General features: G+C 47.8%; 57 protein-coding genes (2 of these 57 running past the window's edge). 38 read left to right on the top strand and 19 right to left on the bottom strand.

Translation table 11 applies throughout. From position 1 onward, the window contains the following. The 7 genes from ACM1ND_RS21405 to ACM1ND_RS21375 form a co-directional block, all read left to right on the top strand. On the top strand, positions 1–1521 hold the 3' portion of the coding sequence (locus ACM1ND_RS21405) for a glycosyltransferase (RefSeq protein WP_339200819.1). Its footprint begins 141 nt before the window's first position; the window shows 1521 of its 1662 coding nt (coding positions 142–1662); its start codon lies beyond the left edge, outside the window; its stop codon occupies positions 1519–1521. A 121-nt stretch (positions 1522–1642) separates the two neighbouring features. Next, positions 1643–2734 carry a non-hydrolyzing UDP-N-acetylglucosamine 2-epimerase gene (gene wecB / locus ACM1ND_RS21400; RefSeq protein WP_023990106.1) on the top strand — a complete coding sequence of 364 codons (1092 nt, stop codon included), beginning with the start codon at positions 1643–1645 and terminating at the stop codon, positions 2732–2734. Then, on the top strand, positions 2727–3713 hold the full coding sequence (locus tag ACM1ND_RS21395) for a polysaccharide biosynthesis protein (protein WP_025722608.1): 987 nt from the start codon (positions 2727–2729) through the stop codon (positions 3711–3713). The genes wecB and ACM1ND_RS21395 overlap by 8 nt, the downstream gene beginning before the upstream one ends. Next, positions 3710–4564: a dTDP-4-dehydrorhamnose reductase family protein gene (locus ACM1ND_RS21390; RefSeq protein WP_076264912.1), complete on the top strand. Its 855-nt coding sequence runs from the start codon at positions 3710–3712 to the stop codon at positions 4562–4564. Before ACM1ND_RS21395 ends, ACM1ND_RS21390 begins: the two co-directional genes overlap by 4 nt. Further along, a complete protein-coding gene (locus ACM1ND_RS21385; protein ID WP_023990104.1) occupies positions 4525–5523 on the top strand; it encodes an NAD-dependent epimerase/dehydratase family protein in 999 nt (332 codons plus the stop codon). The genes ACM1ND_RS21390 and ACM1ND_RS21385 overlap by 40 nt, the downstream gene beginning before the upstream one ends. Beyond that, a complete protein-coding gene (locus ACM1ND_RS21380; RefSeq protein WP_028541477.1) occupies positions 5520–6236 on the top strand; it encodes a glycosyltransferase in 717 nt (238 codons plus the stop codon). The genes ACM1ND_RS21385 and ACM1ND_RS21380 overlap by 4 nt, the downstream gene beginning before the upstream one ends. A 28-nt stretch (positions 6237–6264) precedes the next feature. Beyond that, the gene (locus tag ACM1ND_RS21375) at positions 6265–7467 is read left to right on the top strand and encodes a glycosyltransferase family 2 protein (protein ID WP_028541478.1); all 1203 of its coding nucleotides are present in this window, start codon (positions 6265–6267) and stop codon (positions 7465–7467) included. On the opposite strand, the gene ACM1ND_RS21370 is transcribed toward ACM1ND_RS21375, so the two are convergent. Continuing rightward, positions 7460–7846 carry a hypothetical protein gene (locus ACM1ND_RS21370; protein WP_254348680.1) on the bottom strand — a complete coding sequence of 129 codons (387 nt, stop codon included), beginning with the start codon at positions 7844–7846 and terminating at the stop codon, positions 7460–7462. The two genes, ACM1ND_RS21375 and ACM1ND_RS21370, sit on opposite strands and share 8 nt — an antisense overlap. 133 nt (positions 7847–7979) lie before the next feature. Here ACM1ND_RS21370 and ACM1ND_RS21365 point away from each other — a divergent pair, with 133 nt between their 5' ends. From ACM1ND_RS21365 to ACM1ND_RS21350, 4 genes are read left to right on the top strand one after another with little or no spacing between them, the layout of a single operon-like run. Continuing rightward, the gene (locus ACM1ND_RS21365) at positions 7980–9254 is read left to right on the top strand and encodes a sialidase family protein (RefSeq protein ID WP_256703477.1); all 1275 of its coding nucleotides are present in this window, start codon (positions 7980–7982) and stop codon (positions 9252–9254) included. Further along, positions 9254–10480 (top strand): sialidase family protein, encoded by a 1227-nt coding sequence (locus ACM1ND_RS21360; RefSeq protein ID WP_053326024.1) that lies wholly within the window; start codon positions 9254–9256, stop codon positions 10478–10480. The genes ACM1ND_RS21365 and ACM1ND_RS21360 overlap by 1 nt, the downstream gene beginning before the upstream one ends. A gap of 33 nt (positions 10481–10513) precedes the next feature. Next, positions 10514–11734, top strand: a complete 1221-nt coding sequence (locus ACM1ND_RS21355; protein ID WP_075154695.1) for a glycosyltransferase family 4 protein — start codon at positions 10514–10516, stop codon at positions 11732–11734. 31 nt (positions 11735–11765) lie between these two features. Beyond that, the gene (locus tag ACM1ND_RS21350) at positions 11766–11939 is read left to right on the top strand and encodes a hypothetical protein (RefSeq protein ID WP_418026546.1); all 174 of its coding nucleotides are present in this window, start codon (positions 11766–11768) and stop codon (positions 11937–11939) included. A gap of 87 nt (positions 11940–12026) precedes the next feature. Here ACM1ND_RS21350 and ACM1ND_RS21345 read toward each other — a convergent pair whose 3' ends face one another. After that, positions 12027–12422 carry a hypothetical protein gene (locus ACM1ND_RS21345; RefSeq protein ID WP_028541483.1) on the bottom strand — a complete coding sequence of 132 codons (396 nt, stop codon included), beginning with the start codon at positions 12420–12422 and terminating at the stop codon, positions 12027–12029. A gap of 25 nt (positions 12423–12447) precedes the next feature. Next, the gene (locus ACM1ND_RS21340; protein ID WP_023990095.1) at positions 12448–12795 is read right to left on the bottom strand and encodes a hypothetical protein; all 348 of its coding nucleotides are present in this window, start codon (positions 12793–12795) and stop codon (positions 12448–12450) included. Between the two features lie 244 nt (positions 12796–13039). Here ACM1ND_RS21340 and ACM1ND_RS21335 point away from each other — a divergent pair, with 244 nt between their 5' ends. From ACM1ND_RS21335 to ACM1ND_RS21325, 3 genes are all read left to right on the top strand, one after another. Then, a complete protein-coding gene (locus tag ACM1ND_RS21335) occupies positions 13040–13687 on the top strand; it encodes a DUF1796 family putative cysteine peptidase (protein WP_023990094.1) in 648 nt (215 codons plus the stop codon). Further along, the gene (locus tag ACM1ND_RS21330) at positions 13680–14306 is read left to right on the top strand and encodes a DUF1796 family putative cysteine peptidase (RefSeq protein ID WP_023990093.1); all 627 of its coding nucleotides are present in this window, start codon (positions 13680–13682) and stop codon (positions 14304–14306) included. The genes ACM1ND_RS21335 and ACM1ND_RS21330 overlap by 8 nt, the downstream gene beginning before the upstream one ends. A 131-nt stretch (positions 14307–14437) precedes the next feature. Continuing rightward, positions 14438–15370 (top strand): NAD-dependent epimerase/dehydratase family protein, encoded by a 933-nt coding sequence (locus tag ACM1ND_RS21325; RefSeq protein WP_023990092.1) that lies wholly within the window; start codon positions 14438–14440, stop codon positions 15368–15370. A 66-nt stretch (positions 15371–15436) separates the two neighbouring features. On the opposite strand, the gene ACM1ND_RS21320 is transcribed toward ACM1ND_RS21325, so the two are convergent. From ACM1ND_RS21320 to ACM1ND_RS21300, 5 genes are all read right to left on the bottom strand, one after another. Beyond that, entirely contained in the window at positions 15437–15763 is a 327-nt protein-coding gene (locus ACM1ND_RS21320; RefSeq protein ID WP_023990091.1) for a PTS sugar transporter subunit IIB, read from the bottom strand. Between the two features lie 29 nt (positions 15764–15792). Beyond that, entirely contained in the window at positions 15793–17229 is a 1437-nt protein-coding gene (locus ACM1ND_RS21315) for a glycoside hydrolase family 1 protein (protein WP_069080657.1), read from the bottom strand. A gap of 70 nt (positions 17230–17299) precedes the next feature. Further along, positions 17300–18595: a PTS sugar transporter subunit IIC gene (locus ACM1ND_RS21310; protein ID WP_160789553.1), complete on the bottom strand. Its 1296-nt coding sequence runs from the start codon at positions 18593–18595 to the stop codon at positions 17300–17302. An 18-nt stretch (positions 18596–18613) separates the two neighbouring features. Beyond that, on the bottom strand, positions 18614–18982 hold the full coding sequence (locus ACM1ND_RS21305; protein ID WP_049828407.1) for a PTS lactose/cellobiose transporter subunit IIA: 369 nt from the start codon (positions 18980–18982) through the stop codon (positions 18614–18616). Between the two features lie 122 nt (positions 18983–19104). Further along, complete coding sequence (locus ACM1ND_RS21300; protein ID WP_264454613.1) at positions 19105–21030, bottom strand: BglG family transcription antiterminator; 1926 nt, start codon at positions 21028–21030, stop codon at positions 19105–19107. A gap of 158 nt (positions 21031–21188) precedes the next feature. On the opposite strand from ACM1ND_RS21300, the gene ACM1ND_RS21295 reads away from it, so the two are divergent. Beyond that, positions 21189–21587 carry an Rrf2 family transcriptional regulator gene (locus ACM1ND_RS21295; RefSeq protein WP_075154691.1) on the top strand — a complete coding sequence of 133 codons (399 nt, stop codon included), beginning with the start codon at positions 21189–21191 and terminating at the stop codon, positions 21585–21587. Between the two features lie 112 nt (positions 21588–21699). After that, entirely contained in the window at positions 21700–22605 is a 906-nt protein-coding gene (locus ACM1ND_RS21290) for an NAD(P)/FAD-dependent oxidoreductase (protein WP_418026545.1), read from the top strand. A gap of 112 nt (positions 22606–22717) precedes the next feature. On the opposite strand, the gene ACM1ND_RS21285 is transcribed toward ACM1ND_RS21290, so the two are convergent. Then, positions 22718–23746: a LacI family DNA-binding transcriptional regulator gene (locus tag ACM1ND_RS21285; protein ID WP_071558315.1), complete on the bottom strand. Its 1029-nt coding sequence runs from the start codon at positions 23744–23746 to the stop codon at positions 22718–22720. 245 nt (positions 23747–23991) lie between these two features. Between ACM1ND_RS21285 and ACM1ND_RS21280 the strand changes: the two genes are divergently transcribed. Together ACM1ND_RS21280 and ACM1ND_RS21275 are read left to right on the top strand one after the other, a co-directional pair. Then, complete coding sequence (locus ACM1ND_RS21280) at positions 23992–25272, top strand: DUF4038 domain-containing protein (protein ID WP_418026544.1); 1281 nt, start codon at positions 23992–23994, stop codon at positions 25270–25272. 277 nt (positions 25273–25549) lie between these two features. Beyond that, positions 25550–27403: a beta-glucoside-specific PTS transporter subunit IIABC gene (locus tag ACM1ND_RS21275; RefSeq protein ID WP_209943715.1), complete on the top strand. Its 1854-nt coding sequence runs from the start codon at positions 25550–25552 to the stop codon at positions 27401–27403. Between the two features lie 83 nt (positions 27404–27486). On the opposite strand, the gene ACM1ND_RS21270 is transcribed toward ACM1ND_RS21275, so the two are convergent. The 4 genes from ACM1ND_RS21270 to ACM1ND_RS21255 all read right to left on the bottom strand — a co-directional run bounded on the left by ACM1ND_RS21270 (position 27487) and on the right by ACM1ND_RS21255 (position 32700). After that, positions 27487–28581, bottom strand: coding sequence for a glycosyltransferase family 4 protein (locus ACM1ND_RS21270; protein ID WP_076264918.1), 1095 nt, complete (start codon positions 28579–28581; stop codon positions 27487–27489). Positions 28582–28632: 51 nt separating this feature from the next. Then, complete coding sequence (locus ACM1ND_RS21265) at positions 28633–29727, bottom strand: glycosyltransferase (protein WP_418026543.1); 1095 nt, start codon at positions 29725–29727, stop codon at positions 28633–28635. 58 nt (positions 29728–29785) lie between these two features. After that, entirely contained in the window at positions 29786–30877 is a 1092-nt protein-coding gene (locus ACM1ND_RS21260; RefSeq protein WP_069080661.1) for a glycosyltransferase, read from the bottom strand. A 191-nt stretch (positions 30878–31068) separates the two neighbouring features. After that, the gene (locus tag ACM1ND_RS21255; RefSeq protein WP_418026542.1) at positions 31069–32700 is read right to left on the bottom strand and encodes an NTTRR-F1 domain; all 1632 of its coding nucleotides are present in this window, start codon (positions 32698–32700) and stop codon (positions 31069–31071) included. A gap of 437 nt (positions 32701–33137) precedes the next feature. Between ACM1ND_RS21255 and ACM1ND_RS21250 the strand changes: the two genes are divergently transcribed. The 4 genes from ACM1ND_RS21250 to ACM1ND_RS21235 are packed head-to-tail and all read left to right on the top strand — an operon-like array spanning position 33138 to position 37304. Continuing rightward, positions 33138–34253, top strand: a complete 1116-nt coding sequence (locus tag ACM1ND_RS21250; RefSeq protein ID WP_049828415.1) for an ABC transporter ATP-binding protein — start codon at positions 33138–33140, stop codon at positions 34251–34253. Next, the gene (locus ACM1ND_RS21245) at positions 34250–34972 is read left to right on the top strand and encodes an ABC transporter permease (protein WP_028541495.1); all 723 of its coding nucleotides are present in this window, start codon (positions 34250–34252) and stop codon (positions 34970–34972) included. Before ACM1ND_RS21250 ends, ACM1ND_RS21245 begins: the two co-directional genes overlap by 4 nt. Before the next feature lie 5 nt (positions 34973–34977). Further along, positions 34978–36369 (top strand): GldG family protein, encoded by a 1392-nt coding sequence (locus ACM1ND_RS21240; RefSeq protein WP_071558320.1) that lies wholly within the window; start codon positions 34978–34980, stop codon positions 36367–36369. Next, positions 36366–37304 (top strand): DUF4340 domain-containing protein, encoded by a 939-nt coding sequence (locus ACM1ND_RS21235; protein WP_103744926.1) that lies wholly within the window; start codon positions 36366–36368, stop codon positions 37302–37304. Before ACM1ND_RS21240 ends, ACM1ND_RS21235 begins: the two co-directional genes overlap by 4 nt. Before the next feature lie 75 nt (positions 37305–37379). On the opposite strand, the gene ACM1ND_RS21230 is transcribed toward ACM1ND_RS21235, so the two are convergent. Continuing rightward, positions 37380–37583, bottom strand: a complete 204-nt coding sequence (locus tag ACM1ND_RS21230; protein ID WP_023990072.1) for a hypothetical protein — start codon at positions 37581–37583, stop codon at positions 37380–37382. A 186-nt stretch (positions 37584–37769) separates the two neighbouring features. On the opposite strand from ACM1ND_RS21230, the gene ACM1ND_RS21225 reads away from it, so the two are divergent. From ACM1ND_RS21225 to ACM1ND_RS21215, 3 genes are read left to right on the top strand one after another with little or no spacing between them, the layout of a single operon-like run. After that, on the top strand, positions 37770–38126 hold the full coding sequence (locus ACM1ND_RS21225) for a hypothetical protein (RefSeq protein ID WP_025719486.1): 357 nt from the start codon (positions 37770–37772) through the stop codon (positions 38124–38126). Continuing rightward, positions 38069–38311 carry a helix-turn-helix domain-containing protein gene (locus tag ACM1ND_RS21220; RefSeq protein WP_071642683.1) on the top strand — a complete coding sequence of 81 codons (243 nt, stop codon included), beginning with the start codon at positions 38069–38071 and terminating at the stop codon, positions 38309–38311. The genes ACM1ND_RS21225 and ACM1ND_RS21220 overlap by 58 nt, the downstream gene beginning before the upstream one ends. Before the next feature lie 54 nt (positions 38312–38365). After that, the gene (locus ACM1ND_RS21215; RefSeq protein WP_418026541.1) at positions 38366–39025 is read left to right on the top strand and encodes a hypothetical protein; all 660 of its coding nucleotides are present in this window, start codon (positions 38366–38368) and stop codon (positions 39023–39025) included. Positions 39026–39141: 116 nt separating this feature from the next. Here ACM1ND_RS21215 and ACM1ND_RS21210 read toward each other — a convergent pair whose 3' ends face one another. Beyond that, a complete protein-coding gene (locus ACM1ND_RS21210) occupies positions 39142–40719 on the bottom strand; it encodes an esterase/lipase family protein (protein ID WP_023990069.1) in 1578 nt (525 codons plus the stop codon). 195 nt (positions 40720–40914) lie between these two features. On the opposite strand from ACM1ND_RS21210, the gene ACM1ND_RS21205 reads away from it, so the two are divergent. Then, positions 40915–41877, top strand: a complete 963-nt coding sequence (locus ACM1ND_RS21205; protein ID WP_028541499.1) for a YhcN/YlaJ family sporulation lipoprotein — start codon at positions 40915–40917, stop codon at positions 41875–41877. A 105-nt stretch (positions 41878–41982) separates the two neighbouring features. On the opposite strand, the gene nagA is transcribed toward ACM1ND_RS21205, so the two are convergent. The 3 genes from nagA to ACM1ND_RS21190 are packed head-to-tail and all read right to left on the bottom strand — an operon-like array spanning position 41983 to position 44796. Further along, positions 41983–43203: an N-acetylglucosamine-6-phosphate deacetylase gene (nagA, locus tag ACM1ND_RS21200; protein ID WP_418026540.1), complete on the bottom strand. Its 1221-nt coding sequence runs from the start codon at positions 43201–43203 to the stop codon at positions 41983–41985. Continuing rightward, positions 43200–43928: a glucosamine-6-phosphate deaminase gene (gene nagB / locus ACM1ND_RS21195; protein WP_068941770.1), complete on the bottom strand. Its 729-nt coding sequence runs from the start codon at positions 43926–43928 to the stop codon at positions 43200–43202. Before nagB ends, nagA begins: the two co-directional genes overlap by 4 nt. Position 43929: 1 nt before the next feature. Then, complete coding sequence (locus tag ACM1ND_RS21190; protein ID WP_023990065.1) at positions 43930–44796, bottom strand: MurR/RpiR family transcriptional regulator; 867 nt, start codon at positions 44794–44796, stop codon at positions 43930–43932. Positions 44797–45153: 357 nt separating this feature from the next. Here ACM1ND_RS21190 and ACM1ND_RS21185 point away from each other — a divergent pair, with 357 nt between their 5' ends. From ACM1ND_RS21185 to ACM1ND_RS21130, 12 genes are all read left to right on the top strand, one after another. Further along, the gene (locus ACM1ND_RS21185) at positions 45154–45432 is read left to right on the top strand and encodes an acyl carrier protein (protein ID WP_013311713.1); all 279 of its coding nucleotides are present in this window, start codon (positions 45154–45156) and stop codon (positions 45430–45432) included. Between the two features lie 49 nt (positions 45433–45481). Further along, positions 45482–46675, top strand: a complete 1194-nt coding sequence (locus ACM1ND_RS21180; RefSeq protein WP_023990063.1) for a radical SAM/SPASM domain-containing protein — start codon at positions 45482–45484, stop codon at positions 46673–46675. Positions 46676–46730: 55 nt separating this feature from the next. After that, positions 46731–48107, top strand: a complete 1377-nt coding sequence (locus ACM1ND_RS21175; protein ID WP_023990062.1) for a peptide ligase PGM1-related protein — start codon at positions 46731–46733, stop codon at positions 48105–48107. Positions 48108–48124: 17 nt separating this feature from the next. Beyond that, a complete protein-coding gene (locus ACM1ND_RS21170; protein WP_025719468.1) occupies positions 48125–48373 on the top strand; it encodes an acyl carrier protein in 249 nt (82 codons plus the stop codon). Between the two features lie 37 nt (positions 48374–48410). Further along, complete coding sequence (locus ACM1ND_RS21165; protein ID WP_023990060.1) at positions 48411–49496, top strand: hypothetical protein; 1086 nt, start codon at positions 48411–48413, stop codon at positions 49494–49496. 69 nt (positions 49497–49565) lie between these two features. Further along, on the top strand, positions 49566–50558 hold the full coding sequence (locus tag ACM1ND_RS21160) for an ABC transporter ATP-binding protein (protein ID WP_068941768.1): 993 nt from the start codon (positions 49566–49568) through the stop codon (positions 50556–50558). Further along, positions 50548–51354, top strand: coding sequence for an ABC transporter permease (locus ACM1ND_RS21155; RefSeq protein WP_028541504.1), 807 nt, complete (start codon positions 50548–50550; stop codon positions 51352–51354). Before ACM1ND_RS21160 ends, ACM1ND_RS21155 begins: the two co-directional genes overlap by 11 nt. 1 nt (position 51355) lies before the next feature. After that, the gene (locus ACM1ND_RS21150) at positions 51356–52168 is read left to right on the top strand and encodes an ABC transporter permease (protein ID WP_023990058.1); all 813 of its coding nucleotides are present in this window, start codon (positions 51356–51358) and stop codon (positions 52166–52168) included. Positions 52169–52217: 49 nt separating this feature from the next. After that, positions 52218–53750: a hypothetical protein gene (locus tag ACM1ND_RS21145; RefSeq protein WP_418026539.1), complete on the top strand. Its 1533-nt coding sequence runs from the start codon at positions 52218–52220 to the stop codon at positions 53748–53750. 17 nt (positions 53751–53767) lie between these two features. After that, on the top strand, positions 53768–54928 hold the full coding sequence (locus ACM1ND_RS21140) for a UDP-glucuronosyltransferase (RefSeq protein ID WP_418026538.1): 1161 nt from the start codon (positions 53768–53770) through the stop codon (positions 54926–54928). Further along, positions 54925–56013: a Gfo/Idh/MocA family protein gene (locus tag ACM1ND_RS21135; protein WP_418026537.1), complete on the top strand. Its 1089-nt coding sequence runs from the start codon at positions 54925–54927 to the stop codon at positions 56011–56013. Before ACM1ND_RS21140 ends, ACM1ND_RS21135 begins: the two co-directional genes overlap by 4 nt. Positions 56014–56096: 83 nt before the next feature. Beyond that, positions 56097–57509 (top strand): alanine racemase, encoded by a 1413-nt coding sequence (locus ACM1ND_RS21130; protein ID WP_028541508.1) that lies wholly within the window; start codon positions 56097–56099, stop codon positions 57507–57509. Between the two features lie 90 nt (positions 57510–57599). On the opposite strand, the gene ACM1ND_RS21125 is transcribed toward ACM1ND_RS21130, so the two are convergent. After that, on the bottom strand, positions 57600–57671 hold the 3' portion of the coding sequence (locus ACM1ND_RS21125; protein ID WP_418026536.1) for an FTR1 family iron permease. It continues 1758 nt past the right edge of the window; only the last 72 of its 1830 coding nucleotides appear in the window; its start codon lies off the right edge, out of view; its stop codon occupies positions 57600–57602.

The raw sequence follows: 57671 nt of genomic DNA, 5'->3' as shown, positions 1-57671 counted from the left end.
CGCAAGCGCGGAATCACCGTTCTGACACAGAACCTGTTCATGCTGCATGGCATGTATACCCCATATGAGGGATTGGCGCAGGATGCGGAGAATTTGCGGACCCATGTGGCGTATGCACCGTTGTTCCAGATGCTTCGGCATGCTCGACCTGATGTGGTGCTGGTCAATACCTGTGTGAACGTCATGCCTGCAATGGCTGCCCAAGAGCTTAATATTCCAGTGATCTGGAAAATAACAGAGGTCATTAACCAGAATGCGCATACGCCAGTTTCTGTTTCTATCATTGAGCGCTATAGCCAATGGGTCATCGGCATTTCGCAAGCTGTAATGCGTCCTTTGCATGGTGGGGGACTGACACGTCCGCATACGGTGTTGTCTCCCTGCCGGGATATGGATATGCCGTCTCCCAAAGAGCATGTGCTGGAACGGAGAAGGAAACGTGAAAAACTGGGGCTGCGGGATTTTCATATTTGCATTGGTTATATTTCTTCCTTTATCTACGAAGCCAAAGGGCTGTTACCTTTTGTCCAAATGGCTCTAAAGCTGTGCGAAACCAATTCGCGGTGTCGTTTCTGGATCATCGGCAGCTCGGTGGACTCGGAATATTACGTAAAATGTGTCTCTTTAATCCGCCAATCTCGTTATAGCCGCCGCTTCCAGTTCAATTCATTCGAGGAATCCGTGTCAACGGCCTATAGCGCAATGGATATTGTTGTGATCCCAAGTATGGTGGAGGAAGGCTTTGGCCTGACCGCCCTGGAAGGGCTAGTTTACGGTAAGCCCGTGGTAGCCTTTGCGCAGGGTGGACTTGTGGAATTGATGGAGGCGACGGGAAATACAGATTTTTTGGTTGAGCCGGGCAACAGCGACATGCTGGCGCAAAAAGTGAGCTATCTGCTCGATCATCCCGAGGAAGTGGAACGGATTGGTGTGCGTAACAACAGTGCGGCTACACGTGTATACGGACCTGATTCCTACCGAAGCAGTCTACACCTCATGGTCAGTCAATGGGTATGTCATCATCCGCATTGGTTCCCGTTGATTCAGCAGCCAGGTGGACCAGTATGGACGAGGGAAGGCGAAGGACTGCGTCAGGTCACTGCTATACCGGAGGGATATACCAGCACGATTCGAGAATTTCCCGAATCGGTGGTGTGTCAACTGCCTGTGCTGGGTCTGCCGCCAATCGAATATGCAGCCATTCAGGGCTTGCCACAACCACCATCCCCTTTACCTGAGTCACCGCCCGAATTGCTCCGCGGCAAGCGTAGTGTTCGGGCGAGATGGCCAAAGGGCCGCAAGCGTACCAGATTGCGGAATCGCAGGTATAAGAGAAGCGGCGGCAAGAGTCGCCTCAAGAAAATTCACGGGTCCCCGTTGTCGAAGGGACTTTATCCGAAAACCAAGTCCAGACAGAAGCTCAAGCGAAAATTCAAGCACCGGTCACGACGGCACAACGCGCACAAGCAGAAGCGAGTCACACTCAAGGCTGGACAGCATACAAAACAACGGTCCGGGTGAATCTACGCCGGACCGTTGAGATGAACGTTAAGCTGGAGCACAGCCAGTCTGCTGGATGGCTATCATTCATTGAACGCCACAATTCAATGAAACAACGACAGCAAAGGTGGGTTCCAAAACCATGAAAATATTGACCGTGCTCGGCACAAGACCGGAAATTATACGGCTCAGCCTGATCATTCCGAAGCTGGACCGCCATGCAGATGAACATGTGCTTGTGCATACGGGCCAAAATTACACCGAAAGCCTGAGCGGGCAGTTCTTTCGCGAGCTGGGACTGCGTGCCCCGGATTATGTACTTCAGGAGAAAGCGGGGACACTGGGCAAACAGTTGTCCGTCATGTACTCGCAGATGGAGGATATTTTAAACAAGGAACGCCCTGATCATGTGTTATTGCTCGGTGATACGAACAGCGCCTTATGTGCCTTGCTTGCGGAACGTATGGGTTACCCGGTCGTGCATATGGAGGCGGGGAACCGCTGTTATGATCTGGATGTGCCGGAGGAGAAGAATCGGCGTGTCATTGATGCAATATCTAGCATTAATATGCCTTATACGGAGCAAAGCAAGCAGCACCTACTACGTGAAGGCTTTCCAAGTCAACGAATTATACTGACTGGAAATCCGATCTACGAAGTGATGCAGCACTATAAGAAAGAGGTATCGGGCAGTGGAATTTTGAAAAAGTTGGGACTGTCGCCGGGAGAATATTTCCTGGTCACTGCCCACAGAGCTGAAAATGTGGACCATCCACCGCATTTGCTGGCTATTTTAGATGGTCTTAACCGGGTAGCCCAGCAGTTCGGGCAGCGGGTCATTTGCAGTATTCATCCCCGCACTGCCGCCCGAATCGCAAGCCATCCGCCGATCCAGCTTGACCCGCTAGTGGAATTTCACGAACCGTTCGGTTTTTTTGACTTCGTTCTGCTGGAGCGGCATGCCCGCTGCGCTTTGACGGACAGTGGTACCGTACAGGAAGAATGCTGTGTCATGGGGGTACCGACGGTTACGATGCGCCGGACGACCGAACGGCCGGAAACGGTAGATTGCGGCAGCAATATCGTGTCTGGTCTTGATGGCGAGGTTATAGCAAACGCGGTAGCCATAATGACCGGGATGACCCATAAGTGGCAATGTCCTGCGGGCTATCTGGCGGAAGATGTGTCGGATAAGGTAGTTAAATTTCTGCTTGGAGGGAAACGGCATGTTTGAAAACCAACGTATCTTGGTTACCGGCGGTACCGGCTCCTGGGGGCATGAGCTGGTTGCCCAGTTACTGCCGCGTAACCCCAAAGAGGTCATTATCTTTTCACGTGGAGAATCCAGTCAGGTTGCCATGAACAGGCAGTTTGAGGATGAACGACTCAGCTTCTGTATTGGAGATATTCGGGATAAGGATGCGCTGACTACCGCTTGTCAAGGAGTGGACTATGTATTTCATTTGGCAGCGCTCAAGCACGTTCCCGTCTGTGAGGATCAGCCCTATGAGGCACTCAAAACCAATGTCGTAGGCACCCAAAACGTGATCGAGGCCGCTGTTGCCAATCAGGTAAAGAAAGTCATTTATATATCGACTGACAAGGCCGCAAATCCATCTAATTTTTACGGCATGACGAAGGCGATTGGAGAAAAACTGATTGTTTACGCCAATCTGCTGAATAGCGATACACGTTTCGTGACGGTGCGCGGCGGTAATGTTTTGGGCACAAACGGAAGCGTGGTGCATCTGTTCCAAAGCCAGATTCGCCAAAAGGGCAAGGTTTCGATCACAGACATGAACATGACCCGCTTCTTCCTGACCTTGCGTGATGCGATCAGTCTCCTGTTCAAAGCCTCGGTGGAAAGTGTCGGCGGGGAAATTTTTATTATGACCATGCCAACCTGCCGTATTGTGGATTTGGCTGAGGTGCTCATTGAGGATTCAGGTGTGGAAAACGTAGAAATTGTAGAAAAAGGTGTGCGTCCCGGCGAGAAAATTCATGAAATTCTGATGAGTGACTTTGAAAGCCTGACGACGGTAGTCTATGACGAGCAATATTTGGTTATTCTCCCAACGCTGAATATTCCTCAATTAAAGGACCGCTATACTCAGTGCCCTCCGGTGTCGTTCAGCAGCTTTAGCTCGGAGTTCAATTTGATGTCCAAAGAGGAGATTCGCAGCATTCTCCAAAGCGGGGGGTTCATCAAATGAAGCTGCTTATTTTGGGTGGTAACGGCATGGCGGGCCATGTTCTGGTTAAGTATTTCCAAAACCAGAGCGGGTATAACGTGTTCTACACCACCCGTGATCCCGAAAATAAAGGCGGTCTGCTGCTGGATGTAAAGGACAGCTTTATGGTGGAGCAGCTGGTACGGAGTGTACGGCCAGACGTTATTATTAACGCGGTAGGCGTACTGAATCAGCATGCCGGGGAGAATCAGATCGCAGCATACCAAATCAATGGATTGCTGCCACATCTTCTCCGGCGAACAGCGGACAGTATCGGTGCCCGACTGATTCATATCAGCACGGATTGCGTATTCGAGGGAAATCGGGTACCAGGTTTATATAAAGAGACGGATCAACCCGATGGGACAAGTGCCTATGCTTTGACGAAAATACTCGGAGAAGTAAAGGCAGCAGGACATTTGACTATCCGTACCTCCATTATCGGGCCGGAAATTCGGCCGGGAGGCATTGGTCTGCTGCACTGGTTCTTGCAGCAGAGCGGAGACGTTAACGGGTATCGCCGGGTCTTTTGGAACGGGGTTACGACGCTGGAATTAGCGAAGGCGATACAGGTGCAGATGAATGAGCCGCTGGACGGACTCATTCATCTGGTTCACCCTGAACCGATCAGCAAGCATGGTTTGCTGCTGCTGTTCAAAGACATCTGGAATAGGGAGGATATTCGGATCGTGCCGAAAGATGAGCCGGTGCAGGACCGGACGCTTCGTTCTACCCGGGCCGATCTGCTCTACGATGTTCCTCACTACAGCATCATGCTGAAGGAGCTGCTGGAATGGACGGAAGCACAGCGGAACAACGTCGGCCTGTCATAGTCATTACCGGAGCGGCGGGCTATACCGGGATGCATGCCTGCCGCCATTTTGCAAAGCTCGGCTGGGAGGTAGCGGCGCTGACTCGCACTGTCGCTTCAGTCTCAGAACTGATCTTATTGGCTCGCGATGATGAAAATAACAGTCCAGAGGCGGAGACCCGTAACTGTATTACGCCTTATGTGTGTGACTTGCTCGACAAGAAACGTCTGGGCGAAGTCATTAGACAGATTGCACCGGATTATGTGCTTCACCTGGGTGGTAAAAATTCCGTCCCTGAATCTTGGCAGAGTCCCTTGCTATACATGGAATCCAATGTACTGTCCACCCTGTATCTGCTCGATGTACTGCGACCTTTCCCCAAAGCCAGAATTGTCGTGGCGGGCTCTCGGCTAAAGACGGCTTTGCAGGCTCCGTATCATCCAACTCATCCATACAGCCTTAGCAAAAGCCTTCAAGAGGCAGTCGCGCTCTCGTGGGGCGCGCTGTTCGAACAATCCGTCATGCTGGCAGAGCCTTGCAACTTGATCGGTCCGGGTCCATCTACCGGATTTTGTGCATTACTCGCGGGGTATATCGTTCAGACGGAACGTCTGGAGGGGCAGTCCGTAACTGAAACTGCCCCGTTCAGGGTATCTTCCCGACATGCGCAACGTGATTTCCTCGACGTTCGTGATGCCGTTCGCGCATACGGTGTGCTATTGGAACAGGGGGTGCCAGGCCAAGTTTACTCGGTCTGCACAGGCCGCATTGTGGAACTGGGCAATATCGTGGAACGTATGGTTGCGCTGGCCAAAACATCTATTCCCATACAATGGGGGGATGTGGAAGAGTCAGCATCCACCGAGGCATATCGTGCGAAAGAGCTGGAGGATATGGGCTGGAAGCCGACCATACAGCTGGGGCAATCTCTGGAGGATATGATTCAATACCGCCGAGCTGGAAAGGAAGGAACGATATGAGACCAAAAGTAACAATCGTCATTCCCTTTTATAACTGTGCCTATGTGGATCAGGCTTTGCAAAGTGCACTAGAGCAAACTTATGGGCCCCTCGAGATTATTGTCGTCGATGACGGGTCCACGGAACATGTTGATATGCTTCAGGCCTATCTTCCGTATATACATTATTTGGGCAAATCCAACGGTGGAACAGCCAGCGCCCTGAATCATGGTATCCGACATGCCAGCGGGGAATATATTGCCTGGCTCAGCTCCGACGATACCTATCATAGGGACAAAATTAATAATCAGGTTTCTTTTATGGTGGAAAACGGTGCGTACATCTCCCACACCAATTTCAATTTCATCAATCAATACAGCCAAGTCACAAGTTATCAGGCAGCCGCCGTGTTTCCGTCTATGACGGAGTTTTACCGTTTTTTTCAGCAAGGAAATCCGGTTAATGGATGCACGGTTATGTTTAAAAAGGAGCTGTTTGCACATATCGGTTTGTTTGATGAACTGCTACCGTACACACATGATCTGGATATGTGGTACCGAGTAATGATAGCGGGATATCCATTTCCTTTTCTGAACGAGTCCTTGGTTAACTACCGCTGGCATGATGAAATGGGAACCAAAAAACATTGGCCCGCTGTGGAGCGGGAGTACAACATAACCCAAGCGCGTTATCGAGATCGCTTCAGTCAGGTATTGAGCGGTTTATCCTCATGAAGCCGAAAGTCTGTCAGGGGGGATTGATATGGTAGATACGGGGATTGTTATGCCACTGTACAAACAGGATATCGGCTATCTGCAAGCTGCGATCTCATCCGTACTAGCCCAGAGCTACAGGGCATTTCGCTTCATCATTGTTATTGACGGAGCGCCGGAAATGGTGGGACCAGCGCTCCACGCAGCAATGGGAGACCCGCGCGTTCAGTTGGTTACACTCCCTCAGAACAAAGGAGTATCCCACGCCCTTAATCGAGGATTCGATGAGTTGTTTAAAGATCCTGCGATCAAGTATGTGACCTGGGTATCCAGCGACAATGTTTATAATTTTTCCTTTATTGAACGATTGCGGCAGGAGCTGGAGCAGGGACCGGACTCACTCGGCCTTGTGTTCTCTACTTTCCGTCAGGTTGACGCATGTGGGAACCCGTTGTATGACGAGCAGCATCAGCAAGCTTTGATCCGGTACCAAGGCCAGCCGCATCATGAATTGCTGAATGCCAGCATTGTCGGGGTTTCATTTATGTACAAAAGCAAATATGCCCGCCTGATTGGCGGCTATCGGCTGCAACCAGTTGAGGATTATGATTACTGGCTGCGGCTGACCGAGACGTGCAGCATGAAATTCATCCCGGAGATCCTGATGGATTACCGGGTGAATTCCACATTTAGTGTATCGGCCGGCCTGCACAGCCAGAAGGAGCACCGACGCTGGCGGCACGCATTCCAAATTGCCAAGCATGAGGCGAGAGCACGTCGGGGCATCCCACTTGAAATGACGATTTTAATGCCTGTCACGGCTATGGCTCAAGCTGAACCATTGCTGGATAATCTGCTGGAGCAGCACTACAGCAATTGCGTGGTACGGTTGCTGGATTTAACGCCAGAACAGGGAGCCGCCGCTTTCCTGTCGATGATGCTCGATCCTCGGTTAATCGTAACGCCACGTCAGCATTATTCGGTCCAGGAAGCACTGGTTCAGGCTATTGGTGAAACAACGACACGCTTTGTTGTATGCTTCGGTGTCAAACCATATATTGCCGTGACGGATTTGCTGTATCTGACGGATTTGTTGCGCCCATTACAGGATACACATGCCTTTTCCTACTATACAGATGACCACTCAACCATCGGTAGCGGCCGAGGGGTTCAGTCCGTACCGCCAGAATGGAATTACGTGTATTACACCCACAGATTGCATCAAGCACTGGAGCAGGGCAACTTTAAATAACAGGAGACAGCGCCGGGATTGTGGTCAGTTCCGACTGAAGAACACGATGCTCCTGTACAACATTACCAAACTGATCCAGTCCAAAGTTGGAGAGCACAACATTGGAAGGTGCAGCGGAGACTACGTTGTATTGTACCTCGTAGGCAAGGACCCCTTGCACAAAGAAGGTACGTCGGGCAACGGAGTTTACAGGTAAGTTAACCGATGTCACGTATAAGGGGATCTTGGTATCCGGTACAAGCGAGAAAAAAATTTGGATGGTCACGGTTGCCGCGTTCACTGTATCCTCGTTGACCAAATTTACAACGACATTGGAGCAGGCAGTACCGAAATCTCTAGTGTTGGTCATATATCCGGTTGTAAAAGCCAATCGAATCATCCTCTCAAAAAACAGAATATTGGAAAACCCCTGAAGGGATGCTTCTATACTATGAATCTATTGAAAAGAAAGCTTGTATGGTTGTCTGTAGACTGTGCTGAAAAAAGTACATTTTAATAGAAATACTTCAGGCATGTCCATTTATATAATGAAGGGAATGCTTGCGATGCCTTTGAATTTTCAGGTAACACCCAGCGGTTTGCCCAAATTTGAGCCCAGTGTCGCCGTTAATTTGTTGAATCCGAATATCGTTGTAGCTGTCGCTGTTGACTTTAGTAGCGGGCCTCCGCTGATTGGACTGTATCGTTCCTTGGACGCCGGGGCGAACTGGACTGATACTTTACTGCCAATTCCACCGGGATATACAGGAGCCGAGGCAGGAATGGTAGCCTATCTGTTCCCGAATATTTTCATCATATCCGCACATGTGTTTCCAGGAAATGAGAACGGGGCTGTTGTGATCTATCGCTCTACGGACGATGGTGCCACCTTTGATCCTCCAGTGGTCATTAACCCGGGCTATGGAGATTACATTAATAATGACTGGACCAATATTACGACGGATAATGCAGGAGCAAGTCCCTATTTAGGGCACGTCTACGTTACGTATAACCGCCAATACAACGTAGAGTTTAATGCCCGGTCTGCGGCCTTTTACCAGCGTTCTACGGATGGAGGATTGACCTGGGATCGACCGTTATTGCTTTCCAATATCCAATCCTCCACGGAGCGGCCTGAGCCTGCGGTCGACAAATATGGCAGTGTATATGTCAGTTGGATTCGTACAGGGCCGCAGACACCGGCTTTCTTTATCCGGCGCTCCTTTGATGGAGGGGCAACTTTCAGCGGGGATATTCTTGTGTCCAATATAACGCTGGTGCCCAATCCTTTGCCCGTTCCTGGTTATGACTTTCGGATATTGAATTTCCCTAGCTTGGCCGCGGACTGCTCGGGTGTGCCTTCCACAACAAATACGCTATATGCCGTTTGGCAGGATTTTGGTCAGGGATACAGCAATATTTTATTGTCCAAATCAAGCGATTTTGGCGGTACCTGGAGTGCTCCGATCATCGTGACGGACAGCCCGCCCGGCTCGCAAAATTTCTTTCCTGCGATTTCGGTGTCGCCTAAGACGGGATTGGTCGTTGTCGTGTACTATACCAATCGCCTGGACGGCTTTAATCTGGATGTGTTCACCGCCCAATCGTCAGATGGAGGCAACACCTTTACGAACAGTCGTCTCACAACGACCTCCTTTAATCCGAATGTCGGTGGAGGCGAATCAGAGCTGATCGGCGACTATATTGATGTCGCCATCGTACCGCCGAATAGTTACATTTCCGTCTGGACGGATACGCGTACAGGCAGCCTGACGATTTTTGCTGGTGTACCGGGAGGTGAAGCCTGATGCCGAACGTACAGCTCACGCCTAATGGAAGGCTGGCGCAGGAGCCGAGTGTAGCTTTCAACCTGCTCGACGGTACCATTGTGTCTGCGGCTATCGATTTTACGACTGGGCCGCCGTTGACAGCAGTATACCGTTCAGGTAACGGCGGTGTCTCCTTCACACAGCAGATTTTACCGCTGCCAGCCGGCTATGTAGGGGCGGAATCCCATAGCGTCAGCTACGGTTTTCCCAACTTGTTTGTCATAGCCTGTCACGTATTTACCGCAGACGGCTTGAGCGGTACTATCGCTACCTATGTATCCAGAGACAACGGTAATACATTTGATCCGCCCGTGATTGCCCAGCGGGGGTATGGGACATTTGTCAATAATGTTGAGGTCGGCGTGAAATTTGATACTTCTCAGGTCAGCTCCTATACCGGAAATATCTATTTATGTTATACGCATCAGTACAATCCTGACTTTTTTGGCGGATCAGTCATGTTTTTCCAGCGTTCGCAGGATGGAGGGATCACGTGGGATACACCCGTGGTGCTCACCGCTGGCTCTAATCAGATCACGCGGGGGGAAATCACCGTGAGCATTACTGGGGTGATTTATGTCGGGTACATTGTAACTAATCCGGTTAACCAATATCAGGTCATTGTGTCCTTCAATGGGGGGACAGCATTCAGTTCTTCGCTGCCTGTATCTTCTGTTGTCCCGGTTCCGAGTCCGTTGCCCGTGGCCGGGTTTGGCTTCAATGTGCTGCCGATGGCCAACATTGCGGTGGATCGCTCTACTAGCCCGAATCAGGGAACACTTTATGCGGTCTGGCAGGATAATCGGGCAGGGTATGCGGATGTGCTGCTCGCCCGTTCGGTGGATGGCGGATTAAGCTGGACTGCGCCGCAATCTGTGACAGGGGCTAGTGCAGGGGCACAGCATTTTTTCCCGGCTATTGATGTTTCGCCTGTGACCGGTGTGATTAAGATCGTATATTATACCAATCAAATAACGACCTCTTTATTAGACGTATTTGTGGCCGAATCAACGAACGGAGGGAATACATTTACGAACCTCAGAATAACAGACAGCTCCTTTAATCCTAACGGGATTAGTCCGGTTCCAGTCGTTACGATCGGTAATTTTATTGATGTAACGATCGTGCCGAATAATGGATTTTTTGCGGTCTGGACAGATGCGTTATCGGGTTTCCAGCAAATTTACGGAAGTAACGGAATGTAGCTCAGCGTACGAGACAGAGGAGGTGAGGCTATTTTGAAAATTTTGTTGGCTACGTACTGGCCGATTCCTCATTTGGGTGGCGTATGGCCCTTTATGCTGCAAATTAAACGGAGGCTGGAGCTACTGGGTCACACAGTAGACTTGATGGGGAACGGACCGGATACACCTAAATACCATATTGTTTTTGAAGATAGAGAGCTGCTGAAGGATCAACTGCTGCCCCTGCTGCATACGAAGCTGAATGAATCGGCTGTCCCTGTATTACATTTGGATTCATGGGTGCAGACGGTGGAAAAGGATCGATACTGTATGGAGCTGGCAGCTGCGTATTTCGGGGTTGAGCAGTATGATGTTATTCACACGCAAGATGTCATTGCGACGCGTGCTCTAAGTCGGGTCAAACGTAAGGACAGTGCGTTGGTAGCGAATATTCATGGCTCGCTGGCTCGTGAAGTCATGATGGCTCTGGAAAGGGATCATGAGGAGGGTTACCGAGAGACGTTGATGTGGAAATATTATTGGGCGCTGGAGCACTATGGCGCTCTATCCGCGGATATTACCATTACGTCTACAGAATGGATGAAACAGACGCTTGTGCGTGAGTTCGAAGTGCCTGAGCAGCAGATTGCTACTTTCCAATACGGATTGGATACCGAGCACTTCTGGGAAGTCCATGCCCGGGGAACGGACATAGTACGACCTGAGGGGAAAAAAGTTATGATTTGTCCTTCACGGCTGGTCTATATCAAAGGGCTGCATTATTTAATGAGCGCTCTTGGCCTGCTGAAAGCAAGTCGTACGGATTGGGTTTGCTGGATTGTCGGGGAGGGAGATAAAAGGGAAGAGCTTCAAACACAGGCGAAGGAGCTAGGGCTAGCAGAAGACGTGGTTTTTCTGGGGCATCGTGAAGATGTACCTGCTCTTTTACAACTGGCGGACCTTTTTGTCCATCCGAGCATACAGGATAATCAGCCGTTTTCGGTCATGGAGGCGCAGATTATGGGGCTTCCGGCAGTGGTATCGGATGCGGGCGGACTGCCGGAAATGGTGAAGCATGAACACACCGGACTAGTCTCCCCGGTTGGCGATGTGGAGGCACTGGCAGCTCATTTGCAGCATTTGCTGGCTCAGGATGAAGTGCGGATAGCTATGGGGAAACATGCCAAAGCATGGGGGACCGCGCATTGGTCTCTGGATGTTATGATTGAGCGACTCGTGAATATTTATGGGCAAGCGCTGAATCAAGTACGTTGAGTATGTTGATTCAACAGTTAGGAGGCAGAGCATGACTTTTCCTGTCGTTGGGGACTTGTACAACCGTATTTTTGAAATCCAGCAGTCGCACCCGGATCTGAAGGTCGATTACGCAATATGGAACCGAATTAACACCTTGTTGCCGGAAGATTATAAGCTGCCAGATGCTGACATTTTGGAACGTCTGAAACAATCCGCACCATGAAGGCACAGACCCTATAAAAAGGCAGGTCGGGCTTAAAACTCCCACCTGCCTTTAGTTTATTCCAGTTCATTGTCCAACAGGTTTTTGTCAATCTTCATAAACTGAGCCTCGAATTATGAGCGGCCCCGTAACAACAGCACGGCGGTCAGCTGATTGTACGGTCAAGCAGTATACATAAGGCTCTGCCTGTTCTCCCGTTTCCTCATAGCTTAACTCTGCAAATCCCTCCTGATAACAGGAATCCTGCAACCAATCCAGCATAGGTCCCCGCTCATCATTGCGACGCAATCGAATGTCCAACTCCCCGATATCCCAGTTGAGCAGCGGATTTTCCCATGCCAAAGAGACTTCAATGACAATACGTCCTTCAGATTCACTTGCAGGAATGATTAATGTAGAGAGCACGCTCTCCTGTTCGGTGACCTGAAAAGGCAGTGCATATGTGTCTGGCTCAGCTTTGTTTTGAACTGAATATTTCAACATACCTTCTTCCTCCTCTGCCCGTTCATTAGGGTGTCACGGTAAAATGACTGGCTGTACGCTTAGCGACAATGTTCCCGTTTTCCAAAAATTCAGCCAGGATAAACAGCGTTTCCGGATTGTAAATACTCGTTACCACTCGCAGGTAAAAAGGATTTTGGGCGGTCTCCATATCCTTGAGTTCTAGCACGGAGCCAGCTTCGGGAGAAGGGTTCAATCGAAGGAGCTGCCGTCGGAAAACGCCACTGTCATTTCCCATTTCCAGCAACACATCGACGGCTCTCTTTTCACGATTGAAAAGGGTCACATGGCAGCTTTGTATGTGGGCGCTGTGGTAAGCGAGATGGTGATCGACGGTTAAAAGAAACACGGACATATGATGATGCCTCCTTGAATTCCGTTAGGTTACCAGCCTTAATATGATATGAAAAATAGCCGGGATTGGACTGGATAGTTGTACGCCTCTTTGACAAAAAGCGCATCGGTGTCCAACCCTTTTCGCCGTGCTGTGCATGTAATGTAGAGTGGAACAAACTACGGCCTGAAGTCCCTTTTCGACTACAGAAGAAGGGCCAAGCAGGATCTGAGGGAAGGGTCGTATTAAAAAAGGAGGCGCGGCTATGAGACTCGCACAGCTGGCAGGGGAATATGAAGCGGTCTTCAGTCTGGGACAAAACTGTACACCTGCCATTCAATTGGAAAAGAACCGTTTGCGGCCGTTTGCCGGGGTACTGGATTGGATGATGTCTGACACGCTGTCCGATGTGAACCGCTTGCTTGAAAATCGGTTTGCCGGATTTATGGATTTGCCTAATTTAAGTGTCGTTGGTACGAGCCAACTGAATTATATGGTCAGAGATATCGCTTATAATGTGATCTCGGTACATGATTTTCCGCAGGAACGCAATACGTCCTCAGATCTGGTGACCTATCCCGAGTTCAAGGAAAAGATAGACCGTCGTATCGAACGTTTTTTTGCAAAAACACAGATGGCGAAGCGCAGCTTGTTCGTCCGTATGCTGGGAACCTATGAAGAAGTAGAGGAACTGGAACGTATTTTGTCGGGCATGGTAGCGAATGAATTTCGTTTGTTGGTGGTGAATTGTTCCGGCGTAACGGAGTTGACGGAGGTGGATTGGCAGCTTCCGCATGTATGCTCGGTGGAAATGCCTTTTGCCGATGTATGGAATTACAAGAGTGATCCGCACTGGCGTACCCTTTTTAAAGGGATGACCTTGTCTTCGGAAAGGGGAGGGCGTCGTGCTTGAGCGGTTGCAGGGGGATTATGATGCTGTATTCAGTTTGGGTGGACATTGCTTGCCTTCCATTCAGCTGGATAAAAACGGACTGCGTCCCTATGCGGGTCCGCTGGACTGGATGATTTCCGGTAACTTGTCACAGATCAGTCGCTTGCTGGACGCCCGTTTTGCCGATTTTATGGATGTTGATAGTCTACGTGTCACGGGGCATGATTACGGCGAGCATAACTTCATGGTTGAGGATGCATCCTATGGGATTACAGCAGCACACCATTTTCCGGTTAGCCAGAATACATCGGAGCAGCTGACTTCCTACCCTGCATTCAAAACGACGCTTGATCGCCGCATTGCACGTCTACTGGACCAATTCGCGCTTGCGTCCCGTCTGCTACTGGTTCGTCTCGGGGGTAGTCGGGAGCAAGCGGTGGAACTACATGATGTGTTATTACAGAGGATTACACATGATTTTCGCTTGTTATACGTGGATTATACAGGGACTGATGGTGTGACGGAGCTGGACTGGGGGTTGGAGCGGCTGGTTTCAGTGGAGCTGCCACCTGAGGATATATGGAACGGTCAGGATGAGATGTGGCGTTATATGCTGGAAAACGTGAGACTGCATGTCTGAGGTGCTGAGATTCTAGAGACACATTATAGATTGTCTTCGGACTGTGCTTGTGCCTGCGCCAAGCTATAGGGAGTCGCATAACATGATGCGAAGGGAAGTCATATGCTTCGGTACAAAAGGAGGGTGAGCTAGTGAAGGCTTTGGTCACCGGGGGAGCCGGATTTATTGGTTCTCAGCTGGTACGTGCGCTTGCTGATTCGGGCATCAGAGTGCATGTGCTGGATAATCTGACGACCGGGAATATGGCAAATGTGGACCCGCGCGCGGTCATGCATATTGCGGATATTCGCAGCTCTGAAGCTAGGACGCTGCTGATTCGGGAAAGCCCGGATATTGTGTTTCACTTGGCCGCACAGGCGGATGTGCAGCAATCCATCCATCGACCCGATGAGGACGCGGATGTGAATGTGCTGGGGACGATTCATTTGTTGCAGGCTTGTCATGAAGCGGGTGTGTCGAAATTTATATTTGCATCCACGTCCGGTGTATATGGAGAGTTGCAAAAGCAATGTATACAGGAAGACGATCCCGTGGAGCCCATTTCAGGCTACGGACTGTCCAAGCTGACCGCAGAATCGTATATTCGACTTTTTTATCGGCTGTACGGTATGAACTATACGATTTTGCGTTATGGAAATGTGTATGGTCCCGGTCAGGCCGCGAAGGGAGAGGGTGGTGTAGTCGCTCTCTTTATGGAGCGGCTGAAAAAAGGAAGTCCCTTGCTCATTCACGGCGATGGGACACAAACCCGAGACTTTGTGTACGTCAAGGATGTAGTTCGAGCGAATATGGCGGCTATCCATGCAGCGGACCAACGTACAGTACATGTAAGTACAGGACGAACGACGTCCATTAATCGACTGGCCTACGATTTACTAAAGCTGCACGGTTCGTCTGTCCGCCCTGTGTATTCACCAGCGCGAGCGGGAGACATTCACCATAGCTGTCTTAGTAACGCAGTCGCCAGACATTGGCTTCGTTGGGAACCGCTATACGGCATTTCTGCCGGTTTACAGGAAACGTATGTGAGCAGTATGGGTTCAGGCAAAGAAGGTATGTCTTGATAAAGAGCGCGCAACTCAAGAAAGAGACTGAGGTAACTCTCAGCCTCTTTTTCATTTGAATAGCAATTAGATGTTCTCGCCAGCCAGCTTCAAGGCTTGATCTAGGACAGCTGCACCGTTTCCTCTACCATAAGCCAACGTGTCAATGACATCTACAGGGATACCATAGGGAGCTGCAATTTCGGTTACTGCCTTTTTACGCATCCGCACTTGAGGTCCGAGCAAAATAGCAATCACAGAATCTGTAACGGCTTCTAGCTCTTCCTTGATGGTGCTTTCGGGGATGGCTTCGATGTTCAGCTCTATGGATCTTGCTGTTGCTTCTTTTTTCATTTTAGAAACCAAAATGGATGTGGACATACCCGCAGCACATGCCAAAATAATTTTTTTCATATTTGAGCGCCTCCAGAATTCATTTTTAACTATTTATACTCTTCATCCAGATCAGCAATAAATGAGCGTTCCTTGATAGCGGCTTGATACCAGTAGCCGGATTTCTTCAAATGCCGACTTCGATCATTGTCAAGGTTAATTTCCACCAGTCCATAGCGATTTTTAAAAGCATTCATGGGAGAAACGTTGTCTGTAAAGGCCCACAGCATATAACCTGTACAGTTGGAGCCCGCTTCTACAGCTTGTAATGTGTAGTATAAATGCTCAGTTATAAATTCAATACGATAGTCGTCCTGAATAATGTGTTCCTCATTTTTGAAAGCAGCTTCATTCTCAATGCCCATACCATTTTCCGCGACAAACCACTCGATATTGTGATATTCGTTCTTGATACGCATTCCCATATCGTAAATGATTTTCGGATAAATCTCCCAGCCCCGTGACTTGTTCATTCTTTTACCCGGAAGATCAAAATGCTCATAGTAGTAAGAGGGGTGAAAGGGGGTGTTTTCGTTCCACGCTTTACTCTGTGCTTTTACCCGGTGGGGATAATAGAGATTGATCCCGACGTAGTCAACGGTATTTTCCTTAATGACTGCCAGTTCTTCCGCTGTAGCTTCAAATGTAATATCATGCTTGCCCATGAGATCGAACAATTCTTGCGGGTATTCGCCTTTAATAAGCGGGTCCAGAAATACTCGATTGTAAAATAAATCATACACATGTGCGGCATACTGGTCATGAGGGGCGCTTGATCGGGCATAAGTGACTTCGGGATTCAGAATAACGCCTATTTTAGCCCCTTGCTGACTATAGTTTTTTGCTTTGAAAAGCTGTACGCATTTCGCGGTAGCCAGCGATTTATTATAGTTCCATTGCATCCACTTCCGCGTATTTTGTTCATAGGGATAGCGAAGGGCATCTAGATAGACACGAGTCTGTACAACAATGGGCTCATTAAACGTAAACCAGTGCTTGACCCGATCGCCGTACCGTTCAAACACTTTCTCCGCATATTTTACAAACAGCTCCACCACATGCTTGGAAGACCAGCCCTCATATTTGTCCAGCAAATAGGCGGGTACCTCATAGTGTTCTAGACAAATCATCGGCTCGACTCCGCTTGCAATCAGCTCATCAATGACCCGGCCCATATAATCCGCATACGTTTCATCCACCACTACATTCTCATAATCCGTTAAGAAGCGGGACCAATTAATAGAAGTACGATAATGGGTTAAGCCAATCTGCTTCATCAGCGCAATATCTTCGGTATAGCGATTATAAAAGTCGGTTGCAACCGCGGGTCCATATCCATTGTGCCAGACATAGCGGTCATATTTGTACCATTGGTCTAGGTATGAGTCCTGACCTTCTTTTTTACCGCTCCAGCCCTCTGTCTGCCAAGCGGAAGCCGCTGCACCCATGATGAAATTCGACGGAATTTGTATCGTATGTTTAGCCATGACATGTTTCTCCTTTTCATTGAATAAAGAATGCGTTTTCAATTAATTGATGTATTTCTATAGTAACGCATTATTCAGCCGTTCGCTTGTTGGCAATTTTGACGAATGGGAAATAAATGATAATGGCTACCACAATACAAATGATCTGAGTTACGACGGCGCCAATGCTTCCACCTGTAGACAGGTAGGCATTAATAATAGGCGGAGTAGTCCATGGAACCATGACGACGGCTTTACCTGCAAATCCAAGCAACGTCGAGAAGTAACCAATCGTTCCTGTGATGAGCGGAGTAATAATGAAAGGGATAGCCATCAATGGATTCAGCATAATCGGAAGTCCAAAAATGACAGGCTCATTAATATTAAACAGACCCGGACCCAATGAAAGCTTTGTTATTTCCTTCATATCTTCACGCTTGGAAGCGATCATAATACAAATCAAGAGGGCCAGCGTAATTCCTGAACCACCGATACTCATGTATACGTCCCAGAAAGGCATCGTAATAATGTTCGGAATGGGCAGTCCTTGCTCATAAGCAGTCATGTTGACGGTAATCGCGCCAAGTAGCAGGGGTTCACGAATGGGCTTTACCATTTGGTTCCCGTGAATACCGATCACCCAGAAGATTTGCGCAACCAGCATCAGCACCAGTATACCTGGCAGTCCCTGTACTACGGTCTCCAGAGGTTTTTGCACCACATTATAGACGGCATCGTACAGGTAGAGACCTGTAAACTTATGAAAAAAGAATCCAAACATTGAGAAGACAGTCACCGTAATAATGGTAGGAATGAGTGCCGAGAAAGAAACGGCCACATTGCTGGGAACACTCTCAGGCATTTTAATTTTTAGTTTATCGGACTTGCCCAGTTTGCTGTATAGCTCAACGGATAGGATGCTTATGAAAATACCTAAAAACAAGCTCTTGGTATCCGTAAATTGACGGGCTATGACGTCTGTTACTTTTTGCATGTCACCGTTAACCATCAACTCTATCGTGGTCGGTGTCACAGAGATAAAACAGATTAAAGCAAGCAAACCGGGGAAGAGATTTTTCTCACCGTTAATTTTTCCTAGCTCTAGACCAATCATGAAAATAGCCAGAATGGTAAGGATATTCAAGCTGGCATAGTTAATGCCCGAGAAAATCGGTTTGTACTCAGCCAGGAATGAGAACGGCTTAAAATGCGCAAGGCCATTGACCGGGTCCATGACCATATTAGAAATCAATACAGCAAAGGCACCGACAATAATAACGGGCATCAATGTGATAAAAGCTGATTTGATCGCTATAATATATTTAAAATTGTTGATTGCATTTGCTACCGATGTGAGGCCGTCAACCAGTTTGTCTTTGAAAGCCATAAGATAGCGCCCCTCCCTCTACGATTTCGGTACGAATTGATCAATGCGTTCATACAGGTCTACAAACTCTGAGGCCATATCGCGAATGGTGATGGCATTCATCAAATGATCTTGAGCATGTACCATCATGACGGACATCTCTGTTTTTTCACCTGCTGCTTCCTTGCGGATGATTCTGGTTTGAATTTTGTGGGAGGACACCAGTTCTTTTTTTGCTGAGGCTAATTCTTCTTTGGCTTCACGGAATTTCCCCGCCTTTGCAAGCTCAATCGCTTCCATGGCCGAGCTGCGTGCATTCCCTGCGTATAATATAATTTGGAATACAATCTCTGTATCATCCATGTCCTCCATGTTCACGTCGTGCTCTGTAGATTCATCATTATTCACGTGATCTTCTCTCCTTTCAATCTTCCCTTCGTATAGCTATTATAATTTGGAATCGCTTTCAACATAACGCACATTATTTCCTCTTCTTAACGGAAATAAATCGTTCTTCATACTCCTCATGTTCAACAATTTTTATGCAACACTTCTATGAATTCTGTATACGACTTGCAGCGAATAAGCTGCTGGACGAGCTGTTCATTATTTAAAATATCAAGCAAAATATGATACATAGTCTGTAAATCTTCTGATTTAGTACGCTGTATGCAGAGCATACAAATAAATTGTACCGGCTTGCCGTCCCAGTCGATAGCTTTTTGTAATGTACAGATGACCCAAAACGTAGAATCTGCGAAAGGTTCCATCGGATGCGGGATCGCGACAAAGTTGCCAAATGAAGTGGGGGAAACGGCTTCACGTTCTATTACAGATTGCAGCAGGGGGCCTTTTACAAGATCTGCTTCGTGTATTTTTTCGGCTATAAATTCAAGCACTTGGAGTTTGTTCTCAAACTTCTGCTGAAGAAAGACCAATTTTTTTCGTACATACTGCACAGCAGGAAGTCTGGTCTCAGAAATGGCTTGCTCAATTTTAGTAATATCGGAACCGCCTAAAAATGTATTCACATGGATCATGGGGATAGAAAGCGGTTCTGAAATGGGGATCGTGCTAATAACAAAGTCCAGTGTATCCAACGGCATTTGTTTCAGCTTATAAAATTCAGTGGTTCCCACGATATCCAACCTGGAACCGAAGACCGATTGAAGCTTGTAATACAGCAGCTTAGCGCTACCGAGTCCAGAAGCACATACGATCATACATCTTTTGGGCGCGTCCTCCATTTTCTTTCTTTCCATCGCGACTCCGATATGAATGGCTAAATACCCAATTTCATTTTCCTCGATGTGTATATGAAGCCGCTGCTTGATGACCTCCGCAGCAATGATACCTGCTTCAAAGGCAAGCGGGTAATTGGCTTTGATTTCATCCAGCATAGGATTACGCAAATTCATTCCGTATTGATAGCGGTTAATCACCGGTTTGAGGTGAAGGCAAAAAGCAATCAGTAATTCTTGATCGTTTTGAATGTTCATTTTCAACTGCTGATCAATTTGGTCCAGTATTTCAATAGTCAGTTCGTAGATATCTTTATCAATGATCTTTTTAATCTCCACTTCATCCATACGGGCACTAACGACGGTCCTTATACCCAACAGATGAACAGCAATGTACGCAACTTCAACAAGTGGAAAGGAGTACTTCATGTTTTGTTCCAAGGCGGATACGATCTCAGTCGCCACCCTAAACTCTTTTTGCGCTTCGATTTTTTTCATCTCCTGAGGATAATACGAAACATACCTTTCTTCGCGAATACGCTTACATGCTATAGCAATATGAATGACCAGATTGTTCAGGGCAATGTCCGACAGCTGAATATCATTGATCTCAATACGATCCAGAATCACTTCTCTTATGAATTCCATCTCTTCGTTAGAGATCAGAGGAGGGGGGGACATCTGCTGGTTGCCTATTTCATCTATCCTATTAAATATATAGTCGGAAATGCAATAACGCAGCCTGGCCTCATTACCTTTGACTCGAATACCATGATAGGGTCTATTCTCCAGGGAAAGTCCGTAAGTTGCCAATAACTTGCGTAGTTCTTTGAGGTCATTCTGTAAAGTAGATCGACTAACATACAGGATCTCGGCTAAATCATCAAGTTTAACATATGCATTGGTAAGCAACAGCTTTTTCATTAAAAAACGATTTCTGGCTTCAGAAGAATTCGCTAATGGATAGGGTACATTATTTTCATAATCCTTTAATTGCTTCAGCAGATGATGAAATGCTTGTTCGTCCCGAACCTCTAACTTGTAGCCCGTTCCTTTAAGGGGTTTAACTGCTGCTCCATGTTTTGACAACAGCGCACCCAATTCCTTTAAATCCGTTCGTATCGTTCGAGAAGATACCTTCAATGCATTTGCCAAGTGTTCTCCTTTGACCATCTGTTCAGCAACTAATATACGAAGAATATCAAAAATACGCACAACGAGCCCCCTTTCTTAGCTGTTCTGATGAACAGTATACAACGGTTAGAGCGTAACCAAAAGAAGGGTTGACAACAGCGTAAATACTAGATGACCTTGACACACCAGCAGATTCAGAGATATAGTAGACACAATAAGTCTTTGATTGAGGTGTAGTTATGAAATTTACAAAAGCTACAAATTATGCGCTGCACACCATGCTCATGCTCGTTGCTGATTCGTCGGTTAAGCCGGTAGGTGTTCAGCAATTGGCCGAATCCCAAAATGTTTCACCAACTTATCTTTCAAAAATTTTGACGAGGCTTGTGAAGGCTGGAATGATCGAATCCGTTTCTGGAGCCAATGGAGGCTATCGCCTATCCCGTCATAAAGATGATCTTACTTTTTTGGATATTATCCATGCCATTGAAGGTACGAATTCTTTGTTTGAATGTGATTTTGTCCACGGATCTGAGTGCCTGATTCAAGCTGTAATGAGGGAAGCAGAGGAGAAAATGGAACGACATCTTAAAAATACGAAATTGGTCGATTTGGCGCAAAAGCAAACGCAAGTTTAAAAGTAAGCGACTTTATATAGAAAGAGGGTGGTTGCCAGTTATGTAAAGTGTTTTTTTGGTTTTATTACAGATATAAAGAGTCTTTAATATCTTTGAAAAGGAGTTGGGTGTTATGCTGTACGATTGCGCTATTATTGGTGGAGGGCCCGCCGGATTGAATGCAGCCCTCGTGCTGGGCAGGGCAAGAAGAAATGTGGCTTTGATTGATAATAATCGGCCCAGAAATGCGGTTACGCATGCGTCGCATGGTTTTATTACGAGAGACGGCGTAACGCCAGCCGAGTTCCGCCGTGTAGCTTATGAGGAAGTGCTGCGTTATCCGTCTGTCCATCATCTGCAAACCGAGGTTGTTTCGATTACGAAAAACGAATCCGGATTTGAGGTGCTTGATTCGTCAGGCCTTCGCGTTCAAGCGCGAAAATTGATATTAGCGACGGGCGTAAAGGAGATATTCCCCGAGATCGAAGGTTTTTATCCGTTATACGGGAAAAGTCTGTTTAATTGCCCTTATTGCGACGGCTGGGAGTTGCGGGATCAACCGCTTGTCCTTGTCTCTGAATCGGCGGCTATATATCATACAGCCAAACTACTCCTTAATTGGAGCAAGGATTTGATCGTATGTACGAACGGTCATGCATCCCTGTCGGAAGAACAAAAAGAACTGCTTCAATCCAAGGGAATTGTGGTAATGGAGCAACCTGTTTCAGCGTTCATCGGTCACAATGGGCAGCTGGAGCATGTGCGCTTTACGGATGGCACTCAAGTCCCGAGGGTCGGCGGTTTTGTGTCTCCCCAGTTTGTACAAAGTACACCGTTTGGAGAACGTTTGGGCTGTGAAAGAACGGAGTCGGGCGGGATCAAGACGGATGAAGCGGGGAGAACCTCCATACCCGGTGTATATGCTGCCGGGGATTCATCTTACTTCATGCCTTCTCAGTTGATTTTTGCCGCGGCCGACGGCAGTCGAACCGCTGCGAGCGTAAATATGGATTTGACAGAGGAAGATTTCAACGAATGACGAGAAATTGGAATATTCTATATGGAATCTGATGATAGAAAAGGCCGTCAACATGGCGGCTTTATTCTAAAATCATAGAGAGAGCAAGCAATAATAAACCAATGATCATAGGTCATTTCAAGGCTAAACAAGATCTTCTTTCAATAACCTCTGTATTCACAAGAACCTGAGTATGATGCCTCTGATGATTGTTATGCCTCTCCATAAGCAAATTTACAGCAGTTCGGGCCAAAATATCCTTTTTCACATGAATGGTTGTGAGTTCCGGGCTAATGACCTTGGCCTCATGAATATTATCAAATCCCATGACGGAAATTTGTTCAGGCACTCGAATGTTCATTTCCTGAAACGTTTTAATGGCACTGATCGCCATATAATCATTTTCGCAAAATAGGGCCGAAGGTAGCTCATTCAATTCATGAATAGCTGTTTTAAATGCGTCCTGTGACATCACAAGCATGGGATGCATATCAAATATAAGCCCATTTTCTATGGAAAGATTGTGCTCCTCTAAAGCCGCCATAAACCCTTCCTTTCGTTTTTTAAAGTTAAGAATTCTGGTACTGGATTGTACGTATCCTATCTTTCTGTGTCCTGACTGAATTAAATATTGGCCTGCCTGATACCCACCAAGATAGTTGTTAATAGATACGAAACTGGCGTCGACGTGTTCAAAGTAGGTATCTAAAATCACGATATTGGAATGAATGGATTGTATAGAATGAATAATCTCGGAAGTTAAATTGGTGCCAAGCAGAAGTATGCCTGAAGAAGGCTGATCTTTTTCCAAAGCAGATAATTCTTCTTCGAGGCTATGGCTATCAAAAGACGAAAAAATCAAGGTGTTTCCATGTTCTCTCACCTGATTGGTAATATGATGAATTAATTCATTGAAAAATGGAAGTGAATCATAATGCTCTGTTACAATGTCTGTATTTTTACAGGCCACAAAGCGTATCACATGATGATTTTTAATGACTTCCTTGCTTGTCTTCATGGTGCGTGGTTTATATCCATGCTCTTGGGCTATTTTTAGAATTTGCTCCTTGGTTTCTTCACTGACTCCGGGTTTGTTATTAAAAGCAAGAGAGACAGCAGATTTCGAAACACCTGCAAGCCTTGCAATATCATCAATTTTCAATGTGGAACCCCCTATTGAACTAAACTACATAAATTATATCATTACTCTACAAGAAAGTTTAGATTATAAACTAAACTAAACTAAATAAATGAAAAGAAAAAAATGTTGACCTTTTATTATTTGTAGTGTTAATATGCAAGTGTAAAGCGCTTTAATTTAGTTTATTTGCGAAAAAACATATAAATTTAGTTATTTATTTTAGTTATTTGTTTAGGAAGATTTGTGAATGTAGCAAGAAAGGAAAGGTGATTCATTTGAGTTTAAACATTGCTGAAAATCAAAGAAGTTTTACAAAAGAGGACAAACCTTTTTTTTATTTGGCAGATACGGTTTGGAGTGTATTTACCAACGCGACGATAGAGGAGTGGAGCGATTATCTTGACTATCGGAAGATGCAAGGTTTCAATGTGTTGCAAATCAACATGCTCCGACAATGGGACGCAAGTGAATCGGATCTGAATCTACAGCCGTTTGCATTACTGGAAAATGGGGATTTCGACTACCATACATTAAACGAAGCTTATTTTGACCGGGCAGAAATCATGTTGAAAATGGCTGTAGAGCGTGGATTTGTTCCGGCACTGGTTCTGTTGTGGTGTAACTATGTACCGGATACATGGGCCGAAATGTTCCAAAAGGGCAACAAAATGCCATTTGAATGCGTTGAACCCTATGTAACGTACGTCGTAAACCGTTTTTCTCCATTTGATCCTATTTTTCTGGTTAGCGGGGATAGTGATTTTCCGACTGAACGCGCCAATTCCTATTATTTAAAAGCACTGGACATTGTACAACAATTAAGCCCTGCAAGCTTAACTACGCTGCATATTCAAGGGAGATTGAGAGAAATTCCTCCAGCCTTTGAGAAACACAAGGGTCTTGGATTCTATATGTATCAATCAGGACATAACTCCCAGTTTCAACATGTAGCCCATGAGATTGCTCAACATTTCTATCATAAGTCAGATATACGGCCTGTCATTAATGGGGAGCCATGTTATGAACAAATTAGTTACAGCCGCAATGTGTATGGCAGATACACTGCACTGGATGCCAGAAAAGCAGCATGGCAAAGTCTCCTCGCAGGCGGGGGAGCGGGAATTACCTACGGGGCGCATGGCATTTGGAGCTGGCACAAGAAAGGAAAGAGATTCGGCATTGTAGAAGGGGAAGGATTCGATAGTCCCTATGATTGGAGAGCGGCATTGCGATTTGAAGGTGCGTGGGATTATTCCTTTATTAAATATTTGTTTGAAATGTATAACCTTATTGGCATAAAGCCGCTAGATATTGTTTTAAACAAGACAGAGGAAATTAGAGCTGCGGGGAACGAGAATACCCTTATCTTGTATGTCCCATTTAACACGAAGGTGCGACTAAGTATCAACGTGCAGGATTACAAGTTTACAACGATTGATTTAGCCGGGAAGCGGTTTGCCCAAACCGACGTGTCCGTCCAAAAGGATCAATCGGTGCTAGACATGCACAGCTTTGAAAGTGATGTTGTTATCATCGGAACGAAATAAAAACAGGGAAGAATGTGGATGGAGTGAAGCAACATGTGGAAAATCGGTGTTATTGGAACGGGATATTGGTCGGAAAAACATGTAAAAGCATGGAAGTTTATCTCGGATGCAGAAATCAAAGGATTTTGTGATCGAAATTAAGATTTACTTTTTCAAAAAGCAGCTCAATTCCATATACCTACTGAATTGGGATCAGTGCCGTAATTGTCGCAGTTATAGCACATCCAGCTACTACGGATAGAAAAATAGAAAGCGCATCCAAGAAGGAGTGAACATGATGGATCATAAAAAAACAGCCAAAGAAGTATTAAGTGCCGTGGGCGGAAATGAAAATGTGAACAGTGTCATTCACTGTGTCACTCGATTGAGATTTAAACTGAAGGATAATCTATTGCCAGATAAAGAAAAGATCAAGCAGATTGACGGTGTCATTACCGTTGTGGAAAGTGGTGGCCAATTTCAGGTGGTCATCGGAAATGAGGTTCCCAAAGTATACGAAGCTCTTTTGGATACAATGGGAGTAAAGCATGGAGATCAAATGGTTGAAGACGATCAAAAAAATGAAAAAGCGAGCCTATTTAGCCGCTTTGTCGATGTAATTTCAGGTGTGTTTATGCCCGTTGTGGGTGTGCTCGCTGCTGTGGGGATTCTAAAAGGACTATTGGCTTTATGCACATCCCTGGGCTGGATGACTGATCAGATGGGCACGTATAAAATTTTATATGCGACAGCAGACGCTATGTTTTATTTCTTTCCGGTGATTCTAGGGTTTTCAGCAGGTAAAAAATTTGGAGGAAACCCGTATCTGTCTGCCGTTTTGGGAGCAGCGATGGTGTACCCGACCATTACTTCCGCCTTTACGGATAAAACGGCGCTGTCCTTTTTGACCATACCTGTCGTTCTGATTAATTATACTTCTTCTGTTATACCGATCATTATTGGAGCGTTCTTGGCAGCTAAGGTCGAAAAAATGATAAGTAAGTATGCACCTGCCTCCATTAAAATGTTCATAGTGCCTTTTCTGACTTTGGTCATCATATCACCGCTTGTTTTTCTGGTTGTCGGGCCGATAGCAACTATAATCAGCGATGGGTTAGCCAAAGGCTCTATGTGGATTTATCAGTTAAGTCCGGCTGTAGCTGGCCTCGTTCTGGCCGGGTTCTGGCAGGGCATCATTATCTTCGGTCTGCATTGGGCATTCATTCCAATTCTCCTGAATAATGTAGTTACGAATGGTTTTGATCCGATTAACGGTATGCTTTTCTGTACGACTTTTGCGCAAACAGGTGCGGCATTTGCCATCGCTTTGAAATCACGGGACCCTAAATTAAAACCCATTGCCACTTCTGCCACAATTGCGGGTTTGATGGGGGTTACTGAACCAGCTATTTACGGGGTTACGCTACCCGCCAAGAAACCGTTTATTTTAGCTTCGATCGCTGGAGGTATAGGAGGAGCTGCAGCAGGCTTACTCGGCTCAACGGCATATGGATTTGCTTCAGGCGGCATTTTTGGTATACCTCTATTCATTAATCCAAAAGGCATGGATGCAGGTTTCATCGGCTTTATTATATCTTTGGTTGTAGCTTTTGTAGTCGCATTTATTTTGACCTATCTTTTCGGTTATAAAAATGCAAAACCTGCGTCTGAGATTAAAATTGCAGATGAAAACAAAGAAGAAGAAAAAGCGGTATTCAGTCCTCTACACGGTGAATTGATTCCTTTAACTGCAGTAAAAGATGAAGCTTTTTCCAGCGGTGCGATGGGCCAGGGGGCCGCAATTATTCCGAAAGAAGGAGTAGCCTATGCGCCATTTAACGGAACTGTTGTTACCGTTTTCAAAACCAAGCATGCCATCGGGCTTATTTCTGAGGATGGAGTTGAACTGCTCATTCACATTGGAATTAATACGGTCAGCTTGAAAGGAAAACATTTCACTTCCTTTGTATCTGAAGGGGATACGATTCAAAAAGGGGACAAGCTGGTTGAATTTGATCCCAAGGCTATAGAGGATGAAGGATATGATATTACCACATCCGTCATTGTAACCAATACAGCCGTGTACACGGATATTTTAGTTGAAGATCCCAAGGATATTCATGCAGGAGACCGCTTACTAAAGATTAGATAGATTCCAATATTCCATAATAAAAAAGCAAGTTAAAGCTGACGATGACCCGTATATAACAAGGGTTGTCGTCAGCTGTTTTTTAGTTACCTCACACCCAGCGTGTTCATCATCTGCCGGAAGGAGCGCACATATTTATCCGGTGCCAACAGACTAACGATTCGTTCCAGCCCTTTCCTGCGGATAGATTCGCGTTGAGGTACGTTGTTCATCAGGTCTAGTCCTTCCAGTATCGCCTGCAAGATGTCCCCCTGCTGATAAAATTTACCGGTTTCGTTGTGGTCAATGAATGCTCGTACTCCGTCTGAATCAGAGCTTAATACCGGGCAACGACAGGCCATCGCCTCAGCAACCGCATAGCCGAAGCCCTCTACCAGCGAGGTCGATAGCAGGTAGCCGCCTGAGTCGCCAATCATGGAGTAGTACAGGGGCATTTGGGCATGAGGTACGCTTTTAAAACGCTCGATAATGGAGGACATGCCAAGCTGAGCAAGCATGTTCTCGAATTGTATTTTATCCTCCGGCTGAGACAAGGTGTCATCATAAAACATCCAGATTCGAAGATCAGCACGGTTTTGCAGCATCCAGTAAGAAATGTCGACAAAATGCCTCCAGTTCTTGTTGGGCTCCAATCGCCCAACCCAGGCAATAATCGGATTGGTTGGAGGAGTGTTAGGTACATAATTAAATACGCTGGTATCCAGTACGTTTGGAAATACATAACGATTAAGCCATGGACACATGTCGGTAAATAGCTGCACCAGATGAGTTGTATTGGGCAAGAGCACCGCGTTGGCATGTCTCTGAAGATACGGAACTGCATCCGCGACCACCCAAGCAGCCTCTTCGTGAGAACCAAAGCCCTGCGATTCATAGATTAATACCCCCTGATAGCCCAACATTCGCAGTCTGGGGAGCATAGGATAATCCGATGAGACGATAATTGCATCATAGCGGTTAGTAATTACCAGCATTCGAATTTCTTCTTCAGAGGAAGTCATGAATACAGGAATATCGCCGTTCAGGTTTTGCATCCCTGTACCTTGCTGATAATAGAGAAGATGACATTCAATCCCGTCCTGCATGAGCACTTTACAGCGTTGGCGGTTCAAGGTTTCTACGCCGCCGCTCGGTATATAAAAAGTAAATAGAACTTTGATCTCAATAACCTCCTTTGCCAATCACAAGCTCCTATACCAAGTTATTCAACCTACAGGACGGGGTGTGGGTTTCTATGGAAGCCTAGATTGAATTAGCGCATAATTATGGCTAAGGCGAGAATCGTCCGGGGAGCGCTCTGTTGCTTCTCTCGCAAATTCACAAGCTTTGTGTAAAAGGCCTAACTCGTAGCAAGCGAGGGCACCAAGATCATACAGTGTGGCGTCCCAGCAAAAATCCTCTTGCATGTACGTATCCGGTCGTGTTGAAATACGCAGCGCTTCTTCGACCATATGATAGACGGCGGGCCAGTTCCGTGTATGATAGGCAAGCTGAGCCATTTCCGTGTAAGGTTCACGTAAATACGGCGCTTCCGCAATAGCCCGGTATAACCAACGCGTTGCCTCCTGCCATTGTTCACTTGCCTTATAGGCTCTAGAAATAAAGCGCATCGAAGCGCTGCGTTCATCTGCCCAGCGTGCCTGCGGCATGGCAAGATGTTGTTGCAGTGTAGCAATGCACTCGTCCCAACGGCCATGATACATATATTCCCGCCCCAAGTAATGCATGTTGCGGTCATCCTCAGGAAACTCGCGCACAGACTGCTCCAGCAGTGGAAGGTATTGGCTGCGGGACTTGTTCGGATCGGGATCATGATACAAGCGTAGCTGGTCGGATCGGATGCTGCGTTCTTCACCCTTCCCGATATATTCAAGCACCTCGTGAACCGGGCGTACCCAGCGGTAACCGTGACGAGTGTGTATTTTTTCTTTCCAGAACCATGTATAAACGGTATCTTGCCCAGGCTGTCCATGTGTAAAGGCATATAGCATCCGGGTAGTTCCTTCCCTCCAGTTGCGTTCCAGCCGCGACCGCCAACCTTCCTCCCAGACTTCGTCCAGATCCGTACAGACACAAATATCTATATCGTCAGGGACCAGCCGTAGGGACTCATTGCGAGCCTTGTCAAAACGCCAAGGAGTTACCTGGATACGATGCACCTCTGCACCCGCTTCGCGTAGCAGAGAAACGGTATCGTCTGTAGAGCCGGTGTCCGCTACAATGACAACATCGGCTTCACGCATGGTGTGCATCCATCGTTTGGCGAATCGGGCTTCATTTTTGCTAATGGCATAGACAGCTATCTTGTACCGATTCGATTGTTGCATTCCGCTTGCTCCTCCTTTGACTTACTTAAAGATTGAGGGTTGAGTATGGGGGACATCTCTATTGGGGAGGATTCAGGATTGAGCTGAAAAATTGTCGATTATGCAGGACATGCGGGTCGTTGGGAATATACGTGGCAGCTTGCTCGTTGTGCCAATTCGCACGTGTGTAATCCTTCAGCCGAAAATGGCAAATGCATAGCTGGATATGAGGAAACCACGTTTGGTACGCGTCCTGTACTGGGCCCATCGTGTCGGGAGGATTGAGAGTGGTAGCCATGTCGTACCAATAAATAGCTTTGGTAATCTCATTTTTATGCAAAAAATAATGACCTATCCGACAGCATAGATCTGCCCTGGGTGTATCGAAGGTCAAACTATGGAGAGCCGCGGTAATACTTTGCTCCAGCTTGCCCAGTTGTTGCAGGCAGTCGGCCATTTTGCTACATGCACTAATCGCATCCTCTACCCAGCATTGTCCGGTATCCAGAAAATTCCGGTAAGCCTGCACGGCCTGCTCATATCTTTCATTATCTCTTAACTCGTTAGCGTAATAGTAGAGGTCACGAGGAGAGAAGGCATGACCTTGGGCGAGCAACTTCTCATAAATTCGCAGGTTTCGCCCTGGAGAGGCCGTGTGTGTTCTAGTGTGAGTTATGGCGATATCGGCATGTTGAATATTCCCGTCAACGGCGAGGTACTCATGCACGGCTCCATGCCAACGGAACCCGGCTGACCTTCTGATCAAGCGGTTTCGGCGAAAATGTAGGGTGACATTGCCGTGATCATCAAAGGCATAATGATAATTCATAGACACAGAATCGACGGTTGGTACAGCTGAGGAATCAAGGGTTTGCTTTAGCTCAAGCAGCTTAACAGCATCCTGCTCCTTCAAAATATCATCGGCATCAAGCCAGAGAATGTACTCCTGCGTAGCTTGCTCAAACGAATAGTTACGTGCAAGGGCAAAATGATCTACCCATTCAAATGGAAAAATTCGATCTGTAAAGTTGCGACATATGTCAATGGTCCGATCCTGTGAACCTGTGTCCACGATATTGATCTCATCCACAATAGGATGGACCGATTCCAGGCAACGGCCAATGGTATGTTGATCATTTTTGACGATCATGCACAGGCTGATACTGATCAATTGAGCATCACTCCTTTGGAAACCATCTAAGGATTCAGGTCAAACATAAAGTTGGATTTAAAAGAGGTCTGAGTTATAGAAGCCCTGCCGCAATCGCGGCAGGGCATGGATGACAAAGCCTTAACATGCTGTGCGGCTTTGTCGATAAGGTATGGTACATCGCTTAAAAATGATGTGACAGAAAAAGGAGGTTAGAGTCCGGTAGGCCCCGTAGGTCCAGTCGGCCCTGTAGGTCCGGTAGGTCCAATCGGTCCTTCTGGGCCTGTGTCTCCTGTTGGTCCAATCGGTCCAGTCGGCCCTGTAGGTCCAGTAACACCAGTGTCACCCGTAGCGCCAGTAGGTCCGACAGGTCCGGTAGCACCTGTGTCGCCAGTGGCGCCAGTAGGTCCGATAGGTCCAGTAACACCAGTGTCGCCTGTAGCGCCAGTAGATCCGGTAACGCCAATGTCGCCCGTGGCGCCAGTAGGTCCGACAGGTCCGGTAGCACCAGTGTCACCCGTAGCGCCTGTAGGTCCGACAGGTCCAGTAACACCAGTGTCGCCAGTAGCACCGGTAGGTCCAGCAGGTCCAGTAGCGCCCGTGGCGCCAGTAGCACCCGTCGGCCCAGCAGATCCAGTCGGTCCAGTAGGTCCGGTAGGTCCAATTGGACCTGTAAATCCAAGGCCAAACGGCCCCGTCGGCCCTGTAGGTCCAATCGGTCCTGTGTCGCCAATAGGCCCGATCGGCCCGATTGGTCCAGCAGGTCCGGTAGCACCAGTGTCACCTGTGGCGCCAGTAGGTCCGACAGGTCCGGTAACGCCAGTGTCGCCCGTGGCACCAGTAGGTCCGACAGGGCCGGTAACGCCAGTGTCACCCGTAGCGCCCGTGGGCCCGACAGGTCCGGTAGCACCTGTGTCGCCCGTGGCTCCCGTAGGCCCGACAGGTCCGGTAAATCCAAGGCCGAATGGTCCAGTCGGTCCAGTCGGCCCCGTAGGCCCGGTATCGCCAGTAGGCCCGATAGGTCCGGTAGCACCTGTGTCACCCGTGGCACCAGTAGGTCCGACAGGTCCAGTAACACCTGTGTCACCCGTGGCACCAGTAGGTCCGACAGGTCCAGTAACACCAGTGTCACCTGTGGCGCCAGTAGGTCCGACAGGTCCAGTAACACCAGTGTCACCCGTGGCACCAGTAGGTCCGACAGGTCCGGTAACACCAGTGTCGCCCGTGGCACCAGTAGGTCCGACAGGTCCAGTAACACCAGTGTCACCCGTGGCACCAGTAGGTCCGACAGGTCCAGTAACACCAGTGTCGCCCGTAGCGCCCGTAGGCCCGACAGGTCCGGCTGGTCCTACAGCTCCAGCTGCACTTGCTTTAACAAGAGCAATAGAATCAATGGCTACATCAGCAGTGTTAGCCAAGGCATTTTTACTAATAACCAAAAAGGCATAGGCTGCGTTGGCTGGAACAGGAGCTGTTACTTCATATAGGCTTTGCCATGTTCCGTTCACAGCGTCTGGCAATGTGCCTGAGCTCAAATAGGTAGTTAGCCCCGTGCCAAGGAAGCTAAAGGCTGCGTCATAGTAATACAGAAATATGTTAACTTGAGGACTGGACAGGCTTCCTACTTTTGCAGCTGAAAGGCTTAATGTATAGCTTTCGCCTGGTGCAGCAAAAACGACCTGGGAAAGAGATGCATCTACTGCGCCTCCTGCCAGGATCGCACTATAAAAGTTTGTCTTTTTTACAGATAAGTTAGTGACAGTCACATTGACAGAGCTCCAAAAAAGGGTTGATCCGATCTCGAAGTCGCCGTTAGAAACTAGATTGGTAAACAATACACTCATCGCTTTTATACACTCCCTTCACACGTTGTAATGATAGTAGATGCGAATCCATATCCTAGCGAACCGTACAAGTTTCCGAGGGCAGATGTGTATTTTTGTGTTCACATTTCAGACACATTATTTTAAGCTTCTATTTAAGTGACGTTAAGCTGGAGTTATATGTGGGGGATTATCATTAGAATTTAAAAGTGTAGCATAAGGTGCGGGGAGACCGCTCCGCGAAGGCTTTGAGCTTCCGATCGCTGTTGCTGTAGGATTCTTCTTTGATTAGATAAGACATATAAAGGTAAGAATCCTACAGCAAAGGCGAACGCTGGCGCTTCTCCAGCTTCAAATCCTCCGCTTCGCTGCTACCCGCTACTCATGCAACATTTTAGGTGGGAGGGAAGTAGGGGAGCAGCAGGGAGAAGATTACGATAAAAGAAAGGGTGGAACATGTGCTCAAAGTGCAGCAGGTGAGCAAGTGGTATGAGGGCAACCGGGGTGTACATAAGCTGGATTTTGAAATGCAGCGCGGTGAAATTGTTGGTTTCCTGGGGCCGAATGGTGCGGGTAAAACGACGACGATGCGCATGATTACAGGGTATCTTCAACCCAACGAGGGAGTGATTACGATTGACGGTATCCCGATTCAGGATAAGGGCAGACAGGCCCGTTCCAAAATCGGTTATCTGCCGGAGACTCCCCCTTTGTATGAGGATATGTCCGTAAGATCCTATTTAAAGTTTGTAGCTAGTATTCGGGACGTGCCTGCGAGAGAGCAGAAGCTGCGTATTTCGGAGATGATTTCCAGGCTAGGACTGAATGGGCGGGAAAAACAATTAGTCCGCAGTTTGTCCAAAGGGTATAAACAGCGCTTGGGACTGGCAGGTGCGATTATTCATAACCCGGATTTATTGGTACTGGATGAACCGACCTCAGGTTTGGACCCCAATCAGATTTTGGAGATTCGTCAGCTCATTCAGGAGATTGGCGAAAATCATACGGTATTGCTAAGTACGCATATATTGCCTGAGGTGGATGCTTTGTGCAATCGTGTTCTCATCATCCATGAAGGGAAACTGGTCATGGATGGGCGCCCTGACGCGCTCGGCGGTTCGATGGAAGATGGATTCAAGGTGAAGGTGGAGGTCAGAGGGAAGCGTGAACAGGTGCTGGATGTCCTGCGTACTTGGGGAAAAGTAGAGGTTGAATCTATGGCGACCACGCTGCCTCCAGCGAACACGAATCTGACTGCCGCAGAGCCAGATATGACCGGATTGCTACTCACAGGAGCCTCCGGTGAGGATTTTCGCGAAGAACTATTTTATGTGCTGTCTGATGCGAAACTTCCGATTTTGGAGATGAAAAAAGAAAGTCTTAGCTTGGAAAATATCTTCCAGCAGTTAACGACCCGCGAGACGGAAGAAGGTCAGGTCAGCGATCCAGCAGTACAAGACCTACATTCCTCGGATACTGCAGCACCTACGGCCATCACGGTGGAGCATGGAGAAGCTGCGTCCAGCGACGATAAGGCTGAAAAAGATAAGGATACAGGAGGTAATCGGTCATGAGGCGTTTGTTCGCGGTCTGTCAAAAAGAGCTGCAAGCCTATCTGTGGACACCAACGACGTATTTTGCGCTTGCAGTGTACATGCTGCTGACGGGGTTACTTTTTTACACAAATTTTGTTATGTATCAGCCTAGCATTCTGGACTATCGGCTGGTACTCGGTGACACCTTGTCCATGCTGGTGTTCGTCGTCCCATTGCTCACGATGAGGCTGGTTGCGGAGGAATTCAGACAAGGTACGGATGAACTGCTGCTTACCTCACCTGTGAGTGTGACGGAAATGATCGTGGGTAAATTTTTGGCGTCGTTGGGCATGTTGCTCATATTGGTGCTGTGCAGTCTAGCGTATCCGGTCGTGATGTCCTTTTATGGGAAGCTGGATTGGACGCTGGTATTAACATCTGTGATCGGTCTGTTCATGCTTGGCGCAGCCATGATGGCGATCGGCTTATTCGCTTCGACGCTTTCACAGCATCAGATGATGTCGGCGGTCGTCAGTTTTATTATTTTACTTGTGTTCTGGATGCTGGATTCGTTTGGTGGACAGACGGGTGCATCTGCGGCGGTACAGCAATGGCTGGAACCTTTTTCACTAACCGCACGGTTTGACAGTTTCACCAAAGGATTGCTGAATGGAGCCGATGTGATGTACTACGTGACGGTGGCGGTGCTCTTTTTGCTATTCAGCATCCAAGTGGTTGAACGGAAACGGTGGAGGTAATGAATATGAAAAAATGGCTGGGTCATACCAATAGTGTGGTACTATCGATTGCTGCTGTAGGGATTTTTATTTTATTGACGTTATTTCTGCGGTCGTTAGGTGGCTTTCAACTGGATCTGACGGCAGGCAAGCAGTATACGCTGTCTGACCAAACGTTGACGACCATCCAGGGTGTAAAGGAAGACGTACGGCTCATTGCTTTTACCGTATCCACTTCACAAAATCAGAAGCTGAACCGGGATGTTACGGATATGCTGAATGAATACGCCAAGCGTAACAACAAGCTCAAGGTCGAGCAATACGATCTGAATCAGGAACCGATACTGGCCAAGCAATATGGTGTTACTGCAGCGTCTATTGTGTTGGTGCAGGGGGAGAAGAAGCGGGTTATAGATATTGGGAGTCTATTTACGCAAGCTCAGGGGAGTGGCGAAGGGGCATACCAATTTACCGGGGAAGAAAAGCTGACTAGTGGACTGTTGGGATTATCATCTACCCGTCAAGGGAAAGTAGCCTTTCTAACTGGACATGAGGAAATCCCATTGTCCCAAATGACTGAATTAAGTAGCTCACTGTCACAAGATAATGTGAAAACAGAGGAAGTTCAGCTCAATCAGGCGGGGAGCGTGCCCAAATATGCGTCTGTATTGGCTATTGTCGGACCAGAACGTGATATCAGTGCAACGGAACTGAAGAGTATTCGTACGTATCTGAATGATGGCGGAAAGCTTTTTATGGCACTAGGCTTTCACCCGAACATGGGGTCCGATTGGAAAAACCTTGATGCATTAGCGGCTGATTATGGAGTGAAGGACACTCATGCCATCGTGGTGGATCAGGAACAGACGAATACACTTGGACCTCTATGGACGGTTCCTACCTTCGGCAGTCATGCGATCACCGACAAGTTGGCGGCTTCCAATCTGTACCCGGTTCTTTCACTGTCTATTGCTTTGCAGGCAGGAGAGCAGAAGGATTGGAAGACGACGCTTTTGATGAAATCTTCTGCAGCCAGCTATGGCGAAACGAATATCCAAGGGCTGCTGAACAACGAAACGCAGAAGGATGACAAGGACCCGCAGGGGCCGCTGAATCTCGGTTATGCGGTAGAAGGGAAAGACGGCAAGCCCAAAGCCGTTATTCTCGGAACGTCTGCCCTTTTAAGCGACACTGAGATCAACACAGGAGGCAATCGAGACTTTGTGCTGAACAGTCTGAATTATGTGCAGGAACATTCTGATGGGCTTACCATTCGTCCTCGTCAGGAGCAGGATTATAAGGTAGCTTACTTGACTCCTGCACAAGCAAAAACGATATTGACCATATCTGTCATCGGATTGCCGTTGCTATTCGCGGTCATCGGAATCTTATTATGGTGGAGGCGAAGAAGAGCATGAGAAAATGGATACCCACAGTGCTACTGTTAGTTGTATTGGGAGCGGGTATAATCTATGCAAAGAGCCAAAACTTCTTTCGTGAACAAGCGCCGGCGGCTCGCCAGCTGGTTCAGCTTACGCAAGAGAATATTACGTCTTTCGCGATCACAGGAAAGGACGGCAAGTCGGTGGAACTTGAACAACATGATGGTCAATGGAGTATGAGCAAGCCACGGACTTACCCGCTAAACCAATATACAATAGACAATTGGCTAGCAGCGATTCAAAATGTAAAGTTGGGTGAAGTGGTGGAATCTTCCCCTACAGACGTAGCCAAATATGGGATCAGCGCTACCCATGATCAGATTGAGATTAAGACCAAGAAGGGGGACGTTCGTACCTTTGCCTTCGGTGAAACGTTGCCTTCCGGAGATGCTGTTTATGTATTATCAGACAAAAAAGAGATAGCTTCTGTACCTATAGATACACTTTCAGGGTTGTTGCTGGGTGCTGATGATTTTATAGATACAACGCCGTTCGATTGGGACGATACCAAGCTGAGCGGAATAGAGTGGGAAGGCCAAAATTCTTCATGGATGCTCAAATCCTCCGGTAACAGCGGAACCGGAGACAGTGCGTCCACATCTTGGACGCTGAACGGAAAGTCAGTAGCCAATGACACGGCGACTTCCCTCTCGCAGCAAATCAAAAACTTGGCTAGCAGTCAGGCCTTGCGCAAAGCCTCCGAGCTGAGCAAGCCTGTTCACCGCTTTACGCTGAGTATATCGCTGGGTAAGGATGATTCCCAGCTGGTCTATCAGGGCTGGACGCTTAACGATGATCCAGATACCGTATGGGTTGTGCCGCCACAAAGTAACTGGGCTTATGGTCTGTCAGTATCTGACGTGAACCGTACTGAACAGAATGGCCCCGACCAAGCTCAGACTGGAAAATAATCATTAGAAATTAAATTAGCTGCACAAAGAGGCTCCAACGGCGGATGATCGTCGTCTGGAGCTTCTTTGTGTTCGTTATTCGTCAGGTTTGCTGCTTTTGGAAGAAGAGCTGTTATTGTCGTTTAAATCTTGGATAACCTGAATCAGCTCATGAAGTGAGAGATCCAGCTTATCCAGCTTTTCTTCCATCGTGTGCAGGATGTGCCGCAACAAAATAAAACAAAGTCCAGCCGGAAAGCCTACGTTGGTAACCAGAGAAAGAGCATCATCCATTTGCAATGTATTCCCTCCTTTTTAGCCATATATAAAGGAAGGTAAATTAAAAGAACCATATACAACTGCATGTAAAAATAGTATAATAAATAAGAACAAATGTTCTGTTTTGGTTGTAAAATAGGTTTGCAAATTACCCTATAGTATGAGGATTTAGAAAAAGTCAAATCCAAAGAGAAAGGGTGATTTACAATGGATAAGTCTCAGCTAACATTGGTGGAACAATATCGAAAGAAGCTGTACCGCATTGCCTGGAGAATCCAGTATCGTGCTCGGGTACAAACCAATCATGAATTTGTAATGGAAAAGAACGAAGCCGTCAGCGCCCCATCTTTTACAGAATCTTCAAACTCTAATATGTACACACTACAGCTTATCAACTCTCTATCTTCTGAGATCGGAAAAATGATCATCTTTGACCTTTACATACTAGACAAAACCGAAGCACAGATTGCAAAAGAGTTAAAGCTATCCCAACAGGCGGTGAATAAATGGAAAAAGAAAATGCTCAAAGAGTTATTTCGGATGCTGAGTTCGTCCAATTGCTAAAATTAGTACGAAGTGGAGATCAGGAGGCCATGTGTAGGATACTTCAATTGTTCGAGGAAGACATTCAAAAGACTAGTCGGTATATTCGTATGTCCCGTGAAGATGCTGTCCAAAGCATTGTGACTGATTTTATAGAAGAACTGCAACAAGAGTTAAAGACAGTAAAAAGTGGACAATGGATATAGCCTTGGCTATCCTTATCCGTAGATTTACTTATTTAACGGAGGGCTTATAAGTTTATGAGTGATAACAGGGCTTCTTTTGAAAAAAGTATGAAGATGTACCCAGTCAACAGTATTCGTTCCAATGTCATCATTCTTGTTTCATTACTGTTAGATCTTTTTCTAGTTGTCCCCTTAGTGGGAAATCCATACATTGCAGTTTACGTTTATGTACTGTTGCCACCGATTGTTATGATAAACATTTGGGCCCTTGTACTGGTCATCATGCCACGCAAATTGCAGTTGAATTACATTTTATTCCGTGGTGTATTTGGTTTGGTTTGTTCTATTGGCTTCATGATCATGACACAAAAGTTTGCTTATGGCATGTTGGATCTGGATACTCCATGGTATTTTGTAGGTTCTTTTGCCCTTTATGGAGTGGCCTTGTATTACTTTATAAAATATAATTTAACGAAATTCAAAGATCCTTCAAATCATAAGAAGAAACCAAAGTTTAAGGAAAAAAACAAAAGAGCGCCTGTAGTAACTATCACCACATTTACTGGGGCTGGTTATCTGATAGCTAATGTTTCCCTCGGATTCGCTACACAACAATTAGTTGCCACAGTATTGATAAGTGTATACTCGATGCTGGCATGTGTTCTTTTTCATTTTATTATGGATATACACCACTACTATTGGCTTCATAAGCTGAGGAATCAGACAACGGATTGAACACAACGAATGCCTTACAAAGTATTATTTCTATCAAGATGTTTTGTAATGAAAAAAAGCCTGCAAACGCCCCAACTATAATGGGGGTTTGCAGGCTTTTTAGGTTGTAGATTTATTTAGTCAACATACTTGTTGCCGTCAGCATCAATATAAATGGATTGAACAGCTGTGCGGCGGTACGGATATCCAGCCTCTGTGGTGCCGCTAATTTCATAGGTTACAGAATAGATGCCGGGCTTGTCCGCTTTGGATAGCTCAATTTGTCCGGTAGGGTTAACGTTTTTTTGCTGTACCGTCAAACCTTTGGATGTAGAAGTGACTCCTTGCTGCGGATCACCATAATATTGAACTTGGTAGGTGACTTGTGTAACACTGTTCGGGGAATCCTGTGGTTTCAAATTTAGCTTCGGGCCCACTGCATTTAAATTGTATTTCAGCTCAGGAACTTGAACAGCCTGGTAACGTGCAATCAGGAGATACGCTCCATTATCAGGAACCGTGACGTTCAGTTTATAGGTGCCCGGTTTTGGATTTTGAATGACGGCGTTATGATGCCAGGCACCAGCAAAAATATCGTCATCATAGCCTGCTTTCAGATTAATAATTTCACTAGTACCGTCAGGCTTGGTTAGTTCCAGTTTACTCACACGTTTATCGCTGATCCAGTCCAGATCAATGGATTTTACACCATTTTCAACAGTGAGGGTTTGTGAGGCTTTTCCATTATAATCGCCGCCTCGGATAAAATATGAATTATCGATCTCGCTATAGGTGGATTGTGAAGCAGAAGCAGTCAGGGAAGATGCTGAAAGTGCCTCAGTTTCCTGATTCAATGCTGGAGTGTTCGCTTGGAGGTAGGGTTGGATCAGGGAGAAGACGTAAGAACCAGTGCGAACCTTGGCATGATCCCAAGATCCGACTTTAACTACACGTCCGCCGGGAAGCTTAGCGTTGTCGACTGTGACCACTCCATCATTCTTACCAAAGGAGGAGAGGTAAAGTCCGCCCAGTATGTAGGAAGCAGTGCCGCCAGACCAGTTATCACCAGCAAACGTGAAGAATGGAACTGTAGTCGCATTACTAAGTGAATCGGTCTTGGTTCGGAAATACTTCATATAAGATGTTTGTAAAGTGGAGGTACCGGGATTTTGTGACCCGACGATATCTGCCAGCCATCCGGCCCAGCTACTGTAGGCGAGATCTGCAAGTTGTGAACCATGATGAGGACTGCTGAGGGTGATGACACGTTGTACATAAGGAGCGGCTCCGTTATATACGAGAGCGGTTTGAGTATCCACTCCACCTTTGCTGTGGGCGATGACGATAAGCTTTTTTCCAAAGTGATTGCTGATGACCTTAATTTTGTCGGCCAGAAGCTTACCATTGTCCCACATATCTTGGGATGTGCCAGTTGTATCGTACAGATTAATGGTGGCTGTCTGGTATCCGGCGTCACGTGCGCGCTGAAGCATATCGTTATCATTCTTGGTCCAGACTTCAGCGCTACTGTTCAAACCATGTACGAACAATAGTGCGGGCTTGGCTGGATCAACGCGATTAGGTGGTGGACCTTCTGCCCAGCTTCCGGCGGGATCTTTTGGGGGTTGGGGTGTAGTGGAGCCTGCAAAAGCGCCAACGGGAACAAGAGTAACTGATAACAAAAAAATGAGCATCAAAACGGTGATCTTTTTCAAACTGAAAATCCTCCTTTGTAAAATAAAGTATTTTTCAAGCTTATTATACATGCCATCTTGTGGTAAATCATCAATTGTATTTCATATTTACATTAAAATTTTATTTTTTTAGTCATTTTTTAGTCAGGATATCCCTATGATTCATAGCGCATGATAATCTCGTCACACATTTTATAATGTATGGAGGATGAGTTCATGCCAGGAACTAAGAAGGTCATCAGTTTTACGATTTCTGCTGCTTTACTCGCCAGTATGGCTGCTTTGACCGGGTGCGGAAATGCCGATCATAACGTTCGTACGAACAGTACACGCTATAACGCGCAAAGCACACATCATATGGATGGTGTGAACCGTTATGGTATGGATGGTGTCAATCGTTATGGGGTTAAGTCCAATGGTATGGACGGGATGGCATTGAATGAAAATGCCAACCGAACCGGACATCCAGTCCGTAATCTGCAAGTCGATCGCAATTTGTCCAAACGTATATCCGAGATGCCGGATGTAAAGTCTGCGACAGTGCTGGTCGGTGAACGACATGCCTATGTAGCCGTTTCCTTGAAAGACCAAGCTAACGGAACAGGTGTTGGTGCTCCAAGTGTTGACGGTACTCCAAGTGCAAATAGTATTGGACGTAACGGGAATGTACCGAGTGTGAATGGCGTTAATGGTACTAGAGGAAACCGTACTACGGATACTACAACGCCTGGAATGACAGACAATGGAGTAACCGGGAATGGAACACCTGCGCGTCGTGATGACGGTTTATTCGGTACGATGGGTACAGGCTCGTACGGTATGTTGCGTGGCTTGACGGACAACAATCGCGCAAATACCGGAAACACCACCATCGAGGGAGCAAGAACTGCATATGAACCAAGTGATGCAGTCAAGAGCCGTATCGCTAATAAAGTGAAGCAATTTGCGCCTTCGATTGAACAGGTGTATGTATCCGCTAACCCGGACTTTGTTAAACAAGCCACTGACTTTACACACAGTGTGCAAAATGGTCATCCGATTAGAGGCTTGAGCAATGAAATGGTGGACGTGATTGAACGTGTATTCCCAACTCCGGCGGCTGGTACAAACCGTCCAATGGAAAATACAGCACCCACACGCCCACAAAATCATACGCCCGCGCCAATGAATCATCGCTAATTCAAACCCTATAAGTGTGTGCAATGCCAAAGAAAGAGCTATCCATCTCAGCGAATACGCTGGTGGATAGCTCTTTAGTTTTGGGGAATGATAACTATAACTGAATTATTTGCGCAATCCTTTAATCCATACGCCTTGCAGCTTTAAGTCTCCATCCAGTAACAGGATGTCTGCTTGTTTACCTGCTTCAAGCGAACCTGTACGATCAGCAATGTGCAAGGATCGAGCCGGATTCAGGCTGGCCATTTGTGATGCCGCGGGAATACTTATACCCACATGTTGAACCAAGTAGCGGAAGCCTTCAATCATCGTTAGTGTGCTTCCTGCCAAAGTGACGCCATCCTCCAGTCGTGCTACACCGCCCTGCACGATCACCGGCAAATCGCCGAGCGTATAATGACCGTCTTCCAGACCAGTAGCAGACATGGCATCTGTGATGAGAATGAGATTATGATCCTGCTTTAATCTAGCGAGCAGGGAAATAGCGGCGGGATGCACATGAATGCCGTCCGCGATGATTTCTGCTTCAATGCGCGGATCAGCGAGTACGGCTCCGGCGGCTCCCGGCTTGCGATGATGCAGCGGAGTCATAGCATTAAATGCATGCACCGCATGATTCAGCCCCGCCGTCGCTGCCTGTTCAACCTCTTCATACGTAGCATCCGTATGACCGAGAGCCGCGGTAATGCCATGGCTGCACAGCCATGCAATCAGTTCCAGCGCTCCTTCCCGTTCGGGCGCAAGCGTGAGCTGGCGAACAAGGCCTGGATAGCGCTGCTCCCATTCTGCCACCCATGAGAGATTCGGTGGCACGATATGTTCTGGGTTTTGCGCTCCAGGCCAGTTCGGACTGATGAACGGCCCTTCCAGATGTACGCCCTCCAACTGAGCATAGGGCATAGGTAGTGCCATGTATGCGTGAACTTCACTCAATACCCGGTCAATCTGTTCCTTGGGCGCGGTCATGGTGGTAGCCAGCATAGCCGTCGTTCCTTGTGAACCGTGAAAGGAGGTGATCGTATCCAGCACCCTTGAACTGGAGTCCATAAAGTCCTCACCGTTACCGCCGTGAACATGAATATCAATAAAGCCTGGTAGCAGATATCCTCCTTCCAAACGCACAATGTTTGCGGTTTTCGCTGCGGTTTCTTCCTGATTTGCCAAGACTACCGCTGTCCAATCGGCGGGTAAATGCTCTTCTGAACCAGCGAATACAATGGATTGCCCCTCAATGACGACAACCCCTTTTTCAATGATGTCATTCCCAACGACGACTTGCCCATACAGTAGCTGGGGTACGTTACCACTCATTTCATTTGACTTCAATTGAACCCTCCTCCTGCTTTCTGATCCAGCAAAATAAGTGCATTGGGGTGACATTGCAGCAGAGAAGCCGGACACTCAGTCGTGACAGGTCCAGTTAAAGCCTGCTTTATAATATCAGCCTTATCCGAACCAAAAGCCACCAGTATAATTTGCTTCGCTTTAAGAATCGTGCCTACTCCCATCGTAACTGCTTGCCTGGGTACAGCATCTATATCGCCAAAAAATCGAGCATTCGCCGAGCGCGTACTTTCTTTCAAATCTACAACATGTGTGGCTCCAGTCAAGCGGTGACCAGGTTCGTTAAAGCCGATATGACCATTATGACCAATGCCAAGCAATTGCAGATCCACGGGTCCATGGTCCAAAATGGCCTGCTCGTGCGCTGCACATTCTGCTGCCAGATCCAGTGCATTCCCGTCAGGGACACGTGTATGGGATATCGGAATATCGATATGCTGGAACAAGTGCTCATTCATAAAGCTTCGATAGCTCTGCGGATGTTCTGGGGGAAGACCAACATACTCATCAAGATTCACGGAATAGGCTCGTGCAAAACTGACCTGTCCCTTGCTGTACATATCTGCAAGATGTTGGTAAATGCCAATCGGCGTACTACCGGTGGCCAGGCCAAGCATGGCCTGTGGTTTGGATAGCAGCAAGCTGGCGATCACAGCGGCGGCAGTAGCGTTCAGGTCCTCACGGCTGTTCAAAATGCGTATGTTCATCTTAGTGACCCCCTGGTTGTTTTTTGAGCTTGCTCACTTGTTGATATGAACCTTCCAATCTCGGAATATATTTGTCAAAATCTGCGCTCACCATACCTGTAAACAGAATATCTATGATATGAAGCTGGGCAATGCGGGAGGCCATATCCCCACGTCGCATTCCTTCCTCCAATGAGGAGGAAAATAGCGCAATATCCGCAAGACCTGCCAGCGTATTGTTTCCGAAGGAGGTCAGGGATAATGTCTTAGCCCCCTGTTCCTTTGCACAACGTAGAGCCGCAATGGTCTCCTGGGTTTCTCCTGAATAAGAGACGGCAAAGGCGACATCTCCTGCTCCGAGCGAGGAGGCAGAGGTAATCTGCATATGCGAATCTGCAAAGGCAGTGCTGTTCTTGCCAATACGGATGAGCTTCTGGTAAAAATCCTGTGCCACAATCGACGATGTCGCCATCCCATAGAGATCAATGCGGCTCGTGGCTGACAGCCATGCAATGGCCTGCTCCAGCTTGTCGTAATCCAGCAGTCGGGTCGTGTCCGCAATGGATGCGGTATGGTTCGCCTGAATAGCCTGCACGATTCGGGAAAGTGAATTTCCGGCGACAATATCCTGATAGGATTCTTCACCATTACGGTTGGAGTGGGACAACTCGGCGGCCAGCTTCATTTTGAAATCGGGATAGCCTTTAAAATGTAGTGATTTGCAAAACCGCGTAACGGTCGCCGCGCTCACACCACAACGCTCTGACAGCTCCCGAATACCCAAATGCAGCACATCTTCCGGGGATTGCAGGATGGATTCCGCCAGCTTGCGCTCCTGTACGGGAAGCTGCTCCAGTCTATGGGCTAATGTATGAAGAATGGGGGACATGAGCTGTGCTCCTTTGGCTGTAGAATGTTTGTGTGAAAAAAAGTATCGTATACAAGAAGAATATAAGGAAAAACATTTTCATGTGTATTGTAAAATAATTCTGCCGCTCATGCAAGAGATGTGAGGAGAATTTTTATTAGATTTTGCGAAAAAATAGCCGGCGAAAATTGTAGAAGTTATCATACATTAATTTACATATTGCGAGTTTTACTTACAAAACAACCTATTGACTTGTCTCTTCATTGGAGGAGTATAATTGAATAAAGTTCCAGTGAAGGAATTTTTCTAGGAGCTTTCTTTGCAGAGGGCATCGTTGGGTGGAACGAACAGAATCTCATTCACAAGGAGGAGTTTGCTATGCAAAGCCAAGTGATTGAAATGATCAGCGCGGTTAAGGAAGATCCTGAACTGGTCGCTAAGCTGGATGGACATTCGGACATTATTCATGATGCCGGACTGGATTCGTTGCAGTTGGTTCATTTCATGCTGCAAGTGGAGGATGCGTTTGATGTGGAGATTGATTTTGATTCCTTTGAGCTAGAGCATTTGAGCTCGGTAGATGCGTTTTGCAGCTACATTCAGGGGATCAGCGATGCGGAACAAGCGCCGCACCTGGAGGGAATGGAGACGGTCTGACGTACAGCTTGGTACATGTGCCTGAAAATCCATTAAACGAGGTGTTAGCATGCAGCCCAAAAGCAATGTGCTGATTGATGAGAAAGCGTTCAAGCTCATCAAGCGTAACCTGAAAAACGCTTCTGTATCTTACCGTAACGCCACACAGGACCCTACTTTCAAAACGGACATGCCCCAGACGATCGGCATTAAGCTGACCAACCGCTGCAACCTGAGATGTACACACTGTTTTGAATGGAACGAGGAAGGCTACCATCACCAAATGGATAAAGAAGAACAAAACATGGATCTTGCTCCGGACATGCTCCGGCAGATTTTGAGCGAAACCAAGGAAGCCAAGTCCAGACTGTACATGTGGGGCGGCGAACCGATGTTTCACCGGCGTTTTGATGAAATTTTGGACGTGCTGGCGGAAGATCGGCGAGAAATGACCTTTTGTACAAATGGATTACTTATTGATAAATATTTGGACCGGATTTTGGATTTGTCCGAAAATCTGGAGTTATTAATAGCGATTGAAGGTTTTGAAAGAGAACACGATCTAATTCGCGGTAAAGGCACCTTTCAAAAAACAATGCGGCAGATGGATAAGCTGATTGAACTGCGCGACCAGGGGTTGTACAAGGGACGGGTAACTGTCCATGCGGTCATTAACGATAACATGATCGGACGGATGTACGAATTTCTGCAAATGCTGGAGGACAAAAGGCTGGATCTGGTGCTGCTGACGTTCCCCTGGTACATTTCCAAAGAGACCTCCCTCAAAATGGATGAATATTTCACACATAATTTCTCCTGGCTCCGACAACTTGAAGAAAAAAATATTAGTAGCTGGCATGCTTTCAAATATAAAATCAACCCGGATAACATCGATCCTCTGATGCAGGAACTACAGCGGATCAATGAGCGAGTATGGAACATTCGCGTGCGCTATCAGCCCGGTTTGGATTATGAGGAAATTGATAAATTTATACATGGCGAGGAAATGGTTAGCCGTTGTTCCAATCATTGTTTGGCGCTCACCTCCAGAACAGATATTTTACCAGACGGGAAGGTCATGCCTTGCAAATTTTTCAGTGAGTTCACGATTGGAAGCATGCGTGAGCACAGTCTGAAGGAGATATGGAACTCAGATGCGTATGAGAAAACTCGTCAAAAGATTAATCATGAAGGATTGACTCCGGTGTGCTCCAAATGCAGCGTATTGTATCTGCACGGGGCAGGCTCTCTGAAATACATTTAGTTTTCTATGGATGTTGTTTGTTACTGGATGGAAGAGAGAGGGATGATGACAAGACGTGACGACTAAAACTATTAACCTTGTGGAAGCGCTTGCGCATGAACGGGATCATGGAGTCCTGATTTGGCTGTTTAATATCGGCGCAGAGCAAGTGTGGCATCCATCCCCCCGCAAGGGGGGCATGGTAGACCGGGATGAACAGCAAGTCGTAAACCGGATGGAGGAAATGAATCTCCTGCTATGTCGAAGTCAGGATGTCATTGTACTTCGGGAACAGCCGGATGAGGCGTTTCTGGACATGCTCCAACGGTTGGGCTTTAGCCTGCCGCGTATTGAGGTGCCGGAGCCTTCTGATCCGCTAACGCCGATTTCAGAGCTGGTGCTGGCGGATGAGGCGCTTTTGGCACGACTGCGCACGGTTGCAGATGCAGGCCACAGCAGCGGCGGAGCCAAAGCGTGGCTCGTCCCCTATGCGGTCACACCGCAGGAGGAAGCGATTGCGGAGCTTTGCGGGCTAGAGCTGATCGGTGCTCCATCCGCGGTCAGTGCTCAGGTGAATGATAAAATATTCAGCCGCCTGACCGCGCAAAAGCTTGGTTTTGCCGTCAGCGAAGGCGCTGTATGTGCAGACGAATCGGCGATCCGCAGGGAGTGTGCCAGACTGGCTGACTTATCGGATGGACCTGTGAAGCTGATTATCAAGCAACCGCACGGTGCCTCAGGACAAGGCATGTATATGCTGGACGAGCTGTCCAAGCTGGACACACTGCTGAGTGTGATGAAGCGTTTTGGCGGCTCGTCGCCATCTTCCGGCGGTTGGCTGGTGGAGCGCTGGCACAATAAGCAGATGGATCTGAACTACCAGCTCTGCATTGACGAGGGCGGTGGTGTGACGATGTTTTCGCTAAAAAGGCAAAACGTGGATGGCACCGTATATATCGGATCTCAAGTGCCGGCTGAGATTGGCGATGCGCTGGAGGAAGAAGTGAGACGCTGCGCTTATCAGCTGGGTACGCATCTCTATTCCATTGGGTATACGGGAATGGCCTCTATTGACGGTTTTGTTGACGAAGAAGGTTTGCTGGTTCCAGTCATTGAGATAAATGGTAGATTTACGTTGTCTACCTATATTTCGTTCCTGTCATCCGTCCTGGGAGAACAGCATAAAACATTATCCCGTTATTACCGCAACGTTACCGCTACACCTCTCACCTACAGCCGCTTGTGCGGGTTGCTCGCGGAGGAGGGCTTGCTCTATACGCCCGAACGTCCAGAAGGGGTGTTTGTGTATACGGCGGGTACATTGTCTGGTATTCCTGTGAAGCGGGGCTATGTGAACCGGATTTTCACACTTATTTTGGCAGACAGCTGGCAGGAAGCTGATGCTTATGCGCACAAATTGGAAGGTATTATTGCTGGATTAGGATGCTCATAAATTGGAGGGAATCAAGAATGAAAACAACAGATGTATACCATGTAGTACCCTTGCTGGAAAAGATTTTGAAGCTGGATTCGGGAGAGCTGGAACAGTTGACTCCGGATCAGGATCTGCGAACCTTGGGGCTGAATTCCTTATCCGCTGTGGAATTAATTGTAGAGTTGGAAAATGAGCTTGATATTACGATGGAGGACGACGATCTAGTGCTGGAGCATCTATCTACACTGCAAGGCATCGAGCGTCTGCTGGGCAAATATGCATAAGGGCGCTGAAAAGACAAGGTTGATGCAGGGATCCGATATGGAGACTCGTCATGATTCCGTTGTGGACTATGGTGCAGAAGAAGTCGCAAACGCTCTTCCAGGGAAACATTGTGTATATTCTTCCCTGCGTACCTCATTGCGGAGGTACGGGGTGAACATGGCCGAATCCGAGCTATTCATGCTGTGTGGAAGTATGTGCGCAGAGTACGGTGGAGATTTGAAGCGCTTCGGACCTGAGAAATATCCGGAGCAGCTTCAAGAAATGGCAGCCAGTGGTGGACCTGTTATTCGGGTGGAACCGTGGGTCGCTGGTGTCAGCGATGAAACCAACCTGTTGCAGGTACTCACATCGGGCTACGGTACCATGCTGCATACGTCGAGCACCGCTTTAACCTATCACGATGTATATGTGAAAAATTACCCAAGGGGCCACGTGATTGAGTTGTGCGGGTTGGACTTGCAAGAACGGACAGCACAGGTGAATGACAGCTTCCTGCTCGATTCCTCGGGACATGCCATGACTTATGTGGGCTCAGCCCGGCTCGACGATCTGATGCAGGGCATTATTGAGTATGCATGGCTGGTGGAGCAGCCTGCCCCGCTTTCGCCAAGTGAGATGCATGCTGCGTGTGCTCATCATATTCGACAGTATTTGACTGGACACGAAGCCATCTGGAGAGGCGTACCTACGTCTAATGAGTCGGAAAGTCAAACGGGGAAAGCTGTGACAGGCAAGCAGGTCAAGCGGGGAGATGAGGGGTACCGGGCATTTGTCGGTGACTTCCGTCTGTTGGCAGACATGGAGGATCAGGATTTTCGGACGTACTGTCATGAAATCTATTACAATCTGCGATTGGGCAGTGCTCTTCATTTGACGGATTATACAGCTGATTATTGCCTGCTGCATCAAGCCACGCTGGGACCACAAACACAGCATGTAATTGAATTGGCACAGGCGCTGTACGCGGATTGGCACAAGCTTAATCTGCATATTTACAAAACAGGGCTTCAATTGCGCAAGCATCGGATGCCTGAAATTACGGAACGAGCTTTGCATTTAATTGAAAGACAGCGGCATATGCTGGAGGAACTGATGATTTTAGCAGAGAAAGCAGCCGAGTAGTCCAAGCATTCGGCCGTATAAGAAACGTTCATCAGGTGTCCTGCACAGAGGAAAGAGGAGGGGAATTGATTGCCGTCCATTACATTAAAGCAATTGTCGAAAACATTTACGTACTACAAAAAGGAGCCGGGCGTGCGCAAATCGTTACAAAACTTGTTCAGGCGTGAGCAGCTGACCAAAGAGGCTGTGCAAAATGTCAGCTTTAGCATTGAGGAAGGCGAAATTGTCGGATTTCTCGGTCCAAACGGGGCGGGCAAAACAACGACGCTCAAAATGCTGTCTGGCATTCTCCATCCCACGGACGGGGAGGCATCGGTACTTGGCTTTACCCCGTGGAAACGACAAAAAGAGTTTAAACGTCAGTTTTCCATTGTAATGGGACAGAAAAACCAGCTCTGGTGGGATTTGCCTGCAAGCGAGTCATTCGAGCTGAACAAGCTTATCTATGAAATCGATGAAAACCGTTATAAAGAGGCACTAGAAGAACTGGTCACCCTGCTTGGGGTGGAGGAGCAGCTTCATGTGCAGGTTCGGCGGCTGTCTCTCGGCGAGCGTATGAAAATGGAACTGATCGCCGCGCTGCTGCATCGTCCACGGGTCATTTTGCTGGATGAGCCGACCATCGGACTGGACCTTGTTTCTCAGCGGCGGATTCGAGAGTTTTTCAAAGCCTATAACCGCACGCACCGGACAACCATCCTGCTGACAAGCCACTACATGAAGGATATTGAGGATTTGTGCAGTAGATCCATCATTATCAGCGGGGGCAGATTGGTCTATGACGGAGACTTACACAAGGTGAATGAGGTCATCGGTGCCCGTAAATTACTCAAGGTTCGACTGGAGACCCCCGTATCCAGCCTAACGTTGGCGAGCCTCGGCAAACTTCGCTCCAACTCGGAGCTGGAGGCGGTATTTGAGCTGGATGCAGAAGATACCTTGGCTTGGTCCAAAAAGATTTTGGACGCACTGCCTGTCGTTGATTTTACGATTGAGGACGTCCCGCTGGAAGAGGGGATAGCCAATTTGTACGATGGGGGCAGGCTGGCCGATGCGAAATAACAAATATGTGAAGGTACTCCAGCTTGGTATGCAAAACGAAATGGAGTATCGGGCTAATTATTGGCTCCAAATGGCGGGATTTATGCTGCCGATCATGACGCAAATTTTTCTCTGGCTAGCTGTATTTGGTTCTTCGGGACAAGCAAGAGTGCTGGGCTATTCTCTGCCAGAAATGCTGGTGTATGTGGTCATGGCGGGAGTAACTGGAAAACTGATTGCTACGGGCTTTGAATACGAAATTGCTACAGATATCAAGGAAGGTGGACTGGCAAAATTCATGGTACAGCCTGTGCATTATTTTGCTTACCGTTTTTGCCGGTTTATCGGAGGCAAAGTCATACAGTCTGCGGTCGTGCTGCTGGCGGCTGCTATTTTGCTGTTATGTCTTAGCCTGGAAGGACAAATCAGCTTCGGGCTATCGTACATCCTGCTTTACATATTGGCGTTGCCAGGGGCGCTTGTGCTTAATTTTGTGGTCTATTATGCGCTGAGCGGCATAGCCTTTTGGGTGACGGAATCGGCGGGACTATTTTATACGCTGTCGCTTGTCATTTACGTAGCTAGCGGTACCGTGTTTCCGCTGACGATTTTTGGAGATGTTTTGGCCCGTCTGTTCAGTCTGCTACCGTTCAGCTACACCGTATTTTTTCCGGTGAATGCGTTGACGGGCAAGCTGACTGTGCTGGAAGCCGCTAAAGGCATTGGCGTGCAATGGCTCTGGATTGTAGTGCTGGCGGCCCTATCACGCTGGGTGTGGCAAGCCGGGGTCAAACGCTTTGTCTCGGTGGGGGGTTAACATGAAAAATGTTTTCCGAAACGTTAGGCGCTACATCAGACTGTACTGGAAGTTTGTCCAGTTTTCCGTCATGTCGCAGATGGAATACCGCATTAATTTTATAACTGCATTTCTGGTTGAAACGGCTTATTTGCTCATCAAGCTGCTGTACGCATCGGTTCCATACCGCGCTGGGACGGATATTAATGGCTGGTCTCCTGACGCCATATTGTTATATATCGGCGTGTTTACGATGATGAGCGGATTTTATAGTGGATTGTTCTACAGTAATTTTACAAGCCTGCCTGACAAAATTCGTACCGGCTCACTGGACGTGCTCATGACTAAACCCGTATCGCTGCAATTTATGGTAACACTGCGTCAATTTGAATTGGGCTATACCGTGCCGAATGTAATTGGCGGCGGAATTATGACAGGGGTCGGCTGGCAACGACTCGGATTGCCGTTTAATTTTGAAACTGTAGGAGGGTTCTCTGTGCTGCTTGGATGCGGGGTGCTTACGGCATACTCCGTATTTTTGCTCCCTCAACTGCTAGCCTTCTGGATCATCCGCACGAACGGCGTTACGGAGCTGTCCAACAGCATTTTCGAGACAAACTATGTGCCGATGGCCGTGTACAGTAATCTGATTCAGCGTATCGGTTTGTTCGTGCTTCCGGTGTTTGTCATTTGTAATTTTCCGCCCATGTTCATTCTCGGCAAAATGGAAACCGGGTTAGTGGTATGGGCATTTCTCGCACCTCTCTGGCTGTTGGCGATCATCCGCCTGATATGGCAGTTTGCTCTACGTGATTATACGAGCGCGAGCCAGTAGCGCTACCGTGTAGTAGGCCAATAATGAAGCAGGAAAGGAAGCGAATCATATGAATGCGATACCGAATCAGCGTCATTTGTATATGGGAACGTTCGAAGCGGAGGTTTACTGGCGGGATGCCCAGTTAGCTTCCTTGCCAGCCCTGCCTGACCGGGCTTCTTCTGCGATTGTAGCAGCGATGGATGAACTGCTGTTCAGCTTTTGCCAGCCGGGAGATGCGTTATTGACCCGTTATGCCATTTCGCCCGTACATCGTCAGTATATCGCGCAGTTGGGCTTTCATCCGGCTGTCAACGAACGGGACTTGACCGATGGCATGGAGCGTGCAGGCAACGTGTCGACCGCATCAGTATTTGAACTGCTGGGCAGTCGCAAGGCCGATGCCGGAGAGGGGTTTCCTCAACTGGAAGGCTGTGTGCTTAGCCCGTTTGCGGGTTTACCGCATGTGGAGGAGGCTGCACGTGCTTGGGGAATAACACTGCATCAGCCGCCGCTGGAAACGATTCGCAAGGTAAATGCGAAAACGTATTCCTCTGATCTGAAACGCAGTCTTGGTCTGCGCAACCCGGGCTATATTGTGACTTCGTTTGCAGATGTTGCTGAGGCGGGGCGTAAGCTGCTACGGGATGGAAGCTTTTTAATCAAGGATGATTTTGGCGTATCGGGCAAAGGAAACCTGCACATTACCTCGACACAAATGCTGGACCGGATCGTATCGTATTTGCGTGGACAGGAGCGTAAAGGCAAACAGGTGCTTTTCCTTTTGGAGCCTTTTCTGGAGAAAGAGCAGGATTTTTCATGCCAATTTACGATTGGTGATGATGGAAGTGTCGATATCTTATCTGTACAATGGCTGGCTAACACTCAATTCTCCTATCGGGAATCCTTGTCGCCGGACGGGGCATTTTTGGAGCGGCTGGAGCGCGAGGGCTATTTTAGCTTGATGCAGGATGTGGGACGGCAATTGTATCAAGATGGTTATTATGGCGATGTTTGCATTGATTCCATGACACTTCGTGGTGGGAAGCTGGAGCCAATTATCGAAATTAATGCCAGAAAGTCGATGAGTTTGATCAAGCATCAGCTCGATACCTTTCTGGCCGGGAAAAATATGCGTGGCACGCTGACGAATTATTCGCTGTCCCATGATGGCAGTCTATCCTATGAAGAACTACTGGAAGGGCTGAAAGATGAAGGATTGTTGTTCACAGGTGAACGTGAAGAAGGCGTCATGCCTCTGGGTGCCAATACGTTATATGTGAACACAGGTGGACGAGATGGCGAGAACAAGATTGTGGGCCACACAAGCACGCCAAGCAGAAATGCAACCGGACGCGGAGGCAGATCATCTGCCAAGCAGGTTCGTGTAAGCGGGATTGGAGCCAGCGATGGCGGATCAGAAGGGAACGGCTTGGGTAAGCCGGACTTGAATGGTAAAAAAGAAACCGCTGGAAGCGAACGGGCACGAGGCAAGGGTCGTCTTTATTTGGAACTGGTTGCTGCGAGCGATGAGGAAAAAATGCGATTGACTACAAAGCTGGAGCGTTTTTTGGCAGAGCATCATTTTACAGTGCTGAATTAAACGGGAGGCGTATGAGCATGCGTAAGAATACGGATAAGCTTATGAAGGTAACGATTTTGTGTTCCGGTTTCGGATTGGGCTTTTATACCCCTGGCTTGTTGTTGCAAGCGGGTCTTCGCAGGCTGGGCGTGGATACGGCGATTCATGTATTTGAAAATGTGCTGCCAGAATCGGCCCGTCTCAAGGTCGACAAAAGCCGCAAAGCTTACCATGACAATTTTGCGGTGGCCTTAATGTCACAAAAGGTTCCGCAGGATATGCGTAATTCACTGGATCTCGCAGCGATGGAAGTACTGCTGAACCAATGGATAGAGGAAGATCGGCGGTATTTTATATGCTTATCCGGTCATTGGATGTATGTACTGGAGGAGTATCGCAAGCGCAGAGAACCGGAGTCGGTGCATGTGGACATCGTGTACATGGATTCGACACCTTCTCCTTCCTGGAAAAATCTAGCCAAGCATAACCCGCGTTTTGCGGATGGCTGTGGAGAAACGACCTTTTTTGAAAATGATAACAATAGAGTTAGCCACTATATTGATGTACCGGCCGTGGAGTATGTACCGTTTGAAGCACGGCAATCCCGCTTATTCGTACATGGCGGCGGTTGGGGGATGGGCACCTACCGCGACAAGGTTGGACGGTTGGAAGAAGCGGGCTGGGAGCTGGACCTGCTGTTGTATGATCAGGATCAACCGGATGAACAGCGGGACAGTATACGCTATTTTCAGATGGACCCGCAGTGGAGGACATGGCAGCGAAATGAAGCCGGAGAGCATACATTTCCACCTTTCGGAGAGGTGAAAAGAGGCGAGAAGACAGTGTATCAGGTTGGACCGGATTACCATAGCATGCTGGACCAAGCATGTCGTGTCCAGGCCATTGTCAGCAAGCCCGGTGGTGGCAGCCTAACCGATTCGTTCGCTACAGCTACTCCGCTCATTATGCTGGAGCCATTTGGTGTGCATGAGAAGCATAATGCGGATCTATGGGAACGGCTTGGACTGGGTATGCGGTACGATACTTGGATACAAACCTATGACGGCAGTGCTCAGATACTGGAGGATATGCATCGCAGGATCGTAGAGCTGCGCAGTCGAACGCCGCGTTATATAGAGTCCTATGTGAATAGCATCCAAATGTCAGCAAGCTCACTGGGAATGGAGCAGGGGTCATGAACGCTACCGCGGCTGCGCAAGAACCTGCGATGCGAGATATTCGCTTTGGGATCATTGGCTGTTCTGCTATTGCTCCGCGTGCCTTGCTGGAACCGATCCGACATGTAGCAGGGGCACGCGTGACCGCGCTTGCGAACCGCACGGTTGCCAAGGCAGGAGAAATGGCAGATCGTTTTGGCGTCAGTGTCATTTATCGGCATGCTGAGGATATGCTAAAGGACCCGGAGATCGACGCTGTATATATTGCGCTCAGCAACGACTTGCATGCCGAGTGGATTGGCAAAGCACTACGGGCTCATAAGCATGTGCTGGTGGAAAAACCGTTATGTCTGAATACGGCTGATCTGGCTCCCTTGGCAGCCACAGTCGAGCAGAGCAGCGCTTACCTGCTGGAGGGAGTCATGGTGCAGCACCATCCTTGGCAGCATGAGCTGCGGAGGATCGTAGAATCGGGGCGTTATGGTCGCTTATGCTCCATAGAGACGAGTCTATGCATTCCGGCAAAAGAAGGACATGCGGACAATTACAGATCTCGTCCGGAGCAGGGTGGGGGATGCTTTTGGGATCTGGGCGTGTACTGGCTACAGCTGCTTCAAGCCATCGTTGGATTGGAGCAGGCTGAATTCCACAGTCAATCGGATTTTGATGGTCCTCATGGCTGTGACTGGACATTTCGTGCGCAAGCCCGTTATCCGAGCGGATTGAAGGCATCTGCCCTCTTTTCATTTGAGCGCCCTTATCACTGTGCTCATGTACTGACCTTTGATTCGGCAGTAGTCACTTTAAAGGACTGCTTTCGGGCAAATTTAGGTTTTTATAAAATGACACTCAAGACGGAAATAAAGAAGGATATCATGCCGAATATAACGGATGCGGACTCACTGCCTGTGTTATCACAGACATCTTCGCATACCAAAACGGTTTTCGAGCCTATGAACTATTATGTCAATCAGTTGAATACCTTTTGCAGCATCATCCGGGGAGAAGCGGAGCCCATTCCATTTCGCGAGGCTGCTGAACGCGTCAGACTGCTGGCAGCCATTCATGAAGCAGCACGCTCGGGCGAGACGATCTATGCAGTATGAGTATGATTGTGTTTTCGAGCGGTGGGGAGCGAATGATGCAAAATACTGAGTATCAAGGCAAAGAGAGGAGGGGAATTCAGTAGATGGATAAAAAGGACGAAGCCCTACTGGAGCGTTTCGGCGAGCATCCGACGCCATTTTACTATTATGACGGGGATGCGCTGCATGCCCATGTCAGCTCGTTACTATCCCGATTGCACCCGGCCGTGCGTGTACATTATGCGCTCAAGGCTAATGGTAACGTAGCCTTGGCTGGGCTGCTGCGCTCGTTAGGTTGTGGTGTTGAGATTGCTTCGGCTGGAGAAATGTTCGTCGCTATGGAGGCCGGGTACGCTGCGGAAGACGTGCTGTACGCCGGACCGGGAAAAACAGTAGCCGAGCTGAGCGAGGCGGTAGCCTGTGGAATCGGCTGTATTCATGTCGAATCGGTGAGGGAGCTGCGTCTGTTGGAGGACATTGCTGCCCAAGCGGGCCAGCTTGTCAGGGCAGCGGTTCGCATCAATCCCGATAACGACTTGTCTGGAGCAACGATTAAAATGGGCGGTGTTCCGCGCCCCTTTGGAGTGGATGAAGGGCAGCTGGATCACTTTTTTAAGGTGCTGGAAGATTGCCCGCACGTCAATTTTCAAGGTATTCAGGTATATACAGGTACGCAAATGTTGAAATCGGATCAGATTTTAGCTTCATTTGCGAATACGCTACAGTTGGCAGAACGGGTACAGGCTCAGTATGGTGTGGCAATGCATACGGTCAATTTGGGCGGCGGGTTTGGTGTACCTTATTTTGCTCATGAGCAACCGCTCGATATGGATCACGTCATTGACGGACTGAACGCACTCGCGGAGCAGACCCGAACCCGCATGCCCGGGGTTAAGCTAATCATCGAAAGCGGCAGGTATCTGGTCGCTCAATCGGGCATGTATGTCTGCCGAGCATTGTATACAAAGGAATCCAAGGGGGAGAAGTTTGTCGTGGCTGATGGTGGCATGAATCACTACGCCGCAGCTACTTTTCGAGGACGCCGAATTAGGGACAACTACCCGGTGCGAATTATGCGCAGGCAAGCGGGAGAATTGAAAGAGCCCAAAGAACGAGAAGTGGAAGCAACCCTATGGATGGGGCAAAGAGACGCTTCTGCTCAAACGGCTGTGGCTGTCGAACAATCATTAGAAGAGGTTGCAAACCGAATAGGAGGGCCTCTGGAAGAGGCATCCATGGAGCTTGAGACGGTAAGCATTGTCGGTCCGCTTTGTACACCCGAGGATTGTATTGTGAAAAAAGCGCAGCTTCCTCCGATTCACGAGGGCGATTATATTGCCTTTCCGAATGCAGGTGCCTATGGATTAAGCTATAGCCCACTACAATTTCTGGGACATGCTACCCCGACGGAGCTGCTCGATTTTCGTGGGGAGGTGCATGTCATTCGTGAACACGGTGACCGCACAGACCTGCTGCATCATCAGCGCATGATTCCGTTGCCTGAGGATGTGCAGTAAGTATGTAAAAAAACGCCAAACTCATGGGAACCGATATAAATCGGACCTGTGATTTGGCGTTTTTTACATGATGAGTAGGGTAGCATCGACTTATTGTTGCTTGGAGCTGCGCATTTCCTGACGCACAAGCTGCCATACCATAAAGATCAGTACAGCGATTTG

The organism is Paenibacillus sp. JJ1722 (assembly GCF_048282685.1).
Classification (GTDB): domain Bacteria; phylum Bacillota; class Bacilli; order Paenibacillales; family Paenibacillaceae; genus Paenibacillus; species Paenibacillus polymyxa_B.
This window is presented reverse-complemented; position numbering and strand designations above follow the sequence as displayed.

Excerpts from the sequence above, each read along its gene's own strand:
- ACM1ND_RS21310 (WP_160789553.1), bottom strand. The coding sequence starts at position 18,595 with ATGGCTTTCAAAGACAAACTGGTTGACGGCCTCACATCGGTAGCAAAT.
- ACM1ND_RS21240 (WP_071558320.1), top strand. The coding sequence starts at position 34,978 with ATGAAAAAATGGCTGGGTCATACCAATAGTGTGGTACTATCGATTGCT.
- ACM1ND_RS21320 (WP_023990091.1), bottom strand. The coding sequence starts at position 15,763 with ATGAAAAAAATTATTTTGGCATGTGCTGCGGGTATGTCCACATCCATT.
- ACM1ND_RS21380 (WP_028541477.1), top strand. The coding sequence starts at position 5,520 with ATGAGACCAAAAGTAACAATCGTCATTCCCTTTTATAACTGTGCCTAT.
- ACM1ND_RS21290 (WP_418026545.1), top strand. The coding sequence starts at position 21,700 with ATGCTGTACGATTGCGCTATTATTGGTGGAGGGCCCGCCGGATTGAAT.
- ACM1ND_RS21295 (WP_075154691.1), top strand. The coding sequence starts at position 21,189 with ATGAAATTTACAAAAGCTACAAATTATGCGCTGCACACCATGCTCATG.
- ACM1ND_RS21385 (WP_023990104.1), top strand. The coding sequence starts at position 4,525 with ATGGACGGAAGCACAGCGGAACAACGTCGGCCTGTCATAGTCATTACC.
- ACM1ND_RS21205 (WP_028541499.1), top strand. The coding sequence starts at position 40,915 with ATGCCAGGAACTAAGAAGGTCATCAGTTTTACGATTTCTGCTGCTTTA.
- ACM1ND_RS21145 (WP_418026539.1), top strand. The coding sequence starts at position 52,218 with ATGAATGCGATACCGAATCAGCGTCATTTGTATATGGGAACGTTCGAA.
- ACM1ND_RS21170 (WP_025719468.1), top strand. The coding sequence starts at position 48,125 with ATGAAAACAACAGATGTATACCATGTAGTACCCTTGCTGGAAAAGATT.
- ACM1ND_RS21180 (WP_023990063.1), top strand. The coding sequence starts at position 45,482 with ATGCAGCCCAAAAGCAATGTGCTGATTGATGAGAAAGCGTTCAAGCTC.
- ACM1ND_RS21220 (WP_071642683.1), top strand. The coding sequence starts at position 38,069 with ATGGAAAAAGAAAATGCTCAAAGAGTTATTTCGGATGCTGAGTTCGTC.
- ACM1ND_RS21265 (WP_418026543.1), bottom strand. The coding sequence starts at position 29,727 with ATGCAACAATCGAATCGGTACAAGATAGCTGTCTATGCCATTAGCAAA.
- ACM1ND_RS21350 (WP_418026546.1), top strand. The coding sequence starts at position 11,766 with ATGACTTTTCCTGTCGTTGGGGACTTGTACAACCGTATTTTTGAAATC.
- ACM1ND_RS21225 (WP_025719486.1), top strand. The coding sequence starts at position 37,770 with ATGGATAAGTCTCAGCTAACATTGGTGGAACAATATCGAAAGAAGCTG.
- ACM1ND_RS21235 (WP_103744926.1), top strand. The coding sequence starts at position 36,366 with ATGAGAAAATGGATACCCACAGTGCTACTGTTAGTTGTATTGGGAGCG.
- ACM1ND_RS21190 (WP_023990065.1), bottom strand. The coding sequence starts at position 44,796 with ATGTCCCCCATTCTTCATACATTAGCCCATAGACTGGAGCAGCTTCCC.
- ACM1ND_RS21370 (WP_254348680.1), bottom strand. The coding sequence starts at position 7,846 with ATGATTCGATTGGCTTTTACAACCGGATATATGACCAACACTAGAGAT.
- ACM1ND_RS21335 (WP_023990094.1), top strand. The coding sequence starts at position 13,040 with ATGAGACTCGCACAGCTGGCAGGGGAATATGAAGCGGTCTTCAGTCTG.
- ACM1ND_RS21255 (WP_418026542.1), bottom strand. The coding sequence starts at position 32,700 with ATGAGTGTATTGTTTACCAATCTAGTTTCTAACGGCGACTTCGAGATC.
- ACM1ND_RS21245 (WP_028541495.1), top strand. The coding sequence starts at position 34,250 with ATGAGGCGTTTGTTCGCGGTCTGTCAAAAAGAGCTGCAAGCCTATCTG.
- ACM1ND_RS21390 (WP_076264912.1), top strand. The coding sequence starts at position 3,710 with ATGAAGCTGCTTATTTTGGGTGGTAACGGCATGGCGGGCCATGTTCTG.
- ACM1ND_RS21365 (WP_256703477.1), top strand. The coding sequence starts at position 7,980 with ATGTCCATTTATATAATGAAGGGAATGCTTGCGATGCCTTTGAATTTT.
- wecB (WP_023990106.1), top strand. The coding sequence starts at position 1,643 with ATGAAAATATTGACCGTGCTCGGCACAAGACCGGAAATTATACGGCTC.
- ACM1ND_RS21395 (WP_025722608.1), top strand. The coding sequence starts at position 2,727 with ATGTTTGAAAACCAACGTATCTTGGTTACCGGCGGTACCGGCTCCTGG.
- ACM1ND_RS21360 (WP_053326024.1), top strand. The coding sequence starts at position 9,254 with ATGCCGAACGTACAGCTCACGCCTAATGGAAGGCTGGCGCAGGAGCCG.
- ACM1ND_RS21135 (WP_418026537.1), top strand. The coding sequence starts at position 54,925 with ATGAACGCTACCGCGGCTGCGCAAGAACCTGCGATGCGAGATATTCGC.
- ACM1ND_RS21215 (WP_418026541.1), top strand. The coding sequence starts at position 38,366 with ATGAGTGATAACAGGGCTTCTTTTGAAAAAAGTATGAAGATGTACCCA.
- ACM1ND_RS21185 (WP_013311713.1), top strand. The coding sequence starts at position 45,154 with ATGCAAAGCCAAGTGATTGAAATGATCAGCGCGGTTAAGGAAGATCCT.
- ACM1ND_RS21165 (WP_023990060.1), top strand. The coding sequence starts at position 48,411 with ATGGAGACTCGTCATGATTCCGTTGTGGACTATGGTGCAGAAGAAGTC.
- ACM1ND_RS21340 (WP_023990095.1), bottom strand. The coding sequence starts at position 12,795 with ATGTCCGTGTTTCTTTTAACCGTCGATCACCATCTCGCTTACCACAGC.
- ACM1ND_RS21275 (WP_209943715.1), top strand. The coding sequence starts at position 25,550 with ATGGATCATAAAAAAACAGCCAAAGAAGTATTAAGTGCCGTGGGCGGA.
- ACM1ND_RS21130 (WP_028541508.1), top strand. The coding sequence starts at position 56,097 with ATGGATAAAAAGGACGAAGCCCTACTGGAGCGTTTCGGCGAGCATCCG.
- ACM1ND_RS21150 (WP_023990058.1), top strand. The coding sequence starts at position 51,356 with ATGAAAAATGTTTTCCGAAACGTTAGGCGCTACATCAGACTGTACTGG.
- ACM1ND_RS21155 (WP_028541504.1), top strand. The coding sequence starts at position 50,548 with ATGCGAAATAACAAATATGTGAAGGTACTCCAGCTTGGTATGCAAAAC.
- ACM1ND_RS21315 (WP_069080657.1), bottom strand. The coding sequence starts at position 17,229 with ATGGCTAAACATACGATACAAATTCCGTCGAATTTCATCATGGGTGCA.
- ACM1ND_RS21375 (WP_028541478.1), top strand. The coding sequence starts at position 6,265 with ATGGTAGATACGGGGATTGTTATGCCACTGTACAAACAGGATATCGGC.
- ACM1ND_RS21345 (WP_028541483.1), bottom strand. The coding sequence starts at position 12,422 with ATGTTGAAATATTCAGTTCAAAACAAAGCTGAGCCAGACACATATGCA.
- nagB (WP_068941770.1), bottom strand. The coding sequence starts at position 43,928 with ATGAACATACGCATTTTGAACAGCCGTGAGGACCTGAACGCTACTGCC.
- ACM1ND_RS21140 (WP_418026538.1), top strand. The coding sequence starts at position 53,768 with ATGCGTAAGAATACGGATAAGCTTATGAAGGTAACGATTTTGTGTTCC.